General features: G+C 71.6%; 51 protein-coding genes (2 of these 51 running past the window's edge). 31 read left to right on the top strand and 20 right to left on the bottom strand.

From position 1 onward, the window contains the following. Positions 1-2,376: the 5' portion of a ThuA domain-containing protein gene (locus tag ABEA82_RS20870; protein ID WP_345663092.1), read on the bottom strand. It extends 105 nt beyond the left edge of the window; the window shows 2,376 of its 2,481 coding nt (coding positions 1-2,376); it begins with the start codon at positions 2,374-2,376; its stop codon lies beyond the left edge, outside the window. Positions 2,377-2,565: 189 nt separating this feature from the next. Here ABEA82_RS20870 and ABEA82_RS20865 point away from each other — a divergent pair, with 189 nt between their 5' ends. Both ABEA82_RS20865 and ABEA82_RS20860 read left to right on the top strand, forming a co-directional pair. After that, positions 2,566-3,543, top strand: a complete 978-nt coding sequence (locus tag ABEA82_RS20865) for a multicopper oxidase domain-containing protein (protein WP_345663091.1) — start codon at positions 2,566-2,568, stop codon at positions 3,541-3,543. A gap of 104 nt (positions 3,544-3,647) precedes the next feature. Further along, positions 3,648-4,697 (top strand): LacI family DNA-binding transcriptional regulator, encoded by a 1,050-nt coding sequence (locus ABEA82_RS20860; protein ID WP_345663090.1) that lies wholly within the window; start codon positions 3,648-3,650, stop codon positions 4,695-4,697. Positions 4,698-4,701: 4 nt separating this feature from the next. Here the strand turns inward: ABEA82_RS20860 and ABEA82_RS20855 are convergent, their stop codons facing one another. After that, positions 4,702-5,487 carry a VOC family protein gene (locus ABEA82_RS20855; RefSeq protein ID WP_345663089.1) on the bottom strand — a complete coding sequence of 262 codons (786 nt, stop codon included), beginning with the start codon at positions 5,485-5,487 and terminating at the stop codon, positions 4,702-4,704. Positions 5,488-5,706: 219 nt separating this feature from the next. Between ABEA82_RS20855 and ABEA82_RS20850 the strand changes: the two genes are divergently transcribed. Next, a complete protein-coding gene (locus ABEA82_RS20850; protein WP_052310490.1) occupies positions 5,707-5,952 on the top strand; it encodes a WhiB family transcriptional regulator in 246 nt (81 codons plus the stop codon). An 81-nt stretch (positions 5,953-6,033) separates the two neighbouring features. Here the strand turns inward: ABEA82_RS20850 and ABEA82_RS20845 are convergent, their stop codons facing one another. From ABEA82_RS20845 to ssgD, 5 genes are all read right to left on the bottom strand, one after another. Continuing rightward, positions 6,034-7,011: an acyl-ACP desaturase gene (locus tag ABEA82_RS20845; protein ID WP_345663087.1), complete on the bottom strand. Its 978-nt coding sequence runs from the start codon at positions 7,009-7,011 to the stop codon at positions 6,034-6,036. A 190-nt stretch (positions 7,012-7,201) separates the two neighbouring features. Continuing rightward, positions 7,202-7,978 carry a dimethylargininase gene (gene ddaH, locus ABEA82_RS20840; protein ID WP_345663085.1) on the bottom strand — a complete coding sequence of 259 codons (777 nt, stop codon included), beginning with the start codon at positions 7,976-7,978 and terminating at the stop codon, positions 7,202-7,204. Between the two features lie 489 nt (positions 7,979-8,467). Next, the gene (locus ABEA82_RS20835; RefSeq protein ID WP_345663084.1) at positions 8,468-10,771 is read right to left on the bottom strand and encodes an ATP-binding cassette domain-containing protein; all 2,304 of its coding nucleotides are present in this window, start codon (positions 10,769-10,771) and stop codon (positions 8,468-8,470) included. Positions 10,772-10,781: 10 nt separating this feature from the next. Beyond that, positions 10,782-12,461, bottom strand: coding sequence for an ABC-F family ATP-binding cassette domain-containing protein (locus ABEA82_RS20830; RefSeq protein WP_345663083.1), 1,680 nt, complete (start codon positions 12,459-12,461; stop codon positions 10,782-10,784). A 361-nt stretch (positions 12,462-12,822) separates the two neighbouring features. Further along, positions 12,823-13,239: a spore wall synthesis regulator SsgD gene (gene ssgD / locus ABEA82_RS20825; RefSeq protein WP_345663082.1), complete on the bottom strand. Its 417-nt coding sequence runs from the start codon at positions 13,237-13,239 to the stop codon at positions 12,823-12,825. 247 nt (positions 13,240-13,486) lie between these two features. Here ssgD and ABEA82_RS20820 point away from each other — a divergent pair, with 247 nt between their 5' ends. From ABEA82_RS20820 to ABEA82_RS20810, 3 genes are all read left to right on the top strand, one after another. Then, on the top strand, positions 13,487-14,599 hold the full coding sequence (locus ABEA82_RS20820) for a WD40/YVTN/BNR-like repeat-containing protein (RefSeq protein WP_425588542.1): 1,113 nt from the start codon (positions 13,487-13,489) through the stop codon (positions 14,597-14,599). 70 nt (positions 14,600-14,669) lie between these two features. Then, positions 14,670-14,993, top strand: coding sequence for a plasmid stabilization protein (locus ABEA82_RS20815; RefSeq protein WP_345663081.1), 324 nt, complete (start codon positions 14,670-14,672; stop codon positions 14,991-14,993). A 75-nt stretch (positions 14,994-15,068) separates the two neighbouring features. Further along, entirely contained in the window at positions 15,069-15,761 is a 693-nt protein-coding gene (locus ABEA82_RS20810; RefSeq protein WP_345663080.1) for an endonuclease V, read from the top strand. 5 nt (positions 15,762-15,766) lie between these two features. Here the strand turns inward: ABEA82_RS20810 and ABEA82_RS20805 are convergent, their stop codons facing one another. Next, positions 15,767-15,961 (bottom strand): hypothetical protein, encoded by a 195-nt coding sequence (locus ABEA82_RS20805; protein ID WP_345663079.1) that lies wholly within the window; start codon positions 15,959-15,961, stop codon positions 15,767-15,769. A 179-nt stretch (positions 15,962-16,140) separates the two neighbouring features. Between ABEA82_RS20805 and mmpA the strand changes: the two genes are divergently transcribed. Further along, entirely contained in the window at positions 16,141-16,287 is a 147-nt protein-coding gene (gene mmpA, locus ABEA82_RS20800) for a morphogenic membrane protein MmpA (protein WP_345663078.1), read from the top strand. A 103-nt stretch (positions 16,288-16,390) separates the two neighbouring features. On the opposite strand, the gene ABEA82_RS20795 is transcribed toward mmpA, so the two are convergent. Beyond that, entirely contained in the window at positions 16,391-17,569 is a 1,179-nt protein-coding gene (locus tag ABEA82_RS20795) for a saccharopine dehydrogenase family protein (protein ID WP_345663077.1), read from the bottom strand. Between the two features lie 92 nt (positions 17,570-17,661). On the opposite strand from ABEA82_RS20795, the gene ABEA82_RS20790 reads away from it, so the two are divergent. The 4 genes from ABEA82_RS20790 (at position 17,662) to ABEA82_RS20775 (ending at position 22,613) form a co-directional block, all read left to right on the top strand. Continuing rightward, a complete protein-coding gene (locus tag ABEA82_RS20790; protein ID WP_345663076.1) occupies positions 17,662-17,910 on the top strand; it encodes an MmcQ/YjbR family DNA-binding protein in 249 nt (82 codons plus the stop codon). Between the two features lie 110 nt (positions 17,911-18,020). Beyond that, positions 18,021-19,166, top strand: coding sequence for a CaiB/BaiF CoA transferase family protein (locus ABEA82_RS20785; RefSeq protein ID WP_345663075.1), 1,146 nt, complete (start codon positions 18,021-18,023; stop codon positions 19,164-19,166). Between the two features lie 11 nt (positions 19,167-19,177). Continuing rightward, complete coding sequence (locus ABEA82_RS20780; RefSeq protein WP_345663074.1) at positions 19,178-20,392, top strand: acetyl-CoA C-acetyltransferase; 1,215 nt, start codon at positions 19,178-19,180, stop codon at positions 20,390-20,392. Positions 20,393-20,426: 34 nt separating this feature from the next. Then, positions 20,427-22,613: a 3-hydroxyacyl-CoA dehydrogenase NAD-binding domain-containing protein gene (locus tag ABEA82_RS20775; RefSeq protein ID WP_345663073.1), complete on the top strand. Its 2,187-nt coding sequence runs from the start codon at positions 20,427-20,429 to the stop codon at positions 22,611-22,613. On the opposite strand, the gene ABEA82_RS20770 is transcribed toward ABEA82_RS20775, so the two are convergent. After that, complete coding sequence (locus ABEA82_RS20770; protein ID WP_345663072.1) at positions 22,599-23,321, bottom strand: MerR family transcriptional regulator; 723 nt, start codon at positions 23,319-23,321, stop codon at positions 22,599-22,601. The genes ABEA82_RS20775 and ABEA82_RS20770 overlap by 15 nt on opposite strands. A gap of 219 nt (positions 23,322-23,540) precedes the next feature. Between ABEA82_RS20770 and ABEA82_RS20765 the strand changes: the two genes are divergently transcribed. Beyond that, the gene (locus ABEA82_RS20765; RefSeq protein ID WP_345663071.1) at positions 23,541-25,007 is read left to right on the top strand and encodes an amino acid permease; all 1,467 of its coding nucleotides are present in this window, start codon (positions 23,541-23,543) and stop codon (positions 25,005-25,007) included. Positions 25,008-25,122: 115 nt separating this feature from the next. Here the strand turns inward: ABEA82_RS20765 and ABEA82_RS20760 are convergent, their stop codons facing one another. Beyond that, positions 25,123-26,646 carry a M1 family metallopeptidase gene (locus tag ABEA82_RS20760; protein WP_345663070.1) on the bottom strand — a complete coding sequence of 508 codons (1,524 nt, stop codon included), beginning with the start codon at positions 26,644-26,646 and terminating at the stop codon, positions 25,123-25,125. Positions 26,647-26,847: 201 nt separating this feature from the next. Here ABEA82_RS20760 and ABEA82_RS20755 point away from each other — a divergent pair, with 201 nt between their 5' ends. From ABEA82_RS20755 to ABEA82_RS20745, 3 genes are all read left to right on the top strand, one after another. Then, complete coding sequence (locus tag ABEA82_RS20755) at positions 26,848-28,794, top strand: Xaa-Pro dipeptidyl-peptidase (RefSeq protein ID WP_345663069.1); 1,947 nt, start codon at positions 26,848-26,850, stop codon at positions 28,792-28,794. Further along, positions 28,791-30,065, top strand: coding sequence for a M14 family metallopeptidase (locus tag ABEA82_RS20750; RefSeq protein ID WP_345663068.1), 1,275 nt, complete (start codon positions 28,791-28,793; stop codon positions 30,063-30,065). Before ABEA82_RS20755 ends, ABEA82_RS20750 begins: the two co-directional genes overlap by 4 nt. 66 nt (positions 30,066-30,131) lie before the next feature. Then, on the top strand, positions 30,132-31,871 hold the full coding sequence (locus tag ABEA82_RS20745; protein WP_345663067.1) for a BCCT family transporter: 1,740 nt from the start codon (positions 30,132-30,134) through the stop codon (positions 31,869-31,871). Between the two features lie 262 nt (positions 31,872-32,133). Here the strand turns inward: ABEA82_RS20745 and ABEA82_RS20740 are convergent, their stop codons facing one another. Continuing rightward, a complete protein-coding gene (locus ABEA82_RS20740) occupies positions 32,134-33,081 on the bottom strand; it encodes an NAD(P)/FAD-dependent oxidoreductase (protein WP_345663066.1) in 948 nt (315 codons plus the stop codon). A 67-nt stretch (positions 33,082-33,148) separates the two neighbouring features. Between ABEA82_RS20740 and ABEA82_RS20735 the strand changes: the two genes are divergently transcribed. Next, on the top strand, positions 33,149-34,171 hold the full coding sequence (locus ABEA82_RS20735) for an oxidoreductase (protein ID WP_345663064.1): 1,023 nt from the start codon (positions 33,149-33,151) through the stop codon (positions 34,169-34,171). A 28-nt stretch (positions 34,172-34,199) separates the two neighbouring features. After that, positions 34,200-35,840 (top strand): ABC-F family ATP-binding cassette domain-containing protein, encoded by a 1,641-nt coding sequence (locus tag ABEA82_RS20730; protein ID WP_345663063.1) that lies wholly within the window; start codon positions 34,200-34,202, stop codon positions 35,838-35,840. Here the strand turns inward: ABEA82_RS20730 and ABEA82_RS20725 are convergent. The 4 genes from ABEA82_RS20725 to ABEA82_RS20710 form a co-directional block, all read right to left on the bottom strand. Next, the gene (locus ABEA82_RS20725; RefSeq protein ID WP_345663062.1) at positions 35,837-36,385 is read right to left on the bottom strand and encodes a putative glycolipid-binding domain-containing protein; all 549 of its coding nucleotides are present in this window, start codon (positions 36,383-36,385) and stop codon (positions 35,837-35,839) included. The genes ABEA82_RS20730 and ABEA82_RS20725 overlap by 4 nt on opposite strands. 112 nt (positions 36,386-36,497) lie before the next feature. After that, the gene (locus ABEA82_RS20720; RefSeq protein WP_345663061.1) at positions 36,498-38,888 is read right to left on the bottom strand and encodes a Tex family protein; all 2,391 of its coding nucleotides are present in this window, start codon (positions 38,886-38,888) and stop codon (positions 36,498-36,500) included. Between the two features lie 99 nt (positions 38,889-38,987). Further along, positions 38,988-39,119: an LPFR motif small protein gene (locus ABEA82_RS20715; RefSeq protein WP_276327110.1), complete on the bottom strand. Its 132-nt coding sequence runs from the start codon at positions 39,117-39,119 to the stop codon at positions 38,988-38,990. A 130-nt stretch (positions 39,120-39,249) separates the two neighbouring features. Further along, on the bottom strand, positions 39,250-40,119 hold the full coding sequence (locus ABEA82_RS20710; RefSeq protein ID WP_345663060.1) for an SCO6745 family protein: 870 nt from the start codon (positions 40,117-40,119) through the stop codon (positions 39,250-39,252). A gap of 113 nt (positions 40,120-40,232) precedes the next feature. Between ABEA82_RS20710 and ABEA82_RS20705 the strand changes: the two genes are divergently transcribed. After that, positions 40,233-41,192 carry a GlxA family transcriptional regulator gene (locus ABEA82_RS20705; protein ID WP_345663059.1) on the top strand — a complete coding sequence of 320 codons (960 nt, stop codon included), beginning with the start codon at positions 40,233-40,235 and terminating at the stop codon, positions 41,190-41,192. Positions 41,193-41,236: 44 nt separating this feature from the next. Continuing rightward, complete coding sequence (locus ABEA82_RS20700) at positions 41,237-41,872, top strand: DJ-1/PfpI family protein (protein WP_345663058.1); 636 nt, start codon at positions 41,237-41,239, stop codon at positions 41,870-41,872. On the opposite strand, the gene ABEA82_RS20695 is transcribed toward ABEA82_RS20700, so the two are convergent. Next, on the bottom strand, positions 41,865-42,614 hold the full coding sequence (locus tag ABEA82_RS20695; RefSeq protein ID WP_345663057.1) for an enoyl-CoA hydratase/isomerase family protein: 750 nt from the start codon (positions 42,612-42,614) through the stop codon (positions 41,865-41,867). The genes ABEA82_RS20700 and ABEA82_RS20695 overlap by 8 nt on opposite strands. A gap of 218 nt (positions 42,615-42,832) precedes the next feature. Here ABEA82_RS20695 and ABEA82_RS20690 point away from each other — a divergent pair, with 218 nt between their 5' ends. Further along, on the top strand, positions 42,833-43,339 hold the full coding sequence (locus ABEA82_RS20690) for an ATP-binding protein (RefSeq protein ID WP_345663465.1): 507 nt from the start codon (positions 42,833-42,835) through the stop codon (positions 43,337-43,339). A gap of 51 nt (positions 43,340-43,390) precedes the next feature. Here ABEA82_RS20690 and idi read toward each other — a convergent pair whose 3' ends face one another. From idi to galE, 3 genes are all read right to left on the bottom strand, one after another. After that, positions 43,391-43,984: an isopentenyl-diphosphate Delta-isomerase gene (gene idi / locus ABEA82_RS20685; RefSeq protein ID WP_345663056.1), complete on the bottom strand. Its 594-nt coding sequence runs from the start codon at positions 43,982-43,984 to the stop codon at positions 43,391-43,393. A gap of 292 nt (positions 43,985-44,276) precedes the next feature. Beyond that, complete coding sequence (locus ABEA82_RS20680) at positions 44,277-45,215, bottom strand: cation diffusion facilitator family transporter (RefSeq protein ID WP_345663055.1); 939 nt, start codon at positions 45,213-45,215, stop codon at positions 44,277-44,279. Between the two features lie 146 nt (positions 45,216-45,361). Then, the gene (gene galE, locus ABEA82_RS20675; protein ID WP_345663054.1) at positions 45,362-46,333 is read right to left on the bottom strand and encodes a UDP-glucose 4-epimerase GalE; all 972 of its coding nucleotides are present in this window, start codon (positions 46,331-46,333) and stop codon (positions 45,362-45,364) included. Positions 46,334-46,613: 280 nt separating this feature from the next. On the opposite strand from galE, the gene ABEA82_RS20670 reads away from it, so the two are divergent. The 11 genes from ABEA82_RS20670 to hpnE all read left to right on the top strand — a co-directional run. Beyond that, complete coding sequence (locus ABEA82_RS20670; RefSeq protein ID WP_345663053.1) at positions 46,614-48,419, top strand: DUF5941 domain-containing protein; 1,806 nt, start codon at positions 46,614-46,616, stop codon at positions 48,417-48,419. Beyond that, positions 48,416-49,168, top strand: coding sequence for a phosphocholine cytidylyltransferase family protein (locus ABEA82_RS20665; RefSeq protein ID WP_345663052.1), 753 nt, complete (start codon positions 48,416-48,418; stop codon positions 49,166-49,168). The genes ABEA82_RS20670 and ABEA82_RS20665 overlap by 4 nt, the downstream gene beginning before the upstream one ends. Then, positions 49,156-50,217 (top strand): iron-containing alcohol dehydrogenase family protein, encoded by a 1,062-nt coding sequence (locus tag ABEA82_RS20660; protein WP_345663051.1) that lies wholly within the window; start codon positions 49,156-49,158, stop codon positions 50,215-50,217. The genes ABEA82_RS20665 and ABEA82_RS20660 overlap by 13 nt, the downstream gene beginning before the upstream one ends. Further along, positions 50,195-50,974: a CDP-alcohol phosphatidyltransferase family protein gene (locus ABEA82_RS20655; protein ID WP_345663050.1), complete on the top strand. Its 780-nt coding sequence runs from the start codon at positions 50,195-50,197 to the stop codon at positions 50,972-50,974. The genes ABEA82_RS20660 and ABEA82_RS20655 overlap by 23 nt, the downstream gene beginning before the upstream one ends. 5 nt (positions 50,975-50,979) lie before the next feature. Beyond that, on the top strand, positions 50,980-51,852 hold the full coding sequence (locus tag ABEA82_RS20650) for a glycosyltransferase family 2 protein (protein WP_345663464.1): 873 nt from the start codon (positions 50,980-50,982) through the stop codon (positions 51,850-51,852). Positions 51,853-51,961: 109 nt separating this feature from the next. After that, on the top strand, positions 51,962-52,891 hold the full coding sequence (locus ABEA82_RS20645) for an ABC transporter permease (RefSeq protein ID WP_345663049.1): 930 nt from the start codon (positions 51,962-51,964) through the stop codon (positions 52,889-52,891). Further along, positions 52,884-53,672, top strand: a complete 789-nt coding sequence (locus ABEA82_RS20640; protein ID WP_345663048.1) for an ABC transporter ATP-binding protein — start codon at positions 52,884-52,886, stop codon at positions 53,670-53,672. Before ABEA82_RS20645 ends, ABEA82_RS20640 begins: the two co-directional genes overlap by 8 nt. A gap of 359 nt (positions 53,673-54,031) precedes the next feature. Further along, positions 54,032-54,934 (top strand): squalene synthase HpnC, encoded by a 903-nt coding sequence (hpnC, locus tag ABEA82_RS20635; RefSeq protein WP_345663047.1) that lies wholly within the window; start codon positions 54,032-54,034, stop codon positions 54,932-54,934. Continuing rightward, positions 54,931-55,881, top strand: a complete 951-nt coding sequence (gene hpnD / locus ABEA82_RS20630; protein WP_345663046.1) for a presqualene diphosphate synthase HpnD — start codon at positions 54,931-54,933, stop codon at positions 55,879-55,881. The genes hpnC and hpnD overlap by 4 nt, the downstream gene beginning before the upstream one ends. Further along, complete coding sequence (locus ABEA82_RS38700; protein ID WP_425588541.1) at positions 55,878-56,393, top strand: DUF6380 family protein; 516 nt, start codon at positions 55,878-55,880, stop codon at positions 56,391-56,393. The genes hpnD and ABEA82_RS38700 overlap by 4 nt, the downstream gene beginning before the upstream one ends. Next, a protein-coding gene (gene hpnE, locus ABEA82_RS20625; protein ID WP_345663045.1) for a hydroxysqualene dehydroxylase HpnE crosses the window boundary here: on the top strand, positions 56,390-57,134 show its 5' portion. Its footprint extends 662 nt past the window's final position; the window shows 745 of its 1,407 coding nt (coding positions 1-745); its start codon is at positions 56,390-56,392; the stop codon falls past the right edge of the window. The genes ABEA82_RS38700 and hpnE overlap by 4 nt, the downstream gene beginning before the upstream one ends.

The raw sequence follows: 57,134 nt of genomic DNA, 5'->3' as shown, positions 1-57,134 counted from the left end.
GCCGTAGTCGAGGACGTACAGCGCGCCGTCCGGCCCGAACTTCCAGTCCATGAGGTTCTTGATGCCGTCGTTGCCGATGGGCACGATCTTCTTCAGCGACTCCGAGTGCACCGGCAGACCTCCGTCCCCTTGCGTCTTCGGGTCCATGAGCACGGCGTTGCGCGGCTGCTCGGCGTCGTAGAAGTCACCGACGAACCACTTGCCGTCCCAGTACGCCGGCCACTTCACGGCACTGTCGGCCGCGGCCGTGCCGTACCGGTAGACCGGCCCGTTCATCGCGGCCTGGCCGCCGCCCTTCAGCCAGGGCAGCCGGTAGGTCGCCTCCTCCGGCTTGTACGACGGGACACCGTTCGCGTCCCGCGGGTAGTCCGGCGCACCGCCCTGCGGCGAGTACCAGATGTTGTTGCCGGTGACCGGCGGCAGGTCGACCAGACCGTCGTTGTTCGGCGACTCGTTCTTCGGGTGGTCGCAGTCGTACCAGCCCAGCGGCTTGGACGGGTCGGGCAGATTGCGGTCCCGGTAGGGCTGCTTGTCGCCCATGCAGTACGGCCAGCCCCGGTTGCCCGCCTTGGTGATGGCGGCGAACGTGTCGTACTTGGCCGGACCCCAGGTCGTCGAGGGCGCGCTCGCGTCCGGACCGACCCAGCCGGCGTACAGCACGTCGGTCGACTTGTCGACGAAGATGCGTGCCGGGTTCCGTACGCCCATCACGTAGATCTCGCCGCGCGTCTTGCCGCCGCCCTCGTCGGTCTCCTTCCCGGTGAAGAGGTTGCCCTCAGGGAGCGTGTAGGTCCCGTCCGGCTCCGGGTGGATGCGCAGGATCTTGCCGTTGAGGTTGTTGGTGTTGCCGGCGGTGCGGCGCGCGTCGGCGAAGGACACGCCCTTGTAGTTGGGCTGCGGGTTGTTGCCCGAGTAACCGCCGCTGAACCCGCTGGAGTTGTTGTCGCCGGTGGCGATGTACAGATTGCCCTTGGAGTCCCAGGCCAGCCCGCCGCCCGAGTGGCAGCAACTGTGGATCTGCACCGGCCACTTCAGCAGCACCTTCTCGCTGGACAGGTCCAGCTTGTTCGTGGCCCGGTCGAGCGTGAAGCGGGAGACGCGCCGCTCGGCCATCCGCGTGTCGCGGTTGATCTGCGCGTGGGGCGTGTAGTGCAGATAGACCCAGCCGTTCTGCTCGAACTTCGGGTCCAGCTCGATGCCGAGCAGCCCCTCCTCGACCTTGACCAGCTCGTCGCCGCCGCCCTTGTTGCCGAAGACGGTGAGCGCGCCCGCCAGCGTCACCTGCTTGGTCTTCGGGTCGTAGACGTGGATCTCGCCCTTGCCCTTGCCGATGTCGGGGTCGTTCCAGTCGGTGACGACGGGCTGCGAGGAGTCGGCACCGCCCCGGCCGATGTAGAACACCCGGCCGTCGGGCGCGGTGACCAGTCCGTGCGGCTCGCCGATCTGGTCGTTCTGCCCCGGCTGGTTGGGCTTGGTCAGCCGCTCCGCCGTGTAGTTGGCGTTGATGGTCGCCTTGCAGTCGGCCTGCTCCAGCCGGGTCGTCCACATCAGCGCACCGCGCAGATGGTCCCGGAAGTCGGTCTCGTCGTACGACGACACCGTGCCGCCCATACCGGTGTAGAAGGACCGGCCGCCGTCGTAGTCCCGGCACCAGCTGACCGGGTGGTCCCAGCCGTTGGAGCCCGCCCCCGGCTGGTAGGTCGACTCCCTGACCCGGGCCACGGTATGGACGTCACCCGAGGGGTTCTTCACCCAGTTCAGCCACTTGTCCGGGCGTTTCCACTGCACCGGCAGGTCCTTGGTCGCCGGATGGCGGCGGTCGCCGACCTCCACGGTCGCCCGCTGCACGGCCGCAGGACCCGCCGCGGCGGGACGGGCGCCCACCAGCCCGGTGAACCAGTCCGAGTACGGCTCCGCGCGCGCCGCGTCATGGATGCCGACGAAGCCGCCGCCGGCCTCCATGTACGCCTCGAGACCGGCCTCCTGCTCCGCGTCGAGGACGTCGCCCCCGCCGGTCAGGAACACGACCGCGTTGAAGCGGCCGAGCCGCGTCTCGTCGGTGAACACCGAGGCGTCGTCGGTGGCCTGCACCTTGAAGCGGCGGTTCTCCGGGCCCGACAGCCCGATCTTCTCGATGGCCTCGATCCCGGCGTTCACGACCGGCGACTCCTCCCCGGCCGCCGCGGAACCGTGGAAGATCAGCACCCGTACGTTCGCGCCACCCGGCGGCGACTTGATCGACATCGTTGTCAGCGGGGGTTCCGGATCCGGCCGCGCGTTCGCGGCGGGCCCCGACAGCAGTCCGGCGGTCACGACTCCGGCGGTCACGGAGACCGCCCAGACGCGTCTTCCCTTGCTCAACCCTCGTAAGTGCATGGGCACCTCCTCGGTCACAGCAACACCGCCAAGGAAGCTAAACCCCTTTGCGCGGCTCGCCAATACCTATGACCGGGATGACCCCAACTTTGTCTTGAGTGTGGATAAACGACAGCGTGGCCGGTACCGTCGCACAGGTTCATCACAGGTACGCCTCCGTAAAAGCCTTATCAGGGTGGGGAGTTCCGCATGGACAGACGCAGCTTCAACCGGCGCGTGCTGCTGGGCGGCGCGGCCGTCGCGACATCGTTGTCCGTGGCACCGGAGGCCATCAGCGCCGACGGACCGGCGAAGACGGCACCCGCCGGAGGCGAGGTGAAGCGCATCAAGCTCTACGCCGAGAAGCTCCCCGACGGGCAGATGGGGTACGGCCTGGAGAAGGGCAAGGCGAGCATCCCCGGCCCGCTGATCGAGCTCAACGAAGGCGACACGCTGCACATCGAGTTCGAGAACACCATGGACGTGGCGGTGAGCCTGCACGTCCACGGCCTGGACTACGAGATCACCAGCGACGGCACGAAACTGAACCGCAGTCACGTCGAGCCGGGCGGCACCCGCACCTACACCTGGCGCACCCACGCCCCGGGCCGCCGCAAGGACGGCACCTGGCGGGCGGGCAGCGCGGGCTACTGGCACTACCACGACCACGTCGTCGGCACGGAACACGGCACGCAGGGGCTCCAGAAGGGCCTGTACGGCCCGGTGATCGTCCGCCGCAAGGGCGACGTCCTGCCCGACCGCACGCACACCGTCGTCTTCAACGACATGCGCATCAACAACCGGCCGCCGCACTCCGGGCCGGACTTCGAGGCCACGGTGGGCGACCGGGTCGAGTTCGTCGTGATCACGCACGGCGAGTTCTACCACACGTTCCACATGCACGGTCACCGCTGGGCGGACAACCGCACCGGCATGCTGACCGGCCCCGACGACCCCAGTCAGGTCATCGACAACAAGATCACGGGCCCGGCCGACTCGTTCGGCTTCCAGGTGATCGCGGGGGAGGGGGTCGGGGCGGGCGCCTGGATGTACCACTGCCACGTGCAGAGCCACTCCGACATGGGGATGGTCGGGCTGTTCCTGGTGAAGAAGCCGGACGGGACGATCCCCGGGTACGACCCGCACGAGCACGGGGAGCAGCCGCCGGCGGGAGGCCACGAGCACTGACGGGCGCCTGGGGCAGGGTGCCACCAGAGGCGCACGAGAGCGCTCTCACCACGCGGGGCACCCGGGGCTATCCTGATCCGCATCCGCAGGTGAGGAGCCCCGAAGTGACCGACACAGCGCCGCGTCCCACCCTGGAGGCCGTGGCCGCCCGGGCCGGTGTCTCGCGGGCCACCGTGTCACGCGTGGTCAACGGCGGGGACGGGGTCAGGGACGTCCTCGTCGAGCGGGTCCGCAAGGCGGTCGAGGAGCTCGGGTACGTGCCCAACCAGGCCGCCCGCAGCCTGGTGACCCGGCGGCACGACGCGGTCGCGGTCGTCGTCGCCGAACCCGAGACCCGGGTGTTCGCCGACCCGTTCTTCGCGCTCCAGCTGCGGGGCATCAGCAAGGAGCTCACCGCCCACGACAACCAGCTCGTCCTGCTGCTCACGGAGGGCCGGGACGATCACGCCCGGGTCGGCCGGTACCTCGCGGGCGGGCATGTCGACGGGGCCCTGGTCTTCTCGCTGCACCTCCACGACCCGCTGCCGGAGCTGGTCCAGCGGGCCGGTGTCCCCACGGTCTTCGGCGGACGGCCGGGCTGGAGCGGTGACCGGCGCGCGGTGGTGTACGTCGACAGCGACAACCGAGGCGGCGCGCGCGACGCCGTCCGCCACCTCGCCGGCCTCGGCCGCACCCGTATCGCGCACATCACCGGCGCACTCGACCAGACCTCCGCGGTGGACCGGCTCGACGGCTACCGGGACGTCATGGTGGACGCCGACCCGCGCCTGATCGCCGAGGCCGACTTCACGCCCGCCGGGGGCGAGCGGGCCATGCGGGAACTCCTCGGCCGCTGCCCGGACCTGGACGCGGTGTTCGCGGCCAACGACCTCACGGCCTCCGGCGCACTGCGCGTCCTGCGCGAGTCGGGCCGCCGGGTGCCCGACGACGTGGCCGTGATCGGCTTCGACGACATGCTGCCCCTGGCGGAACAGGCCGACCCGCCCCTCACGACGGTCCGTCAGGACATCGAGGAGATGGGCCGCCTCATGGCCCGCCTGCTGCTCCGCAGCCTCGACCGCGGGACCCCGCACGCGGACGACGCCCAGGGCGTCGGCGGCACACCCTCCAGCGTGGTCCTGCCCACGACGCTGGTACGTCGGTCGTCGGCGTAGTGCCTCAGTCCGCTCGCGGCTCGCTGCGGATCACCGCGAAGCGTGCCCCGTGGGGGTCGGCGAGCTTGGCCAGGCGGCCGGCGCCCGGCAGGTCGGTGGCGGGCATACGGATCGCGCCGCCCAGCTCCCGGGTCCTGGCGACGATGGCGTCCGGGTCGGTGACCTCGAAGTACGGCAGCCAGTACGCCTCCTCCTCGCCCGGGTCGTCGGCCAGTGGTACGACACCGCCGAACATGGCGTCCTCGCTCTCTCCGGCGGGGACGAAGGTGGTGTAGGTGCCGCCGGGGAAGTCGAGTGGGAAGGTCTCCAGGCCGAGTACGGAGTGGTAGAAGGCGGCAGCCGCGGGGACGTCCGCCGTGTACAGCTCCAGCCAGCACAGCGAGCCGTGCTCCTGGACGACCTCCAGGCCCTTGTTGCGGCCGGGCTGCCACAGGCCGAAGCGCACCCCCGCCCGGTCGGCGAGGATCGCCATGCGGCCCAGGTCCCGCACGTCCATGGGCTGCATCAGCACCGAGCCGCGCGCCTGCTCGGCCGCTTTCGCCGTGGCGTCCACGTCCGAGGTCTGGAAGTAGGCGGTCCAGGAGGGCGGGCCCTGCTCCGGCGTAGTCTGCATGCCGCCGGCCGCGGTCCTGCCGCCGAGCTGGAAGAGACCGTATCCCCCGACCTCGGGGCCGCCCGGCTGGAACCGCCAGCCGAACAGCTCCCCGTAGAAGGCGGCGGCGCCGTCGATGTCGGGGGTGCCGAGATCGATCCAGTTCGGAGCGCCGGTGACATAACGGGTGGTGAGCATCGTGGCCCTCCTCGTAGAGAGTCCCGTCGTCTCTCTGCCGAGTCTCGCACCGCCCACTGACAGCCGCCGCCGGAGCGCCGGCGGCGGGTTTCCCGTGATCCCGCGCGCCGCCGTGCGTCGCCTTGCCCGGCAGGCCACCATCGAGACGGCCGGGGCCGGTGGACGCGCGTTGATCCCGCGTTGATCGAACGTTTTTCGCTGACCGCGACGCTGCTGGCCATGCACATCGACACGATCACCTCGCCCGAACTCGCCTGGCAGCAGGAAGCGTTGTGCGCGCAGACCGGGGCGGACTTCTTCTTCCCCGAGCCGGGCAGTTCGGTACGGGAGGCGAAGCGGATCTGCGGAATGTGCCCGATCCAGGCGGCCTGCCTCGACTACGCGCTGAGCAACGACGAGCGCTTCGGTGTCTGGGGCGGCCTGTCGGAGAAGGAACGTCTGGAGCTGCGCCGGACCTCGCGCTGACCACCCGGAACGCCGTGAGGCCCCGGCCGCTCGTGGCGGTCGGAGCCTCACGGTCGCCGGGCCGTGGGGGCCGGTACGCGGTCAGGCGCCGGCCCGGGCCGCCATCCGGGCCTTGCGGGCGGCCAGCTTCTCGTCGAACTTCGACGCCTCGGAGTCCAGGCCCCCCAGGTACAGGCCGAGCTCCTCCTGCGCCTTGCGGCCCTCCGCGCCCAGGCCGTCGATCTCCATGATCTTCAGGAAGCGCAGCACGGGCTGGAGCACGTCGTCGTGGTGGATGCGCAGGTTGTAGACCTCGCCGATCGCCATCTGCGCGGCGGCCCGCTCGAAACCGGGGATGCCGTGACCGGGCATCCGGAAGTTCACGACCACGTCCCGGACCGCCTGCATGGTCAGGTCGGGGGCGAGCTGGAACGCCGCCTTCAGCAGGTTCCGGTAGAAGACCATGTGCAGGTTCTCGTCGGTCGCGATCCGGGCCAGCATGCGGTCGCAGACCGGGTCGCCGGACTGGTGGCCGGTGTTGCGGTGCGAGATGCGCGTGGCCAGCTCCTGGAACGCGACGTAGGCGATCGAGTGCAGCATCGAGTGGCGGTTGTCCGACTCGAAGCCCTCGCTCATGTGCGACATGCGGAACTGTTCCAGCTTGTCCGGGTCGACGGCGCGCGAGGTGAGCAGGTAGTCCCGCATCACGATGCCGTGCCGGCCCTCCTCCGCCGTCCAGCGGTGCACCCAGGTGCCCCAGGCGCCGTCACGGCCGAACAGCGAGGCGATCTCGTGGTGGTAGCTGGGCAGGTTGTCCTCGGTCAGCAGGTTGACGACGAGCGCGATGCGGCCGATCTCCGTGACCTTGGACTGCTCCTTCTCCCAGGCCTCGCCGTCCTCGAAGAGGCCGGGGAAGTTGCGTCCGTCGCTCCACGGCACATACTCGTGAGGCATCCAGTCCTTGGCGACCTGCAGATGCCGGTTGAGTTCCTTCTCGACCACTTCCTCCAGTGCGTACAGCAGCTGGGCGTCGGTCCAGGCGCCGGCGGGGCTGCCGAGGTGGGGAGTGGTGATCGTCATGGACTCTCCAGGGGACATACGTACGAGCGGTAAGCGGAAACCTACGGCATCGTAGGCTACGTTGCCGTAGGTTACGAGTCCGTAGGTTAAGGGCGCTGTAAAGGCCGCTGATCAGCGGGGGTCGCCGGTACGGCGGCGCGACTCCCGGACACGCAGGTCGAGGGCCGACCGGGGCGCTATGTCCACCCGGTCAGGCGTACAGCTCCCGCAGCCGCACCGAGAGGCACGTCACACATCCCTCAAGCTTCTCGAACTCGCTGATGTCCACGACGACCGGTTCGTACCCGAGGTCCTTGAACAGCTCGGCGGTCTTCGGAGCGCTGGCCGCCATCAGCAGCTTGTCACCGCCGAGCAGCACCACGTGAGACCCGGCCTCCTCCGGCACCGGCAGGAAGCGCGCGAACAGCGACGGCACGTCCATCTTGGGGATGTGCCCGATGACCGTCCCGTCCGGCAGGGCGGTGACCGCCGACTTCAGGTGCAGCACCTTGCTCACCGGCACGGAGACGACCCGCGCGCCCAGCGGCTCGAACGCGGCCCGCAGCTGCCGTACGCCGGCGGCGTTGGTGCGGCCACCGCGCCCCACGTACACCGTGTCGCCGATCTTCAGCACGTCGCCGCCCTCCAGCGTGCCCGGCTCCCAGATCCAGTTCACGGAACAGCCCAGCCCGGCCACGGCCTCCTCGACCCCGGCGGTCTCCGCGCGCCGCGAGCCGGCGCCCGGGCGCGAGATCAGCGCGACGTTCTTGTACATCACGACCGTGTCCTCGACGAACACGGAGTCCGGGCAGTCGTCGGCCGGGTCCACCTCGATGGTCTCCCAGCCGTGCGTGCGCAGTGCCTCCACGTACGCCTCCCACTGCTCGACCGCGAGGTCGGCGTCGACCTTCTCGCGCTCGATGTGTGTCACCAGCCCCTCGGCGAGGCGCGGGCTGGGGCGGCGGACGAGGGCCTTCTTGCTGGGCACGAGCGTGACTCCGTATCGGATGGGACGTGTCTGGACCGCACCGACGAAACCTCCGGGGTCGACCGGAACCCATCGGGCGTCAGCCGCCCATCATGCAGGGCGATCCCAGGAGAGGACACCCCCGGGCCCCGAGACGGCCGCCCACCGCCCCCACTCCGGCCCGGCCCTCCTCGCCTCCGGCGTGGCTTCGGTTTCGTCTCGGCCCGGGCAGGGCTCCAGCCGGGTCCCGCCCGCCTCGGCCCGGGAGTCGCGCGTAAGGGGCCGTGTCGGGGGGTGTCCGCCCGCAGCGGGCGGCGCGTATGACGCCAGTCAGCCGGTAGGCGACTTGGTCGCGCCGTTCCGAGGACGGACACCCCCGACACGGCCCCGACCCACCCCCCGGCCGCGCCTGACGTCGTCCGACCCGAGCGCGCCCATGCCGCGGCCGGTCGGCCGCTCTGGCCGGGCGGGACCGGGGCCACCGCACACACCTGGACGGGCGACGGCCCGTCACGCCGGCGCGACGGCCCCGGGAGGAGCTACCGCCGAGCCCAGCGCCCGCCTCAGGTGCTCCCCGGTGAACGATCCCGCCGCTTCCAGGAGTCCGCGCGGCGTCCCCTCGAAGACGATCTCGCCGCCGTTCCGGCCGCCGTCCGGGCCGAGGTCGATCACCCAGTCCGCCCGGGCGACCACGTCCAGGTTGTGCTCCACGACGACGACCGTGTTGCCCGTGTCGACCAGCCGGTCCAGCAGGGAGACCAGCCCGTCCACATCCGCCATGTGCAGTCCGGTCGTCGGTTCGTCGAGGACGTAGACCACGCCCGTCCGGTGCAGCCGCGTGGCCAGCTTGATGCGCTGCCGCTCACCGCCGGAGAGTGTGGAGAGGGGCTGCCCGAGGGTCAGATACGTCAGTCCGACGTCCCGCAGCGCGCGCAGCCGGCGCCGTACGCCCGTGTCGTCGAAGAAGCCGAGGGCCTGCTCGGCCGTCATCTCCAGGACGTCGGCGATGGACCGGCCGCCCACGGTCAGCCGCAGCACCTCCTCCTTGAAGCGCCGCCCCTCGCAGTCGTGGCAGGTCGTCGTCACCGGGTCCATGAAGGCGAGGTCGGTGTAGATGATCCCCCGGCCCTCGCAGGTGCCGCAGGCACCGCCGGAGTTGAAGCTGAACAGGCCCGCCGCGGCTCCCGTCCCGCGGGCGAAGATCCGCCGCACCGCGTCCATGATCCCCAGGTACGTCGCCGGGGTGGACCGGGCCGAGATCCCGATCGACGACTGGTCGACCACCACGGCGCCCGGGTGCGCGGCGGCGAACTCCCCGACCAGCGTGCTCTTCCCGGACCCCGCCACCCCGGTGACGGCCGTGAGCACCCCGGCCGGGAACCGTACGGTCACGTTCCGCAGGTTGTACCGGCCCGCACCCTTGACCCACAGTTCGCCGGTGGCCCGCCGCACCTCGTCCTTGACCGCCGTACGGCGGCGCAGGCACCGCCCGGTGAGCGTGCCCGACGCGGCCAGCTCGCCCGGCGTCCCCTCGAACACCACCGTGCCGCCCTCGGCTCCGGCCCCAGGTCCCATGTCGACGACATGGTCGGCCAGCGCGATGACGTCCGGGTCGTGCTCGACCACCAGCACCGTGTTGCCCTTGTCGCGCAGCCGCAGCAGCAGGTCACCGAGCCGGCCCACGTCCCGCGGGTGCAGACCGACACTCGGCTCGTCGAAGATGTACGTCATCCCGCTGAGGCTGGAGCCGAGGTGCCGCACGGTCTTCAGCCGCTGCCCCTCCCCGCCGCTGAGCGTGGCGGTCTCCCGGTCGAGGCTGAGGTAGCCGAGCCCGATCGCCTCGATGCGCTCCAGCGCGGCCACCGCGGCCCCCGCGACGGGCCCGGCCACCGGGTCGTCGATCTCCTTCAGCACGGCGATGAGGTCGGTGATCTGCATCCGCGCGCAGTCGGCGATCGACCGGCCGTCGATCCGGGTCGCGAGCGCCGCCGCGCTCAGCCGGGCTCCCCGGCAGGCCGGGCAGACGTCCTCCACCAGGAACTCCCGGACCAGGTCGCGGGTCTTCTGGCTCATGGCCGACAGGTCCCGCTTCAGATACAGCCGCTCGAAACGGTCGGCCAGCCCCTCGTAGTCGGTGGACCAGGTGCCGCCGCTGCCGTTGACGGTGACCTTGCTGCCGGGCCGCCCACGCATCAGGAACTCCCGTTCGGCGGCGGTGAACCGCCCCACCGGCTTGTCCGGATCGAGCTCGGCGCTGTTGGTGTACGCCTGCCCCTGCCAGGTCCCGGCCGCGAACGGCGGGAAGCGGACCGCCCCGCCGGCGAGGGAGCGGTCCGGGTCCAGGATGCGGTCCCAGTCGGGCCGCACCGCCCGGCCGAGACCGTCGCACTCGGGGCACATGCCCGCCGGGTCGTTGAACGAGTAGGCCGTCGCCGACCCGGCGCTCGGGGTGCCGTGCCGGGAGAACAGCACCCGGATCACCGAGTAGACGTCCGTCATGGTGCCGACGGTGGACCGGGAGTGGCCGCCGACCGGCCGCTGGTCGACGACGATCGCGGGGGAGAGGTCCTCCAGTCGGTCCGCGTGCGGCCGTTCGTACTTGGGCAGCCGGTTGCGGACGAACCACGGGAACGTCTCGTTCAGCTGGCGCTGCGACTCCACCGCGATCGTGTCGAAGACGACGGACGACTTCCCCGACCCCGAAACGCCGGTGAACACGGTCAGCCGGCCTTTCGGGATGCGCAGGGTGACGTCCTTCAGGTTGTTCTCGCGGGCTCCGGTCAGGGTGATGACATCGTGCGTGAAGTCGGTCATGCCACTGAAGCTAGGAGGGAAACCCGACAGCCTCTGGCGTGATTTCCCTGAGTTCTCCCTCCTCCAGCAGCAGCCAGCGCGTGATGCCGACGGACTCCAGGAACGGCAGGTCGTGACTGGCCACGATCAGCGCTCCCTCGTACGACTCCAGGGCCGTGGTCAGCTGCCGCACGCTCGCCATGTCGAGGTTGTTGGTCGGCTCGTCCAGCATGAGCAGCTGCGGCGCGGGCTCCGCCAGCATCAGCGCGGCCAGCGCCGCCCGGAAGCGTTCCCCACCGGACAGCGTCGCCGCCTTCTGGTCGGCCCGGGCGCCCCGGAACAGGAAGCGGGCCAGCCGCGCCCGCACCCGGTTGTTGGTGGCGCCCGGAGCGAACCGGGCCACGTTCTCGGCGACGGTCCGCTCCCCGTCCAGCACGTCGAGCCGCTGCGGCAGGAACCGCAGCGGGACGTGCGCCGTCACCTCGCCCGACTCCGCTTCGAGCTCCCCGGTGATCGTGCGCAGCAGCGTCGTCTTGCCCGCGCCGTTGCGCCCGATCAGCGCGACCCGCTCGGGGCCGCGCAACTCGAAGCCGCCCTTCACCCGGGTGCCGTAGCGGAGCCGGAGATCCTGGAGGGTGAGGACGGTACGCCCCGGCGGCACGGCCGTGTAGGGCAGGTCGACCCGGATCTCGTCGTCGTCCCGTACCGCCTCCACCGCCTCGTCGAGCCGCTCCTTGGCCTCGGCGAGCTTCTCCTCGTGCATGATGCGGTGCTTGCCCGCGGACTCCTGTGCCGCACGTTTGCGCGCGCCCATGACGATCTTCGGCTCGCGCTTCTGGTCCCACATCTTCTGCCCGTAACGCTTGCGGCGGGCCAGTTTGACCTGGGCGTCGGTCAGTTCGCGTTTCTGTTTGCGGAAGTCGGACTCGGCGACGCGCACCATGCGCTCGGCCGCCTCCTGCTCGATCGCGAGGGCCTCCTCGTAGGTGGAGTAGTTGCCGCCGTACCAGGTGATCTCGCCCACCCGTCGCCCACCACCACCCTCAACCGAGGCGCTGCGCGCCGCAGGATTCACTCCGCGCAGGTCGGCGATCTGGTCGACGAGTTCCAGCAGCTCCCGGTCGTGGCTGACGACGACCATGACACCCGGCCAGGACTGCACGGCCGTGTACAGCCGCCTGCGCGCGTACAGGTCGAGGTTGTTGGTCGGCTCGTCCAGCAGCAGCACGTCGGGGCGGCGCAGCAGCAGCGCGGCCAGCCGCAGCAGGACCGACTCGCCGCCCGACACCTCGCCGATGGTGCGGTCCAGCTGGACGTGCCCGAGGCCGAGTTCGCCGAGGGTCGCCAGGGCGCGCTCCTCCACGTCCCAGTCGTCGCCGACGGTCTCGAAGTGCGCCTCGGACACGTCCCCGGCCTCGATGGCGTGCAGCGCGGCCCGCCGGCCGGCGATGCCGAGTGCCTCGTCGACGCGCAGGGTGGTGTCGAGCGTGACGTTCTGCGGGAGGTAGCCGACCTCGCCGGCCACGCGGACGGTGCCGTCGGCCGGTGCGAGCTCACCGGCGATCAGCTTCAACAGGGTCGATTTCCCCGACCCGTTGACACCGACCAGACCGGTCCGGCCCGGGCCGAAGGCGACGTCGAGGCCCTCGAAGACGGGGGAGCCGTCGGGCCAGGTGAAGGAGAGGGACGTGACGGTGATGGAAGCAGGCATGCGGGCCTCTTTCGCGGTTGCTCGATGCGGCCAGGGGCAAACGCGTATCGAGACACCTGCGACCAGGGAGGAGAGGCTCCAGGGGCACGTCACGGGCACTTCGTGTGCAGGAGAGAAGCCCTGTACCGGAGGACGGCTCGGACGCCGAGGTCGCACGCGGCGCACACCCACCTGATGTGGGCGACGCGGTGTCTCAGGACCTCAGACGAGCAACGTCCTTCTCCAATCGACGGCAACAGGACGCTGTAGACCGTATGAGGGGGCCCGGAGCGTGTCAACGCAATTAATGAGCCAGAGCCCCCGGCGTGGCCGACCTGCCCTGAGCGGACGGCCGACGCACGCTTCGCTCAGGGCAGCCGGCTCAAGCCGCGTCCCGCATCAGTTCCGCCAGGTCGTGGTCCAGGTCCAGCTGGAGGTGCTCCAGACCGACCGGCACGAGCTCGCTCGTGGCTTCCAGGAACCGGCGCACCTCACTCGAGCGGACGTGCACGACGGCGGTGCCCTCGGGGGCGTGGAACTCCAGCACCGTGCGGTCGTACCCGTACGGCCGGACCCGCACGTCGCCGTGCCCCTCGGCATGGTTCAGGCCCGCGGCGAGCAGCTCGCGCGAGAACGTCCAGCAGACCTCGACGCCCTCCAGCGTGGCCGGGGCGGGGAAGGTCATGCGGACGGCGAACGGATCACGTCGGTCGTAGTGCAGCGTCGCGGGAATGCTCGGCATACGCGGCGCGGCGGCGACGAGTCGGGCCTCCACGGGCTGCTCGATGACGATGGACAACGCCTTGCTCCCTTGTGACGGCTGGACGGACTTCCGGGCGTATGAGACCCGAGCACTGGAAGAGACGACGGAATCAGCCAATCCGTGCACACGAATTGCGAGTGACCTCTGTCACCGCGTTCATGCACGGGAGTGACGTGACTCTCCTCGGGTGTTCCGCAGGGCACTTGTGGCGACCGCGGGAACACCCGGAACACGCGTGAGGCCGTCTGGACGGCACCCGGGCGGTGGGCTAGCTTCGCCGGCCATGAGGCGCTTGGGGAGCACGCGACGTACGGGACGGACACAGCACCGGGTGACCACGGTGGTGGCGTGCGCGGCGGCACTGGTCGCACTGGCCGCGCAGGCCGCCGTACCCGCCCAGGCGCGGGGGCCGGAGCACCGGGCGCCGCACTGGGAGCTCAAGGACACCGGCACCCCGGACGTACGGTTCCGCGGGCTCGCCGCCGTCAGCCGGAACACCGCCTGGCTCGCCGGGACCGGCGGCACGGTGCTGCGCACCACCGACGGCGGGTCGAGCTGGCGGGACGTCTCACCCCCGGGCGCGGCGGAGTTGCAGTTCCGGGATGTCGAGGCGTTCGACGCGCGCCGTGCCGTGGTCCTGGCCATCGGCGAGGGCGAGGCGTCCCGCGTGTACCGCACCGACGACGGCGGCGCGACCTGGACGGAGTCCTTCCGCAACACCGACCCGAAGGCCTTCTACGACTGCCTCGCCTTCTTCGACCACCGCCACGGCCTGGCGATGAGCGACCCGGTGGACGGCAGGTTCCGCGTCCTGTCGACCGGCGACGGCGGCCGCTCCTGGAGGGTGCTGCCGGACGCGGGCATGCCGGCCGCGCAGGAGGGCGAGGCCGGATTCGCGGCGAGCGGCCAGTGCCTGGTCACGTCCGGACCGAAGGACGTCTGGCTGGCCACCGGCGGGGCCGCTCGCGCGCGGGTGCTGCACTCCGCCGACCGGGGACTCACCTGGACGGCCACCGACACGCCCCTCCCGGCGGGCGACCCGGCCCGCGGCGTCTTCGCGCTCGCCTTCCGCGACCGCACCCATGGTCTCGCCGTCGGCGGCGACTTCAACCCCGGCCGGCCCTCACCGGACGCCGCGGCGCGCACCGGCGACGGCGGCCGGACCTGGCGCCCCGCCACCGCACCCCCGCCCACCTACCGCTCCGGCGTCGCCTGGCTCCCGCACAGCCGCACCACCGCCCTCGCCGTCGGTCCCACCGGCACCGACCTCACCACCGACGGCGGCCGCACCTGGCGCACGGTCGACACCGGCTCCTACGACACCGTCGACTGCGCCCCCGGCCACGGCTGCTGGGCCGCCGGGGAGAAGGGCCGGGTTGCCCGCCTGGAGCACTGAGCGAGCGGTATGCGCTGATTGTTGGCAGTGTGGGTACTCGTTCACTGGTCGTGAAAGGAAGTGAGCGGTCATGCCACGCGGTTCGAGCTCCAAGCGGGAGCGTCAGTACGAGCACATCAAGAAGAGCGCGCAGGACCGGGGCGAGAGCACCGGCCGTGCCAAGGAGATCGCCTCACGGACGGTGAACAAGGAGCGCGCCCGCTCCGGCGAGTCGAAGACGGCGAGCCGCACCTCCACGCAGGACATGTCCTCCGGCAAGCGCGGGGGGCAGCGGTCGGGCCAGGGCTCCCAGGGGCCCACCTACGACCAGCTCTACCAGGAGGCCAAGCGCCGTGGCGTCGAGGGCCGGTCCAACATGAACAAGAGCCAGCTCCAGCGCGCGCTGGGCAAGTGAGGCCGGGCCTCAGCGGGCCGGCGGGACTCATCCGGCCCCGCCGGCCCTCGCTGAGCCCGTAGGCTCATGCCCACCATGACGACCGTACGCACCCCCGAGGACTGGCCCACCACCGAGGAACAGGCCCGCGCCGTGCAGGACGAACTGCGCGCCCGCGTGATCCTCGACGAACCCGGGCCGCCGCCCGGGACGGGCCGGGTGACGGGAGTCGACGTCGCCTACGACGACGAGCGGGACGTGGTCGCCGCGGCGGCCGTCGTTTTGGACGCGTCGAGTCTCGCCGTGGTCGCCGAGGCCACGGCGGTGGGCCGGGTTTCCTTCCCGTACGTGCCCGGGCTGCTCGCCTTCCGCGAGATCCCCACGGTCCTCGCCGCCCTCGACGCCCTGCCGTGCCCGCCCGGCCTGGTGGTCTGCGACGGCTACGGCCTCGCCCACCCCCGCCGCTTCGGCCTCGCCAGCCACCTCGGGGTGCTCACCGGCCTGCCCACGATCGGTGTCGCCAAGAACCCCTTCACCTTCGCCCACGACGAGCCGGACACCCCGCGCGGCAGCACCTCCGCGCTGCTCGCCGGCTCCGAGGAGGTCGGACGCGCCCTGCGCACCCGCGACGGCGTCAAGCCGGTCTTCGTCTCCGTCGGCCACCGCGTGACCCTGGCCGGCGCCTGCGCCCACACCCTCGCGCTCACCCCCCGGTACCGCCTCCCGGAGACCACACGCAGGGCGGACGCGCTCTGCCGGCAGGCGCTGCGGCAGACCTACTCCGTCTGATCGGCCTACTCCGTCTGCTCGGCCACCCGCCAGCGGCCCACCTCGCGGTACTCCGAGTCGCAGATGACCGACCCGTCCCCGGGCCGGAGTGGGTAGTGGTGCAGGTTGCCGCCCCAGTACCTGAGGATCCGGCCCAGCTCGCCCGCCGGATCCTTCGCCAACGCCGTGTCGTCCATGGTGACTTCGAGAAGGAACTTCATGCCTTCAATGGTTTCATTGAACTCCTTGTTGGCACTTTTCGCGCTGTTGCCCACCCAGCGCCGGGGAAAGTCTCAAACCGGGGGAGCGGCCTGCCGCCGGACGGGCCGCGCGATCTGAGTACCGGCTCTGAGTACCTGTACGGATGCCCGCCACCGCCCGGGTCGGCAGGCTGGGGCGCATGACAACGCACCGCGCCACCAAGCCTGTTGCCAGTCCGACCCAGACCGTCGAGCGGGCCGTCACGATCGGGCTGATCCTCGCCGTGCTGGCGGGGCTCGCTTGGATCGCCGGGATGATCTACACCATCGCCGAGTGGCCGCTCTAGGCCTGACCCCGGGCGGTGCCGGTTCAGCGCCGGAGCGCCCCGGTGCCGGTTCAGTGCCTGACCCGGCGGCGCTCGTTCAGCGCCGGAGCCCCGCGATACCCCTTCAGCGGGACGACGCGACGCGGAAGCGGATGCCCGCCGCGCGCAGCCGGTCGATCAGCGCGTCGCCCATGGCCACGGCCGTCGTGACCTGACCCGCCGTCTTCGGGAGATCGTCGAAGGCGAGGCAGAGCGCCGACTCGGCGAGCATCTTCGCCGTCTCGTCGTACCCCGGATCGCCGCCCGAGACCTCCGTGTACACCCGGCGGCCACCGCCCTCGCCCACGAAGCGCAGGGAGAACCAGCTCTTCGCCCGCTTCTCGGGGCTCGGCCCGTCCCCGGGCCTGAGCCGGTCGGACAACCAGCGCCGCGCGGCCGGCAACTGGGCCGCGGCGACCACGGCACCCACGGCCGCGACCCCGCCCACGGCGACCGGCAGGCGCCGGACGGCAGCGTACTGCCGGTAGCGGAACTCGGGCCCGTACCGGTCCAGGGCCGACGCCGACCGCCGCACGATCTGCGGGTCGATGGTCGGCATCGGCAGCGCCCACGCGCCGACCTCCTTGGCGAACCGCGGCGCGGCCGCCGGCACCGACACCCGCCGGCCCACGAGTCGCGGCTCGTGGCGCCGCCGGTCCCGCGCGGCCGCCGCCATCTCCCGCTGCCGCGCGAACTGGTTCAGGGCCGAGCCGAACGTGCCGCCCGAGAAGGCCGCGTCGGCGGTCACGAACCCGTCCACGGTCAGCGGCACGCCCTCCGGCAACTGCCGCACGGTGAAGTACACCCCGAGGTCGTGCGGGATCGAGTCGAACCCGGCGGCGTGCACCAGCCGCGCTCCGGTCTCACGCGCGCGTGCGTCGTGCCGCACGTACATGAGGTCCACGAACTCGGGCTCACCCGCGAGGTCGAGGTAGTCGGTCCCTGCCTCCGCGCAGGCGGCGACGAGCTCCTCGCCGTACGTCACGTACGGGCCGACCGTCGTGGCCACCACACGCGCGCTCTCGGCCAGCGCGCGCACCGAGGCGGGGTCGGAGACGTCCGCCCGCAGCACCCCGACCTCCGTGCCCGCCGGCAGCCGCTCCCGCAGCCGCTCCAGCTTCTCCGCGCTGCGGCCCGCGATCGCCCAGCGCAGCCCCTCGGGCGCGTGGCCGGCCAGGTACTCCGCGGTGAGCGCTCCGGCGAAACTCGTGGCTCCGAAAAGCACGATGTCGTACGGACGGTCCGTCCTGTTCAACCCGCTCATGACACCCCTCGGTCGTTCAGCCCGTGCCGTTGTCGGTGGCCGAGGCTAGCGTGAGGAGTGCGGAGCCCGACGACGAGCCCGGAGGAACGACGATGGCCGTGCCCAGGAATGCCCTGAAGAAGTGGGAGAAAGCGCGCGAGTTCGCGCTGGGGCTGCCGGACGCGGTCGAGGAGTTCCCGTGGGGCGAGCCCGCGGGGTACGGCCTGGGCAAGGCGGGCTGGGTCGGCATCCCTCTGGAGGGCAAGGGCGCCCCGGCCGCCGAGGTGCTCTGCGAGTGGGTGGAGGAGAGCTATCGGGTGATCGCGCCCAAGCGGCTGATAGCGGTACTGGACGGGGGCTGACCTCGTCCGGCAGATTGCTGAGCGCTTGCTCGTGCAGCTCTTGTGCCGAGTGGAACGTGTTCTTAGCATCACTGGTGTTACATCACTTGTGTCACAGCACTGGGGGCTGGATGACCACGGCAAGGACGCCAGGGCACGGTCCGCTCGCCGGCGTGCGGGTCGTCGAACTGGCCGGGATCGGACCCGGCCCGTTCGCCGCCATGCTGCTCGCCGACCTCGGGGCCGACGTCGTGCGCGTGGACCGGCCCGGCGGGCCCGGGCTCGCGATCGACCCGGCGTACGACGTGACCAACCGCAACAAGCGCTCGGTGGTCGTCGACCTGAAGTCGCCGGACGGCCCCGCCCGGGTGCTCGAACTGGTCGCACGGGCCGACGTCCTGGTCGAGGGCTACCGGCCCGGCGTCGCCGAGCGCCTCGGTGTCGGCCCCGGGGACTGTCACGCCCGCAACCCGCGTCTCGTCTACGGCCGGATGACCGGCTGGGGCCAGGACGGCCCGCTGGCCCAGCGCGCCGGCCACGACATCGCGTACATCGCCCCCACCGGCACCCTCGGCATGATCGGCCGGCCGGACGAGCCGCCGGCGGTCCCGGCCAACCTGCTCGGCGACTACGCGGGCGGCTCCCTCTACCTCGTCGTCGGCGTCCTCGCCGCCCTGCACCACGCGCGGGCGACGGGCACCGGCCAGGTCGTGGACGCCGCCATCGTCGACGGCGCCTCCCACCTCGCCACGATGATCCACGGCATGCTCGCCGCCGGCGGCTGGCAGGACCGCCGCGGCGCCAACCTCCTGGACGGCGGCTGCCCGTACTACGGGACGTACGAGACGGCCGACGGCCGGCACATGGCCGTCGGGGCGCTGGAGTCGCGGTTCTACGCGGAGTTCCTCGCCGTCCTCGGCATCGAGGACCGGGCCGAGGCCCGAAAGGACGTCAGCCAGTGGGGTGAGCTGCGCGAACAGGTCGCCATCCGCTTCAAGACCCGGACACGGGACGAGTGGACAGCCCTCTTCGAGGGCTCCGACGCGTGCGTGGCGCCCGTGCTGTCACTGCGCGAGGCCCCGCACCACCCGCATCTCGCCGCCCGCGGCACCTTCACCGACCACGGCGGCATCACCCAGCCCGCCCCGGCCCCCCGTTTCTCCGCGACCCCGACCTCCGTCCGCACCGGCCCGGCGCAGCCGGGCGCCGACACCGCGGAAGTCGCCCGGGACTGGGACGTCCCCGGGCTCCTCCCGTCGTCCCGAAACCCTCAGTGAAAGGCCTCCTCGTGAGCACCGAAGCGTACGTGTACGACGCGATCCGCACCCCGCGCGGACGCGGCAAGGCCAATGGCGCCCTGCACGGCACCAAGCCCATCGACCTGGTCGTCGGGCTCATCCACGAGATCCGCGCCCGCTTCCCCGGCCTGGACCCCGCCGCCGTCGACGACATCGTGCTCGGCGTCGTCGGCCCGGTCGGCGACCAGGGGTCCGACATCGCCCGGATCGCGGCCATCGCCGCGGGGTTGCCCGACACGGTGGCCGGTGTCCAGGAGAACCGCTTCTGTGCCTCGGGCCTGGAGGCCGTCAACCTGGCCGCCGCCAAGGTCCGTTCCGGGTGGGAGGACCTGGTCCTCGCGGGCGGCGTCGAGTCGATGTCCCGGGTGCCGATGGCCTCGGACGGCGGGGCCTGGTTCAACGACCCGATGACCAACCTCGACGTCAACTTCGTGCCGCAGGGCATCGGCGCCGACCTCATCGCCACCATCGAGGGCTTCTCGCGGCGCGACGTCGACGAGTACGCGGCCCTCTCCCAGGAGCGGGCGGCGGCCGCCTGGAAGGACGGGCGCTTCGACCGGTCCGTCGTGCCGGTGAAGGACCGCAGCGGCCTCGTCGTCCTCGACCACGACGAGCACCCGCGCCCCGGCACCACCGCCGACTCCCTCGCGGGGCTGAAGCCGTCCTTCGCGGACATCGGCGAGCTCGGCGGCTTCGACGCGGTGGCCCTCCAGCAGTACCACTGGGTGGAGAAGATCGACCACGTCCACCACGCGGGCAACTCCTCCGGCATCGTGGACGGCGCCTCGCTCGTCGCGATCGGCTCCAAGGAGGTCGGCGAGCGCTACGGGCTCACGCCCCGGGCCCGGATCGTCTCGGCCGCGGTGTCCGGCTCCGAGCCCACCATCATGCTCACCGGCCCCGCCCCGGCCACTCGCAAGGCCCTCGCCAAGGCCGGACTGTCCATCGACGACATCGACCTGGTCGAGATCAACGAGGCGTTCGCGGCGGTCGTGCTGCGCTTCGCGCGGGACATGGGCCTGTCCCTGGACAAGGTCAACGTCAACGGCGGCGCGATCGCCCTCGGCCACCCCCTCGGCGCGACCGGCGCGATGATCCTCGGCACCCTCGTCGACGAACTCGAGCGCCAGGACAAGCGCTACGGCCTCGCCACGCTGTGCGTCGGCGGCGGCATGGGCGTCGCGACCATCGTCGAGCGCATCTGACCACCTCCCGACGGATCACACGGAGCACCTCCACATGAGCACTGAGTCCACCACCATCCGCTGGGAACAGGACCACACCGGCCTCGTCACCCTCGTCATCGACGACCCGAACCAGTCCGCGAACACCATGAACCAGGCGTTCCGCGACTCCCTCGCCGCCGTCACCGACCGCCTGGAGGCCGAGAAGGACTCCCTCCGCGGCGTCATCATCACCTCCGCCAAGAAGACCTTCTTCGCCGGCGGCGACCTGCGCGACCTGATCCGGGTCACCCCCGAGACGGCCCAGGAACTGTTCGACGGCGGCATGGCGATCAAGCGGAACCTGCGCCGCATCGAGACCCTCGGCAAGCCGGTCGTCGCCGCGCTCAACGGCGCCGCCCTGGGCGGCGGCTACGAGATCGCCCTGGCCTGCCACCACCGCATCGCCCTCGACGCGCCGGGTTCGAAGATCGGCTGCCCCGAGGTCACCCTCGGCCTGCTGCCCGGAGGCGGCGGCGTCGTCCGCACGGTCCGCCTGCTGGGCATCGCCGACGCGCTGCTCAAGGTTCTGCTCCAGGGCACCCAGTACAACCCCCGCCGCGCCCTGGAGAACGGTCTCGTCGACGAGGTGGCCGACAGCCAGGAGGACATGCTCGCCAAGGCCCGCGCCTTCATCGACGCCAACCCGGAGGCCCAGCAGCCCTGGGACAAGCCCGGCTACCGGATCCCGGGCGGCACGCCCGCCAACCCCAAGTTCGCCGCGAACCTGCCCGCCTTCCCGGCGACCCTGCGCAAGCAGACGAACGGCGCCCCCTACCCGGCGCCGCGCAACATCCTCGCCGCCGCCGTCGAGGGCTCCCAGGTCGACTTCGAGACCGCCCAGGTCATCGAGGCCCGCTACTTCGTGGACCTCGCGGCCGGCCAGACCTCGAAGAACATGATCCAGGCCTTCTTCTTCGACCTCCAGGCGGTCAACTCCGGCGCGAACCGCCCCCAGGGCATCGAGCCGCGCAAGGTCCGCAAGGTCGCCGTCCTGGGCGCCGGGATGATGGGCGCCGGGATCGCCTACTCCTGTGCCCGGGCCGGTATCGACGTCGTCCTCAAAGACGTCTCCCTGGAAGCGGCCCTCAAGGGCAAGGGCTATTCCGAGAAGCTGTGCGCCAAGGCCGTCGCCAAGGGCCGCACGACCCAGGAGAAGGCCGACGCGCTGCTCGCCCGGATCACCCCCACCGCCGAGGCGCAGGACCTGGCGGGCTGCGACGCCGTGATCGAGGCCGTCTTCGAGGACACCACCCTCAAGCACAAGGTGTTCCAGGAGATCCAGAACGTCGTGGCCCCCGACGCGCTGCTGTGCTCCAACACCTCCACCCTCCCCATCACCGCGCTCGCCGAGGGCGTGGAGCGCCAGTCGGACTTCATCGGTCTGCACTTCTTCTCGCCGGTCGACAAGATGCCGCTGGTCGAGATCATCAAGGGCGAGCGCACGGGCGAGGAGGCCCTGGCCCGCGCCTTCGACCTGGTCCGGCAGATCAACAAGACGCCGATCGTCGTCAACGACTCGCGCGGCTTCTTCACCTCCCGCGTCATCGGGCACTTCATCAACGAGGGCGTCGCCATGGTCGGCGAGGGGATTGAGCCCGCGTCGGTCGAGCAGGCCGCCGCGCAGGCCGGTTACCCGGCCAAGGTGCTGTCCCTGATGGACGAGCTGACGCTCACGCTGCCCCGCAAGATCCGGGCCGAGACCAGGCGGGCCGTGGAGGAGGCCGGCGGCACCTGGGTCGCCCATCCCGCCGAGGCCGTCATCGACCGCATGGTCGACGAGTTCGGCCGCACGGGCCGCAGCGGCGGCGCCGGGTTCTACGACTACGGGGACGACGGCAAGCGCGCCGGCCTGTGGCCAGGACTGCGCGAGCACTACACCGTGCCGGGCTACCGGATCCCCTTCCGGGACATGCAGGAGCGCATGCTCTTCTCCGAGGCGCTGGACACCGTCCGGCTGCTGGAGGAAGGGGTGCTGACCTCGGTGGCGGACGCCAACATCGGCTCCATCCTCGGCATCGGCTTCCCGGGCTGGACCGGCGGCGTGCTCCAGTACATCAACGGCTACGAGGGAGGCCTGCCCGGGTTCGTGGCCCGCGCGCGTGAACTCGCCGAGCGCTACGGCGACCGGTTCACACCGCCCGCGCTGCTGGTGGAGAAGGCCGAGCGGGGGGAGAGGTTCAGCGACTCAGCCCGCACCTGAGCCGCCGGGCTCACTCGATGCGGCGAGCCACACGCCCAGCTCTTCCTTCAGCGACCGCTGAAAGGCCGTGAGGAGCGCCTGCACCACCAGAGGGTGCATGTGCGCCGACAGGGACCGCACGTCCCGCGCGTCACGCTCCGCGACCTCACCGCGGAAGAGCTGGGAGAGTGCACGGGCCGCGGCGCGCGAGTGTTCCAGGAGAACCTCGCGCGCCGCGAAGATCGCCTCCTGGGAGAGCGGCACGTCCAGCAGCCCGACGCCCAGCCGGAGCAGACCGAGGTCGGCGTCGTAGCCGTCGTCCACGGGCCGGACCACGCCCATCGCGACGAGCCGCCGGACGTCCTCGTCGTCGAGCGGCCGCCCCGCGCGCCGGCGCAGTTCCTCCCGCGTGATGGTCTCGACGGTGTCCGGCGCCCAGGAGGCGACCACGGCCCGGTGGACGGCGAGATCGTGCGCGCTCAGGTCCGGCGGCAGCTGCCGCAGGTAGCGCTCGATGCCCGCCAGCGTCATGCCCTGGTGCTGCAACTCCTCGATCAGCGCCAGCCGGGCCAGATGCTCCCGCCCGTAGTGGCCCACGCGCCGGGGACCGAGCACCGGCGGCGGCAACAGCCCCTTGGTGCCGTAGAAGCGGACCGTGCGCACCGTGACACCGGCCCGGGCGGCCAGTTCGTCGATCGTGAGGGGCGGTTCCTCGGTGTCGGTCGTCATGCGCAGCAGTATCGCTGTCCCACCAGTGCTGTGACACCTCCGGCGGCCGGGGTGGCGGCGGTGTGAGAAGGAGCGCTCTGTGACGTACGCCACCGCGTGAGCCGTGCACGGTGGGGGAAGGTGGCCCCTTGGTCTGTGCCTTTACAGGGCGCAGACCTTATGTACGTCTTGGACAGCCGAGCGCGACCCGCTCGGGAGCACCAGAGAGTGGATCCACCCGTGAGCAAGGACGCCGTGAACACGGCAGCAGCCGCATCCCCCAGCGACGCGGCCCAGGTGCCCGCGGACGCGGGCGACGCCGGCTACAGCAAGGACCTCAAGCCCCGCCACGTCAACATGATCGCCATCGGCGGCGCGATCGGCACCGGACTCTTCCTGGGCGCCGGCGGCCGGCTGCACAACGCGGGCCCCGCGCTCGCACTGGCCTACCTGGTCTGCGGCATCTTCGCCTTCTTCGTCGTCCGGGCCCTCGGCGAGCTGGTCCTGTACCGGCCCTCCTCGGGCTCCTTCGTGTCGTACGCGCGCGAGTTCCTCGGTGAGAAGGGCGCCTACGTCGCCGGCTGGATGTACTTCCTGAACTGGTCGACCACCGGCATCGCCGACATCACCGCGATCGCGCTCTACACGCACTACTGGAGCCTGTTCACCGACATCCCGCAGTGGGCGCTCGCGCTGGCCGCCCTCGCCGTCGTGCTGGCGGTGAACCTCATCTCGGTGAAGATCTTCGGCGAGATGGAGTTCTGGTTCGCGATCATCAAGGTCGCGACGCTCGTCGGCTTCATGCTGATCGGCATCTTCCTGCTGGCCACCCAGCACGAGGTGGGCGGCCGGACCCCGGGCGTCGGCGTCATCACGGACAACGGCGGCGTCTTCCCGCACGGCATGATGCCCGTCGTCCTCGTGATGCAGGGCGTGATCTTCGCGTACGCCGCGCTGGAACTGGTCGGCGTCGCCGCGGGCGAGACCGCCGAGCCGGAGAAGGTCGTCCCGCGCGCGGTGAACTCGATCATGTGGCGGGTCGGTCTCTTCTACGTCGGCTCGGTCGTCCTCCTGGCCCTGCTCCTGCCCGGCTCGGTCTACTCGGCCGACCAGAGCCCCTTCGTCACCGTCCTGTCGAAGATCGGCGTCCCGGCGGCGGGCGACGTCATGAACCTGGTCGTCCTGACCGCCGCGATGTCCTCGCTGAACTCGGGCCTGTACTCCACGGGCCGCATCCTGCGCTCGATGGCGACGGCCGGCTCCGCGCCGAAGTTCACCGCCCGGATGAACCGCAGCCAGGTCCCCTACGGCGGCATCCTGCTCACCTGCGCGGTGTGCGTGCTCGGCGTCGGCCTGAACTACCTCGTGCCGGCCCAGGCGTTCGAGATCGTGCTGAACGTCGCCTCGCTCGGCATCATCAGCACCTGGGTGATCATCATGATCTGCCACCTGGTCTTCGTCCGCCGCGCCAAGGCGGGCCTGCTCGCCCGGCCCTCCTTCCGCCTCTTCGGCAGCCCGGTCACCGAGATCGCCACGATCGCCTTCCTGCTGGCCTGCCTCGGCATGATGTGGAACGACCCCGAGGTCGGCCGCAAGACGCTCCTGCTCGTCCCGCTGATCGCGGCCATGCTCGTCGCGGGCTGGTTCGGCGTCCGCCGCCGGGTGTCGCAGACGGCCGACCAGGAGCTGTCGCAGTTCACGAAGTAGCAGGCGGGGCCACTGTCAGTGGCCCCGCCCACGGTGGCGTCATGCCGGGGACGGCCTCGTCCCGTCTGGCGCCACCGCCCCGTCGGTGACGGGCGCCGAGGTCATCGCCCGTGCGTCAGTGCTCGTGCCTGCCGGTGCCCCGTTCCGCGTGCTCGTGCACGCCGTTCGTCGCCGCGATCCGCTTCCACGACTTCGGCTGCTGCACCGCACCGCCCGCCTTCGCGACCGACGCCGTCCGGGCCGCCGAGGCCGCCGGCTTGGACGGCTCGAAGAGCCAGGTGTCGAAGAGGGCGGCCAGGGGCTTGCCGGAGACCTCCTCGGCGTACCGCCGGAAGTCGGCGACCGACGCGTTGCCGTAGGCGTACTTCTGCGGCCAGCCCTTGAGGATCGCGAAGAACGCCTCGTCACCGATCTCGTTGCGCAGCGCCTGCACCGCCAGCGCACCCCGGTCGTAGACCGCGATGTCGAACTGGTTGTCAGGGCCCGGGTCGCCGGGCTTCACCGTCCAGAACGCGTCGTCCGCCGGATGCGAGGCGTACACGTAGTCGGCGAGTTCCTGCGCCGTGCCCTCGCCCTCGTGCTCGGACCACAGCCACTGCGCGTACCGGGCGAAGCCCTCGTTGATCCAGATGTCCTCCCAGCGCTTCAGCGACACCACGTCCCCGTACCACTGGTGCGCCAGCTCGTGGACGATGAGGGACACGTTCGACCCGTTCGCGAACTGCCGCGGGCTGTAGTACGGCCGGGTCTGGGTCTCCAGGGCGTACCCGGTGGTCGTGTTCGGCACGTACCCGCCGAGCGCGTTGTAGGGGTACGGCCCGAAGTACCCGGCCAGCCAGTCCGCGATCTCCCCGGTCCGTTCGAGGCTCGCCCGGGCCGAGCCGGCGTTCGCGCCCAGGTCCTTGCTGTAGGCGTTGAGGACCGGGATGCCGCTCTCGGTCGTGCCGGTGGTGATGTCGAACTTCCCGACCGCGAGCGTGGCGAGGTACGTGGTCTGCGGCTTGTCGGAGCGCCAGTTCCAGCGGGTCCAGCCGAGCCGTGAACTCGTCGACTGGAGCGTGCCGTTGGAGATGGCCTGCGTGCCGTCCGGGACCAGCACGGACACGTCGTAGGTGGCCTTGTCGAGCGGGTGGTCGTTGCTCGGGAACCACCAGGCCGCCGCCTCGGGCTCGTTCGCCGCGACCCCGCCGTCCGGCGTGCGGTGCCAGCTGGTGAAGCCGTACGCCTGCTTCGACGACGGCACCCCGCGGTAGCGCACGACGACCGTGACGGGCGTGCCCTTGGCCAGCGGGGCCTTCGGCGTGACCTCCAGCTCGTGCTCGCCCGACGTCCGGACCGAGGCCTTCGCGCCGTTGACACGCACCTCGTCGACGTCCAGCAGGAAGTCCAGGTTGAAGCGGGACAGGTCCTGCGTGGTGCGGGCCACCAGGGTCGCCGTGCCCTCGAGTACGTCCGTGGCCGGCTGGTACTTCAGCCTGAGGTCGTAGTGCGAGACGTCGTATCCGCCGTTGCCGTAGGCCGGGTAGTAGGGGTCGCCGATGCCCGGCGCGCCGGGGGCGTAGGACGCGGCCGATGCCGGGATCGCCAGCAGGAAGACGGCCGCCGTCAGGGCTCCCGGCGCGATGATTCTGCGGTGCACGCAAAACTCCAAGTCGTAGGGGTCCCGAAGTCGTTCCGGAGCCTATTGACTCCTGCTCTCTCTGGTCATGTCCATGGCCCCTGCTGTCACACGATCGCCATTCGGCCGACATGAGACACCCGGTCCCCGGGGTCACCCGGGACACGCCGGTCCGTCAGGTGCCCTCTTCTGAACAGGAGTTGACCGATGTAGCGTCCGGCCATGCCGAAACGCACGCGCTTCACGACCTGGAGACCGCTCGCGACGGCGGCCACGGCCGCCCTGTTGGCCACGCTGCTCACCCCGGCCGCGGCACACGCCGCACCGCGCGGGAGCGAGCCCGTCCACTCCTACGAGAACGCCGTCCGCGAGGCCGTCTGGGTGGACACCGGGCTGGACGGCGACGGCGACGGCAAGGCCGACCGGGTCGCCGTCGACATCGTCCGCCCCCGCGAACCCGCGGCCAAGGGCCGCAAGGTCCCGGTCATCATGGACGCCAGCCCGTACTACTCCTGCTGCGGACGCGGCAACGAGAGCCAGAAGAAGACGTACGACGCCGACGGCGACGTCGTCCGGATGCCGCTGTTCTACGACAACTACTTCGTGCCCCGCGGCTACGCGGTCGTCGGCGTGGACCTGGCCGGAACCAACCGGTCCGACGGCTGCGTCGACGTCGGCGGCCGCTCCGACATCCAGTCCGCGAAGGCCGTCGTCGACTGGCTGAACGGCCGCGCCAAGGCCTACACCAGCCGCACCGGCACCACCCGGGCCGAGGCCGGCTGGTCCAACGGCAGGACCGGCATGATCGGCAAGAGCTGGGACGGCACCATCGCGGGCGGCGTGGCCGCGACCGGCGTCAAGGGGCTGAAGACCATCGTCCCGATCAGCGCCATCTCCTCCTGGTACGACTACTACTTCCAGCAGGGCGCCCCGCTGTACGACTCCGGCCCCGAGTGGCTGTCCGACTACGTCGACAGCCCCGACGCCCGCGCCAAGTGCGGTGCCGTGCAGCAGAAACTCGTCGACGGCGCCCCGCGCACCGGCGACTGGACGCCGCTGTGGACCGAGCGCGATTACGTCAGGGCCGCGCGCAAGGTCAAGGCCAGCGTCTTCCTCGTGCACGGCATGCAGGACCTCAACGTGCGCATGAAGCACGTCGGCCCGTGGTGGGACGCCCTCGGGAAGAACGGCGTCGAGCGCAAGATCTGGCTCTCCCAGACCGGCCACGTCGACCCCTTCGACTTCCGCCGCGCAGCCTGGGTCGACACCCTGCACCGCTGGTTCGACCACGAACTCATGGGCTACGACAACGGCATCGACCGCGAGCCCATGGCCGACATCGAACGGCACCCCGACCAGTGGACCACCTCCAGGACCTGGCCGCCGAACGGCACCCGGGCCGCCACCCTGCGCCCCGGCCCCGCCGGTGTAGGCACCCTCGGTCTGCGCCGCGGACACGGCACCGAGACCGTCACCGACGACCCGGACCTGGGCGAGACCGACTGGGCCGCGCAGATCGACAAGGCGACACCGGAGAAGGCCGGTTTCGTCACCCGGCCGCTCAGCCGCGACCTGCGCGTGTCCGGCTCCTCCGAGGTCACCGTCACCGCGAGGTCCTCCACCCCGACGGCCCATCTCTCCGCCGTCCTCGTGGACATCGGGCCCGACACCATCCGCGACTACGCCGACGGCGGCGAAGGCATCACCACCCTCACCGACCGGACCTGCTGGGGTGCGAGCACCGCCGGCGACAGCGCCTGCTTCAAGGAGACCAAGGCGAAGACCACCGACGTCGACTACACGATCGTCAGCCGCGGCTGGGCCGACCTCGGCAACCACGCCTCCGGCCTCAAGGGCGCCCCGCTCACCCCGGGCAAGCGGTACACGATCACCCTCGACCTGGCGGCGACCGACCACGTCGTCCCCGCGGGCCACCGCCTGGCACTGATCGTCGCGGGCACCGACAAGGGCCTCATCGACCCTCCCGCCGACCGGCCGAAGCTCACGCTCGACCTGTCCCGCACCTCGGCGCGCGTCCCCTTCGTCGGCGGAACGGTCGCCTTCGCCCGCGCCACCACGGGTGCCGCGTCCGCCGGCCCCGACGCCGGCTTCCTGGACGGCGTACGGGACCCGCGCACCACTCACCGCGTCCCGGAGGGCAGCCAGTGAACCGCGTCCGCGCCCTGACCCTGACCGCCGCGGCGCTCGCCGCCTCCCTGGTCGCCGTCCCGGCCCGGGCCGGCACCGACGCCCCGCCGCGCACCGGTTTCGAGCAGACCGACGGCGCCCGCTGGACGACGCAGCCCGAGGAGCAGGACTTCCTCAGGGCCGTCGACCGGTCGAGCAGCCGCGTCTCCATGACCCGCTTCGGCACCACCGAGCAGGGCCGCCCGCTCCAACTCGTCCGGATCGGCACCCACCCGACGCCCAACAAGGTGCTGCTCGTGTGCAGTCAGCACGGCGACGAACCCTCCGGCCGGGAAGCCTGCCTGACCACGATCCGGGATCTCGCCCACGCCCGCGACAGCCGCACCCGGCGCTTCCTGGACCGCACCACGCTCCTCGTCGTGCCCACCGCCAACCCCGACGGCCGGGCCGCCGACACCCGCGGCAACAGCGACGGCGTCGACATCAACCGCGACCATCTCGCCCTGAAGACCGCGGAAGGCCGCGCCCTGGCCGCCGTCATCCGCGACCAGCACCCCGACCTGGTCTACGACCTGCACGAGTACGGCGCCACGCCCCCGTACTACGACAAGGACCTGTTCGACCTGTGGCCGCGCAACCTCAACACCCACGACGCGGTCCACGACGAGGCACGGACCCTCTCCGAGGTGTACGTCCGCCCCGCCGCGCAGCGGGCCGGCCACTCGACCGGCACCTACGGCATCTGGACGGACCCTGGGACCGGCGAGCCGGTCAAACAGGTCGCCGGTGACGGGCAGGAGCGCATTTTGCGCAATATGTCCGGTGTGAAGCATGCGGTCGGACTGCTCATCGAGAGCCGCGTGGACCCGCTCACCGACGCGGAGAAGGACGACGAGGCGCTGAACAACCGGCGCCGGGTCACCTCCCAACTGGACGCTCTGGAGGGCCTTTTCACCTACGCCGACCAGCGCCGGGGCGCCGTCGAGGCGGCGACGGGCAGGGCCCGGCTCACGGGCTGGGCCGACACCGGCCCCGTCTACGTCGGCGGCGCCGACAACGACCCGCCCGAACCCGCCGAGGTGATCGCCGACCCGCCCTGCGGCTACCGGCTCACGGACGCGCAGTACGCCGAGGTCGGGGACGAACTCGCGCTGCACGGAGTGCGCGTACGCAAGGACGGGGAGGGCGTGCTCGTACCCCTGCGCCAGTCCCTGCGGTCGCTCGTCCCGCTGCTGCTGGACGAGCGAGCCACGTACCACCTCACGAAGGCCGTTCCCGAAACGCAATGTTGAAGGGGGTGAAATTGCGCCACACGTGGTAGGGGCGTTACGGAGGACTTACGTCCGTCCTCTGTCCCGATGAAAGGTGCCGCCGTGACGCATGACGAAGCAAGAGATCAGGAACCACATGCGGGAGGCACGCTTCCGGGCTCGGAAGCGGGCCTTCCCGGTCAGGAACGGCCCAGAACCGACCGGATCGTCTTCGGGGTCACGGCCGCGCTCACCCTCGCCTTCGTGGTCTGGGGTGCCGCGGCCACCGACTCGCTCGAACACGTCTCCACCAGCATGCTCAGTGGGCTGATGCACAACGGTGGCTGGGCGTTCATGCTCGCGGCCTCCGGATTCGTGGTGTTCGCGCTGTGGCTCGCGGCCAGCCGCTACGGCCGTATCCACCTCGGAGCCGAGGGCGAGGAACCCGAGTTCCGCACGGTGTCCTGGGTCGCGATGATGTTCAGCGCGGGCATGGGCATCGGCCTGATGTTCTACGGCGTGAGCGAACCGCTGTCGCACTACGGGACGGCACCGCCGGGCACGAATCCGGCCGACTCCGGTGACCGCATGGAGACGGCCATGGCCACCACCCTGTTCCACTGGACGCTCCACCCCTGGGCGATCTACGCGGTGGTGGGTCTCGCCATCGCCTACAGCACGTTCCGCAGGAAGCGGCGCCAGACCATCAGTGCCGTCTTCACCCCGCTCATCGGCAAGAAGCACGCGAACGGCGCCGTCGGCCGCGTCATCGACATCCTCGCGATCGTCGCGACCGTCTTCGGCTCCGCCGCCTCGCTGGGGCTGGGCGCCTTGCAGATCGGCTCCGGTGTGCAGGAGCTGAACTGGATGGACAAGGTGAGCACCGGGCTGCTCGTCGCGATCATCGCGGTGCTGACCCTGGCCTTCGTCGCGTCCGCGGTGTCCGGTGTGGAGAAGGGCATCCAGTGGCTGTCCAACACCAACATGGTGCTGGCGCTGATCCTCGCCGTGTTCGTGTTCGTGGCGGGCCCGACCATCATCGTCCTCGACCTGCTGCCGACGTCGGTCTTCGCCTACCTCGGCGACCTGCCCCAGCTGGCCGGCCGTACGGAGGCCAGCGGCGGGAAGGGTGTCGCGGACTGGCTGGGCAGCTGGACCGTCTTCTACTGGGCGTGGTGGATCTCCTGGACGCCGTTCGTCGGCATGTTCATCGCCCGTATCAGCAGGGGCCGGACCATCCGGCAGTTCGTCGGCGGCGTGATCCTGGTGCCCAGCACGGTCAGCCTGATCTGGTTCGCCATCTTCGGCGGCTCGGCGATGAAGATGCAGGAGCAGGGGCAGCTCGGCAAGGAGGCGACCCCCGAGGGCCAGCTCTTCGACGTGCTCCAGCAGTTCCCCCTCGCGACGGCCACCAGCCTGCTCGTGATGATCCTCGTCGGCATCTTCTTCGTGTCGGGCGCCGACGCGGCGTCGATCGTCATGGGCACCCTGTCGCAGAAGGGAGCGCTCGAACCCGGCCGCTTCGTGGTGGTGTTCTGGGGTGTGGTCACCGGAGCGGTGGCCGCGATCATGCTCCTCGTCGGCAGCGGTCAGGGCGACGCCCTGACGGGCCTGCAGAACCTCACCATCCTCGCGGCGGCGCCGTTCGTCGTCGTGATGACCTTCATGTGCGTCGCCCTCATGCGCGACCTGCGCCGCGACCCGGTCATGGTCCGCGAGCAGATGGGCTCCGAGGCCGTCGAACAGGCCGTCATCGAAGGCCACAAGAAGTACGACGGCGACTTCGAGTTCCGCGTCGGTCCGGGCCGCGGCCCGGACGTGGAAGGCGACCCGATCGGCAAGCACTGACCGCGAACCGGCCGGTCCCGGGGCTCCTGGCCCGGGGACCGGCCGGACCTGTCCGCCCGGGCGTCCGGGACCGACGAGCGAACCCGCCCGCGTCCGGGGTTCGCGAGCCGTGGATGCGGAAACCCCGCCCGGAGGCCGCGTGTTGCCGGCCGCGTGCCGGGAGCCGGTCAGCCGGTCACCAGGAGCTTCTTGCCGATCGGCGAGAAGCGGGAGGCCGATCGCCGGGCGCGGGAAGCCGCTCGGACGTGATCGCCCGGGCCCCTCAGCCGAGTGCCAGCCGAGCCGCCTCCTCGGCGCACCCCCAGGCCACCGTGACCCCCGCGCCACCGTGGCCGTAGTTGTGGACCAGCAGGCGGCCGTCCGGCAGCGGTTCGCTCTCCAGGCGGACCGTCGGACGGGCGGGGCGCAGACCGACCCGGTGCGCCAGGACCCGTGCCTCTGCGATCTCCGGCCGCAGGGCGGCGCAGCGGCGCACGATCGCCTCCGCCGTCGCGGGGTCGGGCTCCAGCGACCAGGCGTCCTCCTCCGCCGTGCCGCCGAGGACGAGCCCGCCCGGCTGCGGGAACATGTACGCGGACTGCCCGGACGCGTCCTCGCAGACCAGCCAGGTGTCGATGCCCGGGTTCTCGACCACGACCAGCTGCCCGCGCACGGGCCGTACGGACTCGTCCGGCACCAGCTCCCGCGCGGCCAGGCCCGTGCAGTTGATCACCACCGGCGCCTCGGCCTCCGTGAACGAGGACACCGTGCGTGCCTCGACCACCCCGCCCGCCGCCACCAACCGCTCCCGCAGCCAGGGCAGGTGGGCCGGCATGTCGAGGAGCGGCAGCCGTGCCCGGACCGCGGGCCCCGCGTACTCGCCGGCCGTGGCCGCGCGCAGCGGCACCCGTCCCGCCAGCCATCCCTCGACCTCGTCGAGACGGGTCCCGCCCAGTACCCCTTCGACCACCCGTACGCCGCTGCGCACCTCCCGCGCCGCCAGCTCCTCGTACACCTCCAGCGTCCGCAGCGCCCACACCCGGGCCAGCTCGAGCGGCTCGATCCGGTACGGCCACCACAACGCGCCCGCGACCGCCGATGTGGTCGCCTCGGCGGAGTCCCGCGTCCACATCCGCACCCGCCGCCCGCGCTCCGCGAGCACCACCGCGGTCGTCAACCCCACGACGCCGCCACCGACAACGACGATCTCGTCACTCCGCTCGCCAGCCATGACCCGGACCGTAGCGGAATGTGTCATGCCGTGCTCACATCACGCGCTGTGTGGGGATACTCACAGCATGTGTGCCGAATATGCGACCTTCGGTCTGGCACCCGCGATGCGGGCCGGCGGAGTCCTCACCGACGGTGGTTACCAGGTCCACCGGGACTTCGTGGACTTCATCGTCGACGGCCGCCCGCTGCTGTTCCGGCTCTCCGACCTCGACGCGGTCTCCCCGCTCGCCTCCGACGTACCACCCGCGATCTTCACCGCGCAGGTCCGCAGCCTGCTCCTGGAGAGCGCGGCCCCGCTGCCCGGCGGCCGGTACGTCGTCTACGGCTGCCCCGAGTGCGAGGACCTGGCCTGCGGCGCCGTGACCGCGGTCATCCGCCGGGACGGCGAGGACTTCATCTGGCGGGACTTCGCCTGGCAGACCGACGAACACGCCGACCTCGACCTCAACGGCTACCACGGCATCGGGCCGTTCCGCTTCCGCGGCGCCGAGTACCGCGCGGCACTGAGCGCCCTGCTCGACGGCTCCGCCCCGGACACCCGGCGCCGCGTCCTGCTGATCGGCGCCCGCGTCGCCGTCCTGGCCAAGCTCGCCGCGGCGTCACGCACCATCGGCGTCGGCGCCGACATCGCCCACGACACCGACGCCGTACCCGCCGACGAACTGCGCGGTTACGACGCCGTCGTCTTCGGCCGTGGCGTCGGCGAGCGGGAACGCGCCGCCGTCCGTGACGCCTTCGAGCGCGCCCGGGTCCCCGTCGCCTTCGTCGACGGCCTCGCCCCGATCGTCCCCCTGCTGGTCGCCCAGATCGAACACGCCCTGGACCGCGGCCCGGTCGAGCGGCGCCGCCTCACCGGCCTGGCCGCGCGGGGCGGGACGGCGGACGTCGACGTCAGCTCCGCCTGCCGGGTCACGCTCACCGCGTACCGCCTCGACCGGTTCGGCCGCCCCCACACCCACGAGCTCCTCGACCAGGTCCTCGAACCTGGCCGCCACCGCATCGCCCTCGACGGCAAGGCCGTGCGGGGACAGTCGTTCCTGGTGGCGCGCACCTCCGGAAGCGTCCTGGTGACGGCCGTGACGCACTGAGCGACGCGCCGTTAGGATCAGCGCTCTGATGACTGCCACCCTCGTCGCCAAGAACCTCGCCGCCGGCCACGGCGACCGCTCCCTGTTCACCGGCCTCGACCTCGTCGTGGCGCCCGGCGACGTGATCGGTCTGGTCGGAGCCAACGGCGCGGGCAAGTCCACCCTGCTCACCCTGCTCGCCGGACTCGTCCCACCCGAGCAGGGCGAGCTGCGCCTGTCCCCGCCGGCCGCCACCGTCGGTCACCTGCCGCAGGAGCCGGACCGCAGGCCGGGCGAGACCGTACGGGCGTTCCTGGGCCGCCGCACCGGCGTCACCGAGGCCCAGCGGGCCATGGACGAGGCGACCCAGGCCCTGGTCGACGGGTCACCCGGCGCCGACGACGCCTACGCCGTGAGCCTGGAGCGCTGGCTCGGGCTCGGCGGCGCCGACCTCGACGAACGCGCCGAGGAGATCGCCGACTCGCTCGGGCTCGCGGTCGACCTGGACCAGCCGATGACCTCCCTGTCCGGCGGCCAGGCGGCCCGCGCCGGGCTCGCCTCCCTGCTGCTGTCCCGCTACGACCTCTTCCTCCTCGACGAACCGACCAACGACCTCGACCTCGACGGCCTGGAGCGCCTCGAACGCTTCGTGAGCGGCCTGCGCGCCGGGACGGTGGTCGTCAGCCACGACCGCGAGTTCCTCACCCGCACCGTCACCAAGGTCCTCGAACTCGACCTCGCCCAGCGGCAGATCAACCTCTACGGCGGCGGCTACGCGGCCTATCTGGAGGAGCGGGAGGTGGCCCGCAGGCACGCCCGCGACGAGTACGAGGAGTTCGCCGACAAGAAGGCCGCCCTCCAGGACCGGGCGCAGACGCAGCGCGCCTGGATGGACAAGGGCGTGAAGAACGCGCGCCGCAAGGCGGGCAACGACAACGACAAGATCGGCCGCAAGTTCCGCAGCGAGGCCAGCGAGAAACAGGCCGCGAAGGCCCGCCAGACCCAGCGCATGATCGAGCGGCTGGAGGTCGTCGAGGAGCCCCGCAAGGAGTGGGAACTGCGCATGGAGATCGCCGCCGCACCCCGCTCGGGCGCGGTCGTGGCGACCCTGCGGGACGCCGAGGTGCGGTACGGCGACTTCGTCCTCGGCCCGGTGTCCCTCCAGATCGACCTCGCGGACCGGGTCGCGGTGACGGGCGCGAACGGCGCCGGCAAGTCCACGCTGCTCGCCGCCCTGCTCGGCCGTGTCCCGCTCGACGCCGGGCACGCCGCTCTCGGCTCGGGCGTCCTGCTCGGCGAGGTCGACCAGGCCCGGAAGCTGTTCCACGGCCAGGAACCGCTGCTCGACGCCTTCCGCGCGGCCGTCCCGGACACCGAACCGGTCGAGGTCCGTACGCTCCTGGCCAAGTTCGGTCTCAAGACGGACCACGTCCTGCGCCCCGCGGCGACCCTCTCCCCGGGCGAGCGCACCAGAGCCGCCCTGGCACTGCTCCAGGGCCGTGGCGTCAACCTCCTGGTCCTCGACGAGCCGACCAACCACCTCGACCTGCCCGCCATCGAGCAACTGGAGTCGGCCCTCGACGCCTACGACGGCACCCTCCTCCTCGTCACGCACGACCGCCGCATGCTCGACGCCGTGCACGTGACCCGCCGCCTGGAGGTGGCGGACGGCAAGGTGACCGAACGCTAACGGGCCGTCAGGCGAGTGGCGAGCTCGGGGTAGTCCACGACGTACCCCTCCTCGTCGAACTCCAGGTCGCTGCGGAAGTCGCCGGAGGCGTAACGGACCCGCCCGGGCCCGAGATGCGTGTACGTCTGCCGCGACGGCCGCACCGAGAGGTCCGGCACCGACACCCAGGCCATCAGGAACTCCCGCTCGCCGGGCGCCCGATGCAGCTCGTGCCGCAGCACCGGCATGGTGTTGGTGAGCGGACAGAGCCCCAGGTCGCAGTCGAGCGCGCCTTCGACGTCCGGCAGCGCCTCACCGTTCGCGGCCCAGCGGCCCCGACCGTCGTGCCGTAGATCGAGCTCGCGGGTCCCGTCCCCGGTCTCCGCGGTGACGCTCAGCCGCCGGGTCACGAAGCCTTCGGCGGTCTCGAGCTCGTACGAGATCCAGTACGGCTCAGGAACGGTCCCGACGGCCCGCCCACGCGCCCTCAACGCCCTGTCCCCGAGCCGGGCCCAGGCGGTCTCGACCCCCCGGCTCGCGGACACTTCCCAGGTGATCACACGCATGCGGCCAGCCTAGAACGGAAAGGGCGCGAGGCGCCCCTTTCCAGGGGCGCGGGGAACTGCGCGACCAGCCACAACGGTCCCGCAGCTCCCCACGGCCACTTCGGCGAAGCCGTCAGCGACGACCATTCTTGGGATCGACCAACCCGGCCCGGCGCAGAGCATCGGCCATCGCACTGTTGGCCGGCGCCGCCGCCTGGCGCGAACCACCACCGCCACGGCCCCCCTGCCGCTGCTGCGGCGGCCGGCCCCCACGCTGCCGGCGTTCACCGGAACCGCCACCCTGCCCCTGCGCGCCCGGTGCGCGCTGCGCGGCCGCTTCGTCGTCCAGGCGCAGCGTCAGCGAGATCCGCTTGCGCGGGATGTCGACGTCGAGGACCTTCACCTTGACGATGTCGCCGGGCTTCACCACGTCCCGCGGGTCCTTGACGAAGGTCTTCGACATCGCGGAGACGTGCACCAGGCCGTCCTGGTGGACGCCGACGTCGACGAACGCCCCGAAGGCGGCGACGTTCGTCACGACGCCCTCCAGGACCATCCCGGCCGACAGGTCGGAGATCTTCTCCACGCCCTCCTTGAAGACGGCCGTCTTGAAGGCCGGGCGCGGGTCGCGGCCGGGCTTCTCCAGTTCCTTGAGGATGTCGGTGACCGTCGGCAGACCGAACGTGTCGTCCACGAACTCCTGCGGCTTCAGCGAGCGCAGCACGGAGGTGTTGCCGATGAGCCCGGCGACCTCCTGCCCCACGGTCTTCACCATGCGCCGTACGACCGGATACGCCTCCGGGTGCACGCTGGAGGCGTCCAGCGGGTCGTCACCGCCGCGGATCCGCAGGAAGCCCGCGCACTGCTCGTACGCCTTCGGGCCCAGCCGCGTCACCTTCTTCAGCTCACCGCGGGAGGTGAACGGGCCGTTGGCGTCCCGGTGCGCCACGATGTTCTCGGCGAGTCCGGAGGTGATGCCGGAGACCCGGGCGAGCAGCGGCGCCGACGCCGTGTTGACGTCCACGCCCACGCCGTTCACACAGTCCTCCACCACCGCGTCCAGCGACCGCGACAGCTTCACCTCGGACAGGTCGTGCTGGTACTGGCCGACACCGATCGACTTCGGGTCGATCTTCACCAGCTCGGCCAGCGGGTCCTGAAGGCGCCGGGCGATCGACACGGCACCGCGCAGCGAGACGTCCATGTCGGGCAGCTCCTGCGAGGCGAAGGCGGACGCCGAGTACACGGACGCGCCGGCCTCGGACACCATCACCTTCGTCAGCTTCAGCTCCGGGTGCTTGGCGATGAGCTCGCCGGCGAGCTTGTCGGTCTCGCGGGACGCCGTGCCGTTGCCGATCGCGACCAGTTCGACCGCGTGCTCCTTCGCGAGCCGCGCCAGCTTGGCGATGGCCTCGTCCCACCGGTTGGCCGGGACGTGCGGGTGGATCACGTCCGTGGCGACGACCTTGCCGGTCGCGTCCACCACGGCGACCTTCACCCCCGTACGGAAACCGGGGTCGAGACCGAGCGTGGCGCGCGTGCCCGCGGGGGCCGCGAGCAGCAGGTCGCGCAGGTTCGCGGCGAAGACCCGCACCGCCTCGTCCTCGGCGGCCGTGCGCAGCCGCAGCCGCAGGTCGATGCCGAGGTGCACCAGGATGCGGGTGCGCCACGCCCAACGGACCGTGTCCGTCAGCCACTTGTCGCCGGGACGGCCGCGGTCGGCGATCCCGAACCGGTGCGCGACGATCCCCTCGTACGACGACGGGCCGTCGGTCGGCTCCTCGGGCTCCAGGACGAGTTCGAGGACCTCCTCCTTCTCGCCGCGCAGCATGGCGAGGATGCGGTGCGAGGGCAGCTCGGTGAACGGCTCGGCGAAGTCGAAGTAGTCGGCGAACTTCGCGCCCGCCTCCTCCTTGCCGTCCCGCACCTTGGCGGCCAGCCGCCCCCGCACCCACATGCGTTCGCGCAGTTCGCCGATCAGGTCGGCGTCCTCCGAGAACCGCTCGGTGAGGATCGCCCGGGCGCCGTCGAGGGCCGCCTGCGGATCGGCCACGCCCTTGTCGGCGTCGACGAACGCGGCGGCCGCGGCGAGGGGCTCGACGGCCGGGTCGCCGAGCAGCCCCTCCGCCAGCGGCTCGAGACCGGCCTCACGCGCGATCTGCGCCTTGGTGCGCCGCTTGGGCTTGTACGGGAGGTAGATGTCCTCCAGACGCGCCTTCGTCTCGGCGCCCCGGATCCGTGCCTCCAGTTCCTCGGTGAGCTTGCCCTGCTCGCGCACCGACTCCAGGATCGCGCTCCGGCGCTCCTCCAGCTCCCGCAGATAGCGCAGCCGCTCCTCGATCGTGCGCAGCTGCGCATCGTCGAGCATCTCGGTCGCTTCCTTGCGGTAGCGGGCGATGAAGGGCACCGTAGAACCGCCGTCGAGCAGTTCCACGGCGGCCCTGACCTGCCGCTCCCGTACGCCGAGCTCCTCGGCGATCCTGCCTTCGATGGACCCTGCTCCGAGGGACCCGGGTGTCGTCACGATCCCGTACCGCCTTCTCCACTGAGGTTGCGCGGCAATTGTGGCAGGTGACACCGCGACTCGGGGATCAGGGCGGCCCCGGCAAGTCGGGGACCGGGATCAGGCCCTGCGGCTGCGGGTGGCGGAGGAGGCCCCGCCGAACAGCCGGGCCAGGGCACGGAACGGCAGGGTCACGACGGTGGCGATGGCGCCGCCGATCTGGCGCAGTACGTCTGCGATAGCACGGAACACGTAATTCCCCTTTCTCCACACCCGACCGGACCGGACCGGCCGAGAGAGGACGGGTACCTCACCGAAGCCTCACCATGCGTCATGACGATCACGTGTCCCCGGGACGCTCACGACCGGTGCGGAGCGGCGCTCACGCCTTTCCGAAGAGATCAGCCGGATAGGCCCCCGCGGTGACCGCCGCGTGCGCGAACGCCCCACCCAGCTCGGTCAGCCGGGCGACTCCGTCCGGACCGAGGTGCTCGTACGGGGCCCGGTCGAGGCGGTCGGTCTCCCGCTCGATCTCCTGGCGCAGGGCGACGCCCCGCTCGGTCAGCTCGCCCGTCCCCTCCAGCAGCCCGCGCTCACGCAGCCGGTCCGTCGCCGCGTCCCAGTCCTCCCGGCTCCAGCCGCGGGTGGAGAACACCCACTTCGGTGCCATGCCCCTGCCCGTCGCCGTATGGGTCACCATCGCCTCGAGGCCGTCCAGCCCCGCGGACATCAGCACGGCCAGGTGTCCGTCACCCCGGTGCTCGCGCAGCAGGGTCGCCGCGTGCCAGTACGCGAGGTGCGGCTCCTCGGGGACGGGCAGGTCGGCGTGGGCGGCGTACAGCGGCCGCGCCCCGCGCGAACAGGCCTCGGTGGCGCGCAGCGCGAGCCGCGCCGCCTCGGCCATCTCCGCCGACGCCACGGCCTCCTCGCCCAGCAGACGGCGCAGCGTCGCGTCGACCGCACGCGCGCGGGCCGCCAGCACCTGGCCGGGCGTGGCGCTCTCCCACACCGTCGGCACGTGCCGGGCCACCAGCTCGTACTTGTAGTTGTAGAAGGCCGCCGCCACCGCCCCGGCCCCGACCGGTCCGAGGGCGGCGGCCCGCACGGCGAAGTTCACGGCGTGGGGATGGGTGACTCCGGCGGCACCCAGTTCCCGCCCGAGGTCCGGCGAGAAGTAGTGCGTCGCGTGCAGGGAGTTGAGCACGTTCTGGCAGCGTCGGCCGGCGAGCGGCTCAAGGGCGGCAGTCGTCATGCCCGGAGGTTACCAACCGCTTGGTATGGCATCTACGGCCGCGACCCTCATGGCAGGAAAGGTGGGGAACTCGTCATTGCGGACGTACTCCGCGCCCGCGAAGAATCGACGGCATGGCCCAGCGCACCGTACTCGCCGTCCTCTGCGACGGCGTGCAGAGTCTCGACGTCACCGGGCCCGTGGAGGTCTTCGCCGGGGCGGAGCTGCTCTCCCCGGGGTCGTACCGGATCCGCACGGCCTCCCTCGACGGCGCTCCCGTGCGGACCACCAGCGGCCTGACCCTCGTCCCCGACGAGGCCCTGGCCACCGCGTCCGACCCGGACATCCTCCTCGTCCCCGGCGGGCCGGGCTCCCTGAGCCCCGACCCGCGTCTGGTCGACTGGGTCCGCGAGCACGGACCGCGCGCCGCCCGCCTGGTCTCCGTGTGCACCGGCGCGGCGGTGCTCGCCGCGGCCGGCCTGCTGGACGGCCGTCGCGCCACCACCCACTGGGCCTACTGCGACCGGCTCGCCCGTGCCCACCCGGCCGTCGAGATCGATCCCGAGCCCGTCTTCGTACGCGACGGCCACATCGCCACCTCGGCCGGTGTCACCGCCGGCATCGACCTCGCCCTCGCCCTGGTCGAGGAGGACCTGGGCCGGGAGGCCGCCCTCACCATCGCCCGGCACCTGGTGGTGTTCCTGCGCCGGCCCGGGAACCAGGCCCAGTTCAGCGCCCAGCTCGCGGCCCAGACGGCACACCGCGAGCCCCTGAAGGAGATCCAGCGGTTCGTCACCGAACGCCCCGACGCCGACCTCTCCGTCGAGGCCCTGGCCGCCCGCGCCCGCCTCTCACCCCGCCACTTCGCCCGCGCCTTCCGGGCGGAGACCGGCATGACGCCCGGCCGCTACGTGGACCGGGTCCGGCTCGAACACGCCCGCCGCCTGCTGGAGGACACCACCGACGGCATCGAGGAGATCTCCCGCACCAGCGGCTACGGCACCCCCGAGGCCATGCGCCGGGCCTTCGTCAGAACCCTGGGCACGCCTCCGGCCGAGTACCGCCGCCGCTTCCGCCCCGCGACCACGCCCTGAACCGACCCCGTCCGGCCCACCGTCGGGCCCATGGAAAGGACCCCATGCAGATCGCGATCGTCCTCTACGACCGCTTCACCGCCCTCGACGCCGTAGGGCCGTACGAGACCCTCGGCCGGATCCCGGGCGCTCAGACAGTCTTCGTCGCCGAGGAGGCCGGACCCGTGCGGAACGACACGGGCAATCTCGCACTCGTCGCCGACCGGACCCTCGCCGACGTGCCGAACCCCGGCATCGTCGTCGTCCCCGGCGGCCCGGGGCAGGCAGCGCTGATGGAGCACGCGCCCCTGCTGGACTGGCTGCGCACCGCCGACGCCACGAGCACCTGGACGACGTCGGTGTGCACCGGCTCCCTGCTGCTCGCCGCCGCCGGACTGCTCCGGGGCCGGCGCGCCACCTCCCACTGGCTGACGCTGGAGGAGCTGAAGCGGTTCGGAGCTGAGCCCACGGAGGAGCGGGTGGTCACCGACGGCAAGTACGTCACCGCGGCCGGCGTCTCCTCCGGCATCGACATGGGGCTGACCCTGCTCGGCCGGATCGCGGGCGACGAACACGCCCAGATCATCCAGCTCGCCACCGAGTACGACCCACAGCCGCCCTACGACGCCGGATCGCCCGCGAAGGCGCCCGCGCACCTCGTCGAGCTGCTCCGGTCGCACGCCGACGCCATCCTCACGTAGACACGCTCCAGCCGAACCGCGGCTGCCGGCGCTCCAGGAACGCGGCGACACCCTCGGCGGTGTCGCCGCTCGCGCGCGCCTGCCCGGCCCAGTGCGCGTCCCGGTCCGTACGCCCGTCCGCGAACTCCTTGGCCGCGGCCTGCGTCAGCTGCGAACGGGACACCAGGGTCCGGGTGAACTCGGCGACCCGCTTGCCGAGTTCGCCCTCGGGCAGCACCTCGTCGGCCAGGCCGGTGCGCAGCGCCCGCCCCGCGTCGATCAACTCGCCCGAGAACAGCAGGTACTTGGCGGTGGCCGGCCCCACCAGGGACACCAGCCGCCTGGTCGAGGACGCCGGGTACACGATGCCGAGCTTCGCGGGCGTCACACCGAACAGCGCCCCCTCCTCGGCGAACCGCAGATCACAGGCCGCCGCCAACTGCGCGCCACCGCCCACGCAGTGTCCGCGCACCGCGGCCAGTGTCGGCTTCGGGAACGCGGCGAGCGCCTCCTCGGCGGCCACGGCCAGCCCCTGGGCCTCCTCCGGCGAGCCCCGGAGCGTCGAGATGTCGGCCCCGGCGCAGAACGTCCCGCCCTCGCCGGTGAGCACCAGCGCCCGCACGGCCGGATCGCCCGCCAGCGTGTCGAGCATGTGTGGCAGGGAACGCCACATCGCCGCCGTCATGGCGTTGCGCTTCTCCGGATGGCGTATGACGACGGTCGCGACCGCGTCGGTCACGCTGTACAGCAGCTGCGGCTCCATGCGCCGGATGCTATCCGGAGGCCAAACCCGTACAACCCGAATAGTTCGCCGAGACGGCACAACAGAGGCAGGACCAGTCCCACAACTGACCGTGTCATACGCCAACGGTCAAAAGTGCTCGATAGTTGCTGACTTCTGTTCAGGCCCGGGGGTCGGACCGCATCGTTACCAACACTCGAGGTGTGGCGACAATCGAGCGCGAGGGTGGCGACCGGACGATGGACGACGACGGGCGCGGGCCGGGCCCACGCCCACAGGGCGGCGCGGAGCCCCTCGGCCCCGGGCCCGCCCACCCACTGCCGTACGAGGGGGTCTGGCGGTTCTCCGCGCCGGCGGTCGACGCCTCGGTCCCACAGGCCCGGCACGCCGTACGGGACCTGCTGCTGCGGCAGGGCGTGCCGGTCTCGGACGAGCTGGCCCAGGGGCTGCTGCTGATCGTCTCGGAGCTGGTGACGAACGCCGTGAAGCACGCCGCGGTGCTGTCCCCGACGATCGCCGTCGAAGTGGCCGTCGGCGCCGAGTGGCTGCGCGTGTCCGTGGAGGACAACCACCCCTACCGGCCCACCGCCCTGGAGACCGACCACGGCCGGACCGGCGGACGCGGACTGCTGCTGGTGCGCGAGGTCACCCGGGAGGCGGGGGGCCTGTGCGAGGTCGATCACACCGCGAGCGGCGGCAAGGTGATCTGGGTCGCCCTGCCGCTCAAGCCCGCCCGCTTCTCCTAGACCCCGGCGCTGCCCCTTCGAACCCCGGTGCCGCCCCGCGCCGAGGTGGCGTCACCAGCCGGCCGACGAGCCCGTCAGCTCCCTGATCGCCGGCCGGGCCGCGTCCAGGACGGTCATGAACCAGGACGAGAAGGTGTCCTTGGCGTGCCGCTCCGACAGCTCGGGCGGCGTCACGAACGCCGTCGACGCCACCTCCTCCGCGTCCGGCCGCAGCACGGCCTGCACCATGCCGACGAAGAGGTGGTTGTACTCCTGCTCCACCAGCCCGGACTCCGGGTCCGGGTGGTTGTAGCGGACCGTGCCCGCCTCCGCCAGCAGGGACGGGGACGCGCCGAGCTCCTCGAAGGTCCGCCGCGCCGCCGCCGCGAAGGGCGCCTCGCCCGGGTAGGGATGGCCGCAGCACGAGTTCGACCAGACACCGGGGGAGTGGTACTTGCCCAGCGCGCGCTGCTGGAGCAGCAGCCGGCCGTACTCGTCGAAGAGGAACACGGAGAACGCGCGGTGCAGCTGTCCGGGTGGCTGGTGGGCGGCGAGCTTCTCCGCGGTGCCGATCGTCACGCCGTCCTCGTCGACCAGTTCCAGCAAAATCGCGTCTGCGGTGCCGTTCGACGGGTTGTGCGTCGCGGTGGCAGGTGTGATCGGCATACCCATCCTTCACATCGGTCTTCGCGCCCCAAGTCTGCCGTACGAATCCGGCACTCCCGGCACTTCGCGGCGCGCCCGCATGTCCCGCGCACGGCGGCGCGGAGCACGGACCGGGCCGCTCGGTCGTCGGAAGAGGCACCCAGGAGGTGATCGTGCCCGGCGGGGTGGGCCGAAAATCGTCGCTGCCGGAGCGGTGGGAGCCAGGACCGCAGGCGCGCGCCGTAGGGCTGCGTTCCCCGGCGCACTCACCCCGACACGCGCCCCACCAGCACCACCAGCACCAGCAGTGGCGTCAGTGGCAGAGGCGCGCCTCGTGCTCCGCGTGACCGCTCGGCTCCAGCTGGAAGGTGCAGTGCTCCACGTCGAAGTGGCCACCCAGGCAGTCCTGGAGCTCGTGGAGCATCTTCTCGTGGCCGATCGCGCTCAGCACGTCCGAGCTGACCACCACGTGCGCCGACAGCACCGGCATGCCCGAGGTGATCGTCCAGGCGTGCAGGTCGTGGACGTCCTCCACCCCGTCGGTCGCCAGGATGTGAGCCCGTACCTGCGCCATGTCGACCCCCTTGGGTGCCGCCTCCAGCAGGACGTCGAGGGTCTCGCGCAGCAGCTTCAAGGTACGCGGCACGATCATCAGCGCGATGACGAGCGAGGCGATCGGGTCGGCGGCCTGCCAGCCCGTGAGCATGATCACTCCGGCCGCGACGATCACCGTGACCGATCCCAGGGCGTCCGCCGCCACCTCCAGGAACGCGCCCCGCACGTTCAGGCTCTCCTTCTGGCCGCGCATCAGCAGCGACAGCGACACCAGGTTCGCCACCAGGCCGATCACACCGAACACGATGGCGAGCCCGCCCTCGGTGTCCGCCGGTGTGATGAAGCGCTGGACCGACTCGTACACGACGTAGCCGCCGACGCCGAGCAGCAGCAGACAGTTGGCCAGGGCGGCGAGAATCTCGGCGCGGGCGTAGCCGAAGGTGGCCCGGTCGCTGGGCGGGCGGTTCGCGAAGTGGATCGCGAGCAGCGCCATGCCGAGACCCAGCGCGTCCGTCGCCATGTGCGCCGAGTCCGCGACGAGCGCGAGGGAGTCGGCGAGGACACCACCCACGATCTGTACGACCACGATGCCGAGCGTGATCGCCAGCGCGACCCGCAGCCTGCCGCGGTACGCCGAGGTCGCCGTACCGCCGGCCGCCGCGCCGTGCGCGTGCCCGTGATCGTGCCCTGCCCCCATGAAGGCCGCCCTCCTGTGTCCGCCCTGATCCTGCTCGGGCACCCCAGTGAACTACGGGGAGGGGGTATGCGCAACGCGGCACTGAACACCGTTGTCATGTGCCCTGACCTGCGGAAACGACGCGCAGGTCAGAGCGCTCCGAGGGGTCAGGAGCCGTGGTGCAGCAGCCAGCCGCGCCACGCCGACTCGACCATCTCGCGCACCCCGCGCCGCGCGGTCCAGCCGAGCTCCTCGGCCGCCCGCGCCGCCGAAGCCACCGCCCGCGGCGCGTCCCCGGGGCGGCGGGGCTCGACGACCGGGGGGCGCCGGTCGCCGGTGACCTCGCCGATGACCGTGATCAGCTCCCGCACCGAGACACCCTCACCGCGCCCGATGTTGACCGTCAGATCGCCGGAGCGGCCCCCCTCGGCGAGCCGCCGGGCCGCCGCGAGGTGCGCCTCCGCCAGGTCGGCGACGTGAATGTAGTCACGAATGCAGGTGCCGTCCGGGGTCGGGTAGTCGTCGCCGAAGATCCTCGGCGCCTCGTCGCGCGTGAGCCGGTCGAAGACCATCGGGACGATGTTGAAGACGCCCGTGTCGGCCAGCTCCGGCGCCGCGGCGCCCGCGACGTTGAAATAGCGCAGACATACGGTGGAGATCCCGTGTGCCCGGCCCGCCGCCCGCACCAGCCACTCCCCGGTGAGCTTGGTCTCGCCGTACGGGTTCACCGGCGCGCAGGGCGTGTCCTCCGTGATGAGATCCACACCCGGGTCCCCGTACACGGCCGCCGACGAGGAGAAGACGAAGCGCTCGACCCCGGCCCCGGCGACGGCTTCCAGCAGGGTCGCGAGACCGCCGACGTTCTCCCGGTAGTACCGCGTCGGCTCCGCGACGGACTCCGCGACCTGCTTGCGTGCCGCGAGGTGCACCACCCCCGTCACGCCGTGCTCGGCGAACACCCGCTTGAGCAGGTCCCCGTCGAGCGACGAGCCCTCGACGAGCGGGACGCGCTCCGGGAGCCGCGCGGGCACCCCGGCCGAGAGGTCGTCCAGCGCGACGACGCGCTCCCCGGCCTCGCTCATGGCCCTGGCCACATGGGCCCCGATGTAGCCGGCCCCGCCGGTGATCAGCCAAGTCATGGTCGTCCACCCTAAGGCGCCGCCACCGAAGCCGGCGCAATGTCCCCGATGCCCGGTCTGGGAGGCGCGGTTTGTGGGGCGGGCCCCGGATCCACGATGATGATCGCGGCAGCGGCTTTGCGCGAACCGCGTTGATCAATCCGCCGAACGGGCGGTGAACACGGCCTTCCCGGCATCCGATAGCCTCTGCCGACAATGCCGCCCGGGAGCCACCGGCGCGGGCGCCCCCACCATGTACTGCACCGGCGCGGACGCGTCGGTACCCAGGGAGTGAGTTCGGTTGTCGACCGCCATCCTCACCGGTCAGCCGGTCCCCGGTTCGTCGATCGAGGGCGATCTGCGGTCCCTCGGCTTCGACGTACGGGTCGCGTCCGACGCCGCCGAGGCCGAGACCCTGCTCGCCGGGGTCCCGGGCGACCAGCGGGTCGCCCTGGTCGACGCCCGGTTCGTGGGGCATGTGCACGCGCTGCGCCTCGGCCTCACCGACCCCCGCTTCCCGCTCGCCGCGATCCCCGGCGCCGTCACCGCACAGTCCGCCGGCCGCCAGGCCCTGACCCGGGCGATGGCCCGCGAGAACTCCACGGGCGGCGGCACCACCCTGGTCGACAGCCTCGCCGACCGCATCCTCACCGCCCTGGACGCCGACGGCACCGACGTGCACCGCCCCGAGCTGGGCAGCCTCGTCGCCGCCGTCCCCGCCGACCCGCAGGCCCGCAACGAGGCACGGCAGGCGGTGGCGGACGTCGACGACGAGGCCGTACGCCTGAAGTCGGCCGTGAAGTCCCGCGACGGCTTCTTCACCACCTACTGCATCAGCCCGTACTCCCGCTACATCGCCCGCTGGTGCGCCCGCCGCGGCCTCACCCCCAACCAGGTCACCACCGCCTCGCTGCTCACCGCCCTCATAGCGGCGGCCTGCGCGGCCACCGGCACCCGCGGCGGCTTCGTCGCGGCCGGCGTCCTGCTGATCGCGTCCTTCGTGCTGGACTGCACCGACGGCCAGCTCGCCCGCTACTCCCTGCAGTACTCCACGCTCGGTGCCTGGCTCGACGCCACCTTCGACCGTGCCAAGGAGTACGCCTACTACGCGGGCCTCGCCCTCGGAGCCGCCCGGGGCGGCGACGACGTCTGGGCCCTCGCCCTCGGCGCCATGGTCCTCCAGACCTGCCGGCACGTCGTGGACTTCTCCTTCAACGAGGCCAACCACGACGCCACCGCCAACACCAGCCCCACCGCCGCCCTCTCCGACAAGCTCGACAGCGTCGGCTGGACGGTCTGGGTGCGGCGGATGATCGTCCTGCCCATCGGCGAGCGCTGGGCGATGATCGCGGTGCTCACCGCGGTCACCACCCCCCGCATCACCTTCTACGCGCTGCTCATCGGCTGCGCCTTCGCCGCGACCTACACCACCGCGGGCCGCGTGCTGCGCTCCCTGACCCGCAAGGCGCGGCGGACCGACCGGGCCGCCGGGGCGCTGGCCGACCTGGCGGACAGCGGGCCGCTCGCCCAGGGCCTCGCGGAGGCCCTCAAGGGCCCCGCCCGCAAGCTGCCGGGCTTCGTGACGCCGGCCGTCGCGCTCCTCGGCGGTATCGCCGTCGTCCTCACGGCCGCGCTGACGGACTTCGGCGGGCCCTGGCCGATCGTCGCGGCCCTCGCCTACGCCCTCACCTCGGGCCTCGCCGTCGCCCGCCCCCTCAAGGGCGCCCTCGACTGGCTGGTCCCCCCGTTCCTGCGCGCCGCCGAGTACGGCACGGTCCTGGTCCTCGCGGCCAAGGCGGACGTGAACGGAGCCCTTCCTGCGGCTTTCGGGCTGGTGGCCGCGGTCGCCTACCATCACTACGACACGGTGTACCGCATCCGCGGCAACGCCGGAGCGCCCCCGGCCTGGCTGGTGCGTTCCATCGGGGGGCACGAAGGACGGACGCTGCTCGTCACCGTCCTCGCCGCACTGCTCACCGCTTCGCAGTTCGTCGTCGCGCTCACGGTGCTCGCCGTGGCCGTGGCCCTGGTGGTGCTCGTCGAGAGCATCCGCTTCTGGGTGTCCGCAGGGGCGCCCGCCGTACACGATGAAGGAGAACCCGCATGATCGGCCTCGTGCTGGCGGCCGGCGCCGGACGGCGTCTGCGCCCCTACACCGACAGCCTTCCCAAGGCTCTGGTGCCGGTGGGCCCCGCGGGCATAGAGGGCGAACCCACGGTTCTCGACCTCACTCTCGCCAACTTCGCCGAGGTCGGCCTCACCGAGGCCGGGATCATCGTCGGCTACCGCAAGGAGGCCGTGTACGCGCGCAAGGAAGCGCTGGAGCAGAAGTACGGCCTCAAGCTCACCCTCATCGACAACGACAAGGCCGAGGAGTGGAACAACGCCTACTCCCTGTGGTGCGGGCGTGACGCCCTCAAGGACGGTGTGATCCTCGCCAACGGCGACACCGTGCACCCGGTCTCCGTCGAGAAGACGCTGCTCGCCGCGCGCGGCGAGGGCAAGCGGATCATCCTCGCCCTGGACACGGTCAAGGACCTGGCCGACGAGGAGATGAAGGTCGTCGTCGACCCCGAGAAGGGCATGACGAGGATCACCAAGCTCATGGACCCCGCCGAGGCCACCGGCGAGTACATCGGCGTCACCCTGATCGAGGGCGACGCCGCCCCCGAGCTGGCCGACGCGCTCAAGACCGTGTGGGAGACCGACCCGCAGCAGTTCTACGAGCATGGCTACCAGGAACTGGTCAACCGCGGCTTCCGTATCGACGTGGCGCCGATCGGCGACGTCAAGTGGGTGGAGATCGACAACCACGACGATCTCGCCCGTGGACGGGAGATCGCATGCCAGTACTGACCCGGCTGATTCCCTCACCGGTCGTCGTCGACATTCGCCCCGGCGCCCTCGACGACCTGGCCTGTGTGCTCGCCGACGAGCGGATCTCGCAGTCCGGCAAGCTCGCCATCGCGGTCAGCGGCGGCTCCGGCGCGAGGCTGCGCGAGCGGATCGCGCCGACGCTGCCCGGCGCCACCTGGTACGAGGTCGGCGGCGGCACCATCGACGACGCCGTCCGGCTGGCGAGCGACATAAAGGCCGGTCACTTCGACGCCGTCGTCGGGCTGGGCGGCGGGAAGATCATCGACTGCGCCAAGTTCGCGGCGGCCCGGGTCGGCCTTCCGCTGGTCGCCGTCGCCACCAACCTCGCGCACGACGGGCTGTGCTCGCCGGTCGCGACCCTCGACAACGACGCGGGCCGCGGCTCCTACGGAGTGCCCAACCCGATCGCGGTCGTCATCGACCTCAACGTGATCCGTGAGGCCCCCGTCCGCTTCGTCCGCTCCGGCATCGGCGACGCCATCTCCAACATCTCCGCCGTGGCGGACTGGGAGCTGGCCAACCGCGTCAACGGCGAGAAGGTCGACGGTCTCGCCGCCGCCATGGCCCGGCAGGCCGGCGAGGCGGTGCTGAGGCACCCGGGCGGCGTAGGCGACGACGGCTTCCTCCAGGTGCTCGCCGAAGCCCTGGTCCTCACCGGTATCGCCATGTCCGTGTCGGGCGACTCCCGCCCGTCCTCCGGAGCGTGCCACGAGATCAACCACGCCTTCGACCTGCTCCACCCGAAGCGCGCCGCCGCCCACGGCGAGCAGTGCGGCCTCGGCGCCGCCTTCGCGATGTACCTGCGCGGAGCCCACGAGGAGTCGGCCTACATGGCCGAGGTGCTGCGCCGGCACGGCCTGCCCGTGCTGCCGGACGAGATCGGCTTCACGACGGACGAGTTCGTCCAGGCCGTCGAGTACGCCCCGCAGACCCGGCCCGGCCGCTACACCATCCTCGAACACCTCGACCTGAACACCGAACAGATCAAGGACACCTACACCGACTATGTCAAGGCCATCGGTAGCTGAACTACGCCCCGTCGTTCACCCCGCTGGGGTGAAGGACCGGCGCAGCGGTGAGCACTGGATGGGACGCCTCTACATGCGCGAGGTGTCCCTGCGGGTCGACCGCTACCTGGTGAACACCAGGGTCACGCCCAATCAGCTCACGTACCTGATGACCGTCTTCGGTGTGCTCGCGGCCCCGGCGCTTGTCGTGCCGGGGATCGCGGGCGCCGTGCTGGGCGTGGTGTGCGTCCAGATGTATCTGCTGCTGGACTGCGTCGACGGCGAGATCGCGCGCTGGAAGAAGCAGTACTCGCTCAACGGCGTCTACCTGGACCGCGTCGGTGCCTACCTCACCGACGCCGCGGTGCTCACCGGCTTCGGCCTGCGCGCCGCCGACCTGTGGGGCAGCGGCCGTATCGACTGGCTGTGGGCCTTCCTCGGCACCCTGGCCGCACTCGGCGCCATCCTGATCAAGGCCGAGACCGACCTCGTCGGTGTCGCCCGGCACCAGGCCGGAAAGCCGCCGGTCCAGGAGGCCGCCGCCGAGATGCGCTCCTCCGGCATGGCGCTGGCCCGCAAGGCCGCCGCCGCCCTGAAGTTCCACCGGCTGATCCTCGGCATCGAGGCGTCCCTGGTGATCCTGGTGCTGGCCATCGCCGACCAGGCCCGCGGCGACCTGTTCTTCTCCCGGCTCGGCGTGGCCGTGATGGCCGGCATCGCGCTGGTGCAGACCCTGCTGCACCTCGTGTCCATCCTGGCCTCCAGCAGGCTGAAGTGAGCGGCATGAAGGTCGGCGCCGTCATCATCACCATGGGCAACCGGCCCGACGAGCTGCGCGCCCTGCTCGACTCCGTCGCCAAGCAGGACGGCGACCCGGTCGAGGTGGTCGTCGTCGGCAACGGCTCGCCCGTCCCGGACGTCCCCGAGGGCGTCCGTACCATCGAGCTGCCCGAGAACCTCGGCATCCCCGGCGGCCGCAACGTCGGCATCGAGGCCTTCGGCCCCGCCGGCCGCGATGTCGACATCCTGCTGTTCCTGGACGACGACGGCCTGCTCGCGAGCCATGACACCGCCGAACTGTGCCGGAAGGCGTTCGAGGCGGACCCGAAGCTCGGCATCGTGAGTTTTCGCATAGCCGACCCGGAGACCGGCGTCACCCAGCGCCGCCACGTACCCCGGCTGCGCGCCGCCGACCCGATGCGCTCCTCGCGCGTGACCACGTTCCTCGGCGGCGCCAACGCCGTCCGCACCCGCGTCCTCGCCGAAGTCGGCGGCCTGCCGGACGAGTTCTTCTACGCCCACGAGGAGACCGACCTGGCGTGGCGGGCCCTCGACGCGGGCTGGATGATCGACTACCGGTCCGACATGGTGCTGTACCACCCGACGACCGCTCCCTCGCGGCATGCCGTGTACCACCGTATGGTCGCCCGCAACCGGGTCTGGCTGGCCCGCCGCAACCTGCCCGCGCCGCTCGTCCCGGTCTACCTCGGCGTGTGGCTGCTGCTCACCCTCGTACGCCGCCCGTCCCGCCCCGCGCTGCGGGCCTGGTTCGGCGGATTCCGCGAGGGCTGGACGACTCCGTGCGGACCCCGCCGGCCCATGAAGTGGCGTACGGTGTGGCGGCTGACCCGACTGGGCCGGCCCCCCGTCATCTGACAAGCTCGTATCCGGAGTGTCCGGGAGTATCCGGGAGGGGCCGTACGCTGGCCCCCGGCTCATGCGGGCCCGCACAGGCCGCGCATCTCGAAGACGAAAGTTTCCACTAGTGAGTGAGACAACGCACGACGCCACGGTCGCGGTGAGCGCGCCCGCGGCGCCCGACGAGGGCCTCACGGCGAGCGAACTCGCCGCCAAGCACGGGCTGAGCGTGAGCGGCGCCCGGCCGTCCCTCATCGAGTACGTCCGTCAGCTCTGGGACCGGCGGCACTTCATCCTCGCCTTCTCCCGGGCGAAGCTGACCGCCCAGTACAGCCAGGCCAAGCTCGGCCAGCTGTGGCAGGTCGCCACACCGCTGCTGAACGCGGCCGTGTACTTCTTCATCTTCGGCCTGCTGCTGGAGGCCGACCGGGGCATGTCCCGCGAGGTGTACATCCCGTTCCTGGTCACGGGCGTGTTCGTGTTCACCTTCACGCAGAGCTCGGTGATGGCGGGCGTACGCGCGATCTCCGGCAACCTCGGACTGGTCCGCGCCCTGCACTTCCCGCGCGCCTCGCTGCCCATCTCCTTCGCGCTCCAGCAGCTCCAGCAGCTGCTGTTCTCGATGATCGTGCTGTTCGCCGTCGCGATCGGCTTCGGCAGCTACCCGGACCTGTCCTGGGCGCTGATCGTGCCCGTGCTGGCCCTGCAGTTCTGCTTCAACACCGGCCTCGCGATGATCATGGCCCGGGCCGGAGCCAAGACGCCGGACCTCGCGCAGCTGATGCCGTTCGTGATGCGGACGTGGATGTACGCGTCCGGGGTGATGTTCTCCATCCCGATCTTCCTCAAGGACAAGCCGGACTGGATCGCGAACCTCCTCCAGTGGAACCCGGCCGCGATCTACATGGACCTGATGCGCTTCTCCCTCATCGACGGCTACGGCTCGGAGAACCTCCCCGACCACGTGTGGGCGGTCGCGGCCGGCTGGGCCGTGCTGTTCGCCCTCGGTGGCTTCGTGTACTTCTGGAAGGCGGAGGAGAGGTACGGCCGTGGCTGAGCAGAAACAGGACGCACGGATTCCCACCGTCATCGCGGACGACCTGCACATCGTCTACCGCGTCAACGGCGCCAAGACCGGCAAGGGCAGCGCCACTGCCGCTCTCAGCCGCATGCTCAAGCGAGGCTCCGACGACGCGGAGCGGGGCGTGCGCAAGGTGCACGCCGTGCGGGGCGTCTCCTTCGTGGCCTACCGCGGTGAGGCCATCGGTCTGATCGGCTCCAACGGCTCCGGCAAGTCGACCCTGCTGCGGGCCATCGCGGGACTGCTGCCCGCCGAGCAGGGCAAGGTCTACACCGACGGCCAGCCCTCGCTGCTCGGCGTCAACGCGGCCCTGATGAACGACCTCACCGGCGAGCGGAACGTCATATTGGGCGGGCTCGCCATGGGTATGTCCCGCGAGGAGATCAAGGACCGCTACCAGCAGATCGTCGACTTCTCCGGCATCAACGAGAAGGGCGACTTCATCACCCTGCCCATGCGCACCTACTCGTCCGGTATGGCGGCCCGGCTCCGCTTCTCCATCGCCGCGGCCAAGGACCATGACGTCCTGATGATCGACGAGGCCCTCGCCACCGGCGACAGGAAGTTCCAGAAGCGCTCCGAGGACCGCATCCGGGAGCTGCGCAAGGAAGCCGGCACGGTGTTTCTGGTCAGCCACAACAACAAGTCGATCCGCGACACCTGCAACCGTGTCCTGTGGCTGGAACGCGGCGAGCTGCGCATGGACGGCCCGACCGACGAGGTGCTCAAGGAGTACGAGAAGTTCACGGGCAAGTAGCCGGGTTCGGCCAGGGCCCCGACGGAACTGTTCCGGCGGGGCCCGGCGTCTGCAAAGGAAACGTCAACGCCGGCCCATCTCAGGAATCTTGGGGCCAATCGGTGTGTTCTCGTGATGCACAGGACACCCTGGCGAACCGCGACACGTTGTACAACGTAAGCTGTACCGGTCCCGAAACACGGCAATCAGGGCGATAATGCGCGACACCGCTCGTCGGGCCGCCGTGCGGACGGCTGGGCGGCGTGTCCGAAATAGTGTGTATTGGGTCGGCAGTGTAGAACGGGAGATGTGACGGCGATGGCTACGGAAACTCCCCAGCTCCACGCAGCACGTGCCGTCCCCGCTCCGGGCAGTCGGCGGTGACGGGAACCGGCACGGCCCGCGCCCTCGATCCGGAGCGCGGCACCCTCGACAAGGCCGCGGGTGAGAACTTCCCGGTGGCCCCGTTCTTCCTGCCCCGGGCCTGGCGCCAGGACCTCATGGCCGTCTACGGCTTCGCCCGCCTCGTCGACGACATCGGCGACGGCGACCTGGCCCCCGGCGGAGCCGACGCCCGCCTGCTCGGCGTGTCCCCCGAGGAGGCCGAGGACCGGCCGGCCCTGCTGGACGCGTTCGAGGCGGACCTGCGCAGGGTCTTCGACTCGACCCCGCACCACCCCCTGCTGCGCCGCCTCCAGCCGACCGTCCGCCGCCGCTCGCTCACCCCCGAGCCGTTCCTCGGCCTGATCGCCGCCAACCGCCAGGACCAGCTGGTCAGGCGGTACGAGACCTACGACGACCTCCTCGCGTACTGCGAGCTGTCCGCCAACCCCGTCGGCCGTCTCGTCCTCGCCGTCACCGGCACCTCCTCGCCCGAGCGGATCCGCCGCTCCGACATGATCTGCACGGCCCTCCAGATCGTCGAGCACCTCCAGGACGTGGCCGAGGACCTCGGAAGCGACCGTGTTTACCTGCCCGCCGCCGACATGAAGCGTTTTCATGTCCAGGAGGCGGATCTCGCCACGAAAACCGCCGGAGCGTCGGTCCGTGCGTTGATTGCGTACGAAGCGCAAAGGGCCCTGGACCTCCTGAATGAAGGCGCCCCCCTGGTGGGTAGCGTCCACGGCAGGCTGAAGCTGCTGCTCGCAGGGTTCGTGGCAGGGGGAAGGGCGGCCGTCCGCGCGATCGCCGCCGCCGACTACGACGTACTTTCCGGCCCGCCCAAGCCCGGCAAGGTCCGGTTGCTGCGTGAGGTGGGCGTGACTCTGCGAGGAGAGGGGTGATCCGGACCGTGGAGTCGGAACCACACGCGTCCCCACCGGTACTCGCCGCCTACAGCTACTGCGAGGCCGTCACCGGGCGGCAGGCCCGTAACTTCGCCTACGGCATCCGGCTGCTGCCGGCGCCCCAGCGGCGTGCGATGTCGGCGCTGTACGCGTTCTCGCGGCGGGTCGACGACATCGGCGACGGCGCGCTCGCCGGTGACGTCAAGGTCGCCAGGCTGGAGGAGACCCGGGCGCTGCTCACCCGGATCCGCGAGGGCGAGGTCGACGAGGACGACACCGACCCGGTCGCCGTCGCCCTCACCCACGCCGCCGGGCACTTCCCCATCCCGCTCGGCGGGCTCGACGAACTCATCGACGGCGTCCTGATGGACGTCCGCGGTGAGACCTACGAGACCTGGGACGACCTGAAGGTCTACTGCCGCTGTGTGGCGGGTGCCATCGGGCGCCTCTCGCTCGGGGTGTTCGGCACCGAACCGGGGGCGCGCGGCGTCGACCGCGCGCCCGAGTATGCCGACACGCTCGGGCTCGCGCTCCAGCTCACCAACATCCTCAGGGACGTCCGCGAGGACGCCGTGGGCGGCCGTACCTACCTGCCCGCCGACGACCTCGCCAAGTTCGGCTGCTCGGCCGGCTTCAGCGGGCCACGGCCGCCGGAGGGCTCCGACTTCGCGGGCCTCGTCCACTTCGAAGTGCGACGGGCCCGCGCTCTGTTCGCCGAGGGCTACCGGCTGCTCCCGATGCTCGACCGGCGCAGCGGCGCGTGCGTCGCCGCCATGGCCGGCATCTACCGCCGCCTCCTCGACCGCATCGAGCGCGACCCGGAGGCCGTGCTGCGCGGCCGCGTCTCCCTGCCCGGCCGGGAGAAGGCCTACGTCGCGGTGCGCGGCCTCTCCGGCCTGGACGCCCGGCACGTGACCCGACGGGCCGTCAGGAGGCGTGTGTGACGAACGAACGGACGCGCGGTCAGGTCCCCGGCGGTCTCCGCCGCGGGGCGACGCCGTGCGGCGGCGCACGCGTGCGCCGCGCGGCCGGACAGGTGCTCGCCAGGAGTGTCACCCCCCGGCCCCCGTACGGCTGCTGCGCGCGGCCGGGGTCAGGGAGACCGCCCGGAGCGGGGCGCGTCTCCGCCGGCCAGGTGACGCACGGCGTCACCCCGCCGTGCGACCGGAGTGTCCGCCGTGTGGCCGAGCGATTGTTCGTCCTGGCCGGTCGTGGTGGTGAGGTGACGCGTGGCGGTGTCCTGCTGTGCGGGCGGAGTGTTTGCCGCGCGGCCGCGTACTCGTTCGTCCCGGCCCGGTCGCGCGAACGCGTAGCGGTCGGCGGTGCGTCGTGCCCCGGCGCCGCCGGGGACAAGCGGCGGGCAACCCTCCGGCGTGCGGTCGCGTCCCTGACTGAGATGGTCGGCCGTGCGTCATTCGAGCCGCACGGCCGCCGCGCAGGGGAGGGTGCACGATGACCCACGGCACGCGGCCCGAGGGGCCGGACGGACGGCACGCCGTCGTGGTGGGCGGCGGGCTCGCCGGTGTCACCGCCGCGCTCGCGCTCGCCGACGCGGGAGTGCGCGTCACCCTGCTGGAGTCCCGGCCGAGACTCGGCGGGCTGGCTTTCTCCTTCCAGCGCGGCGAGCTCACCGTCGACAACGGACAGCACGTCTACCTTCGCTGCTGCACCGCCTACCGCTGGTTCCTCGACCGCGTCGAGGGCGCCGCACTCGCCCCGCTGCAGGACCGGCTCGACGTACCCGTCCTGGACGCCGAGCGGCCCGCGGGGCGCCGGCTCGGCAGGCTGCGGCGCGACGCGCTGCCCGTCCCCCTGCACCTGGGCCGCAGCCTCGCCTCCTACCCGCACCTGTCGCTCGCCGACCGCGCCCGGGTGGGCAGGGCCGCGCTCGCGCTCAAAGCACTCGACCTCGCCGATCCGGCCCTGGACACGCAGGACTTCGGCGGCTGGCTGGCCGCGCACGGCCAGTCCGCGCGGGCCGTCGAGGCCCTGTGGGACCTGGTCGGGGTCGCCACCCTCAACGCGGTCGCCGGGGACGCCTCCCTGGGGCTCGCCGCGATGGTGTTCAAGACCGGTCTGCTCTCCGACCCGGGCGCGGCCGACATCGGCTGGGCGCACGTCCCGCTCGGCGAGCTGCACGACCGGCTGGCCCGCAAGGCGCTCGACTCCGCGGGCGTCCGCATCGAGCTCCGCACCC

Origin of the sequence: Streptomyces venetus, assembly GCF_039540295.1 — a bacterium.
Taxonomy (GTDB): Bacteria; Actinomycetota; Actinomycetes; order Streptomycetales; family Streptomycetaceae; genus Streptomyces; species Streptomyces venetus.
This window is presented reverse-complemented; position numbering and strand designations above follow the sequence as displayed.

Bases quoted from the DNA above. Each gene is read 5' to 3' on its own strand.
- ABEA82_RS20865 (WP_345663091.1), top strand. From the start codon at position 2,566: ATGGACAGACGCAGCTTCAACCGGCGCGTGCTGCTGGGCGGCGCGGCC.
- ABEA82_RS20855 (WP_345663089.1), bottom strand. From the start codon at position 5,487: ATGCTCACCACCCGTTATGTCACCGGCGCTCCGAACTGGATCGATCTC.
- ABEA82_RS20850 (WP_052310490.1), top strand. From the start codon at position 5,707: ATGCACATCGACACGATCACCTCGCCCGAACTCGCCTGGCAGCAGGAA.
- ABEA82_RS20845 (WP_345663087.1), bottom strand. From the start codon at position 7,011: ATGACGATCACCACTCCCCACCTCGGCAGCCCCGCCGGCGCCTGGACC.
- ABEA82_RS20835 (WP_345663084.1), bottom strand. From the start codon at position 10,771: ATGACCGACTTCACGCACGATGTCATCACCCTGACCGGAGCCCGCGAG.
- ABEA82_RS20830 (WP_345663083.1), bottom strand. From the start codon at position 12,461: ATGCCTGCTTCCATCACCGTCACGTCCCTCTCCTTCACCTGGCCCGAC.
- ABEA82_RS20820 (WP_425588542.1), top strand. From the start codon at position 13,487: ATGAGGCGCTTGGGGAGCACGCGACGTACGGGACGGACACAGCACCGG.
- ABEA82_RS20815 (WP_345663081.1), top strand. From the start codon at position 14,670: ATGCCACGCGGTTCGAGCTCCAAGCGGGAGCGTCAGTACGAGCACATC.
- ABEA82_RS20810 (WP_345663080.1), top strand. From the start codon at position 15,069: ATGACGACCGTACGCACCCCCGAGGACTGGCCCACCACCGAGGAACAG.
- ABEA82_RS20805 (WP_345663079.1), bottom strand. From the start codon at position 15,961: ATGAAGTTCCTTCTCGAAGTCACCATGGACGACACGGCGTTGGCGAAG.
- mmpA (WP_345663078.1), top strand. From the start codon at position 16,141: ATGACAACGCACCGCGCCACCAAGCCTGTTGCCAGTCCGACCCAGACC.
- ABEA82_RS20795 (WP_345663077.1), bottom strand. From the start codon at position 17,569: ATGAGCGGGTTGAACAGGACGGACCGTCCGTACGACATCGTGCTTTTC.
- ABEA82_RS20790 (WP_345663076.1), top strand. From the start codon at position 17,662: ATGGCCGTGCCCAGGAATGCCCTGAAGAAGTGGGAGAAAGCGCGCGAG.
- ABEA82_RS20785 (WP_345663075.1), top strand. From the start codon at position 18,021: ATGACCACGGCAAGGACGCCAGGGCACGGTCCGCTCGCCGGCGTGCGG.
- ABEA82_RS20775 (WP_345663073.1), top strand. From the start codon at position 20,427: ATGAGCACTGAGTCCACCACCATCCGCTGGGAACAGGACCACACCGGC.
- ABEA82_RS20770 (WP_345663072.1), bottom strand. From the start codon at position 23,321: ATGACGACCGACACCGAGGAACCGCCCCTCACGATCGACGAACTGGCC.
- ABEA82_RS20755 (WP_345663069.1), top strand. From the start codon at position 26,848: ATGCCGAAACGCACGCGCTTCACGACCTGGAGACCGCTCGCGACGGCG.
- ABEA82_RS20745 (WP_345663067.1), top strand. From the start codon at position 30,132: ATGAAAGGTGCCGCCGTGACGCATGACGAAGCAAGAGATCAGGAACCA.
- ABEA82_RS20740 (WP_345663066.1), bottom strand. From the start codon at position 33,081: ATGGCTGGCGAGCGGAGTGACGAGATCGTCGTTGTCGGTGGCGGCGTC.
- ABEA82_RS20735 (WP_345663064.1), top strand. From the start codon at position 33,149: ATGTGTGCCGAATATGCGACCTTCGGTCTGGCACCCGCGATGCGGGCC.
- ABEA82_RS20730 (WP_345663063.1), top strand. From the start codon at position 34,200: ATGACTGCCACCCTCGTCGCCAAGAACCTCGCCGCCGGCCACGGCGAC.
- ABEA82_RS20725 (WP_345663062.1), bottom strand. From the start codon at position 36,385: ATGCGTGTGATCACCTGGGAAGTGTCCGCGAGCCGGGGGGTCGAGACC.
- ABEA82_RS20710 (WP_345663060.1), bottom strand. From the start codon at position 40,119: ATGACGACTGCCGCCCTTGAGCCGCTCGCCGGCCGACGCTGCCAGAAC.
- ABEA82_RS20705 (WP_345663059.1), top strand. From the start codon at position 40,233: ATGGCCCAGCGCACCGTACTCGCCGTCCTCTGCGACGGCGTGCAGAGT.
- ABEA82_RS20700 (WP_345663058.1), top strand. From the start codon at position 41,237: ATGCAGATCGCGATCGTCCTCTACGACCGCTTCACCGCCCTCGACGCC.
- ABEA82_RS20695 (WP_345663057.1), bottom strand. From the start codon at position 42,614: ATGGAGCCGCAGCTGCTGTACAGCGTGACCGACGCGGTCGCGACCGTC.
- ABEA82_RS20690 (WP_345663465.1), top strand. From the start codon at position 42,833: ATGGACGACGACGGGCGCGGGCCGGGCCCACGCCCACAGGGCGGCGCG.
- idi (WP_345663056.1), bottom strand. From the start codon at position 43,984: ATGCCGATCACACCTGCCACCGCGACGCACAACCCGTCGAACGGCACC.
- ABEA82_RS20680 (WP_345663055.1), bottom strand. From the start codon at position 45,215: ATGGGGGCAGGGCACGATCACGGGCACGCGCACGGCGCGGCGGCCGGC.
- galE (WP_345663054.1), bottom strand. From the start codon at position 46,333: ATGACTTGGCTGATCACCGGCGGGGCCGGCTACATCGGGGCCCATGTG.
- ABEA82_RS20665 (WP_345663052.1), top strand. From the start codon at position 48,416: ATGATCGGCCTCGTGCTGGCGGCCGGCGCCGGACGGCGTCTGCGCCCC.
- ABEA82_RS20660 (WP_345663051.1), top strand. From the start codon at position 49,156: ATGCCAGTACTGACCCGGCTGATTCCCTCACCGGTCGTCGTCGACATT.
- ABEA82_RS20655 (WP_345663050.1), top strand. From the start codon at position 50,195: ATGTCAAGGCCATCGGTAGCTGAACTACGCCCCGTCGTTCACCCCGCT.
- ABEA82_RS20650 (WP_345663464.1), top strand. From the start codon at position 50,980: ATGAAGGTCGGCGCCGTCATCATCACCATGGGCAACCGGCCCGACGAG.